The following is a 57,463-nucleotide window of genomic DNA, read 5'->3' as shown; positions in this document are numbered from 1 at the left end:
AGCGTGGAATCCTGTCATCGACGCCCGCCCCGACCGAGGCCGACCTCGCCGACGACGCGATCGAGCCCGTCCGGTGGTCGCTGGCGACGGTGTCCGAAGACCACACGAGCAGTTCGCCTTCCGCAATTCACTACACAGAGGAGAATCCCCAATGAGCGCCGTGCTCACCGAGTTCGCCGACGGCGTCGCCGTCATCACGATCAACCGTCCCGAGGCGAAGAACGCCGTCAACCTCGAGGTGTCCGAGGGCATCGCCGCGGCCATCGACGAACTCGAGTCGCGCGACGACCTCACCATCGGCATCCTCACCGGCGCCGGCGGTACGTTCTGCGCGGGCATGGACCTCAAGGCGTTCACGCGCGGCGAGCAGGTCTCGCTGAAGGGCCGCGGATTCGGTGGCCTCACCGAGGCCCCGCCGAGCAAGCCGCTGATCGCCGCGGTCGAGGGCTGGGCCCTCGCCGGTGGTTGCGAGCTCGCGCTGTCCGCCGACCTCGTCGTCGCCGCCGAGAACTCCAAGTTCGGCATCCCGGAGGTCAAGCGCGGTCTCGCCGCAGCCGCCGGCGGCCTCCTGCGCCTGCCCAAGATCCTCCCGTACCAGGTCGCGATGGAGCTCGCCCTGACCGGTGACCCGCTCACCGCCGAGCGCGCCCACCATTTCGGACTGGTCAACAAGGTCACCAAGCCCGGCGAGGCCCTCGACGGTGCGCGCGAACTCGCCGCGAAGATCGCCGCCAACGGACCGCTTGCGGTGCGTGCAACCAAGCAGGTCACCTCGATGGCCATCAAGTACACCGACACCGACCTGATCAAGAAGCAGTGGGAGTACCTCACCCCGGTCTTCACGTCCGAGGACGCACAGGAGGGTGCCAAGGCGTTCGCCGAGAAGCGCGCACCCCAGTGGCGGGGCCGCTGATCATCACAGTGGAAGGGCCGCTGATCGCGGGAAAGGCCGATCACTAGAGTGACTGAGGTGGACCTGCACCTCGTGACCTACTTCGTCGCAGTCGTCGACCACGGTGGGATCACGAAGGCCGCCCAGTCGCTCTACATCTCGCAGCCCTCGTTGTCGCAGGCCATCCGGACGCTCGAGAAGCGTCTGGGTGTGACCCTTTTCGACCGGACCGGACGGCGCCTCGAACTCACCGAGGCCGGACGCAAGCTCGACGACGCGGCGAGGCGCATCCTCGCCGACGTCGAGCGTGCGAAGCAGAAGGTCGACGCGGTGCGCGAACTGCAGGCCGGGCGTGTCGACGTGGTGACGTATGCGGCATTCAGCATCGATCCCCTCGTCGACGTCGTCCGCCTGTTCCGGGAGCGCTTCCCGAGTCTCGCGGTGCGAGTCCTCGCCGCCGACGGTCCGGCGGGTGTGCTCTCCGCATTGCGATCCGGCGCTGCCGAGATCGGCGTCATCGACTCATCCGCCGAACACGCGACGTTCTCCGCCATCCCGATGACGGAGCAGGAACTGGTGGTGGCCGCACCCGACGCGCTGGCCGCAGGACTCCCGGACACCGTGTCGCGCAGTGCCATCCGCTCGGTGCCGCTGGTCATCGACCACAGCGACCAGCACACCGCGACCCTGTTCGCCGACCTCATCGACGACGCCGCGCGCAACGTCGTCGTCGACTGTCCGCTGCCGGCGGCGATCTGGAATCTCGTCGAACGCGGCACGGCCGCAACGGTTGTGCCGCGCATCGTCGCCGACAAACAGCTCGCCGGTGTCCGGCAGCTCGCGCTCGATCCGCCGCTGACACGGCCGTGGGGACTCGTCCTGCGCTCGGGACTCCTCTCGCCGGCGGCCCTCGCCTTCATCTCCGCGGCCCGGGCCCACTCCGGCCTGAGCCCGGAGCCGACCGAGACCCGGGACTGGTAGGCCACCATGGAATTACGCCAGGTCGAATACTTCCTCGCCGTGGTCGAGAACCAGGGCATCGGCGGTGCCGCCACCGCGCTGGGCGTCGCGCAGCCGACGGTCTCGCAGGCATTGCGCGCCCTCGAACGCGAACTCGGCGTGCAGCTGTTCCACCGCATCGGTCGTGGCATGGTCCCGTCGGCGGCCGGCCGCACGATGGTCGGTCCGGCGCGCCAGATCATCCGCGACGTCGACGCCGTGGGCGATCTCCTCGCGGCCGAGGAGGATGAACTCACCGGTCATCTCGACCTGCTCGCCTCACCGGCGACGGCGGTCGGTCCGGTCGTCGACCTCATCGCCCGCTTCCGCGCCGCCTATCCGCGAGTGTCGGTGCGGCTCGGCGAATTACGCGATGAGACGCGGGCGGCGTCGTCCATCGAGGACGGTCACTGCGAATTCGCCGTCGCCCACCTGCCCATCGCCGGCGACGCGCTCGAGGTCATCGTTCTCGGTGAGCAGGAGTACGTCCTCGTCTATCCCGAGGACGCCGTGGTTCCCGACGGACCGATCCCACTGGGAAATCTCCCCGCGGTGCCGATGGTGTTCGTCCCGCGCGGGCACTCGGTGGCCGACGAACTCGAGGAGGCCATCCGCGTCGGCGGGGTCCGGCCACCACTCGCCGTGCTCTCCGAGCATCGGGAGGAACGACTACCGATGGTGCTGGCCGGTATCGGCGGCACCCTGCTGGAACGTTCGATGGCCGAGACGGCCGCGGACCGCGTCGTCATCCGGGAGACCGAACCGCGTTTCGTCCGGCCGTTCGCGATCGCCTTCGACCCCGCGTCCCTGTCGCCCGTGGGTCAGGCCTTCGTCGAACTCGTTCGCGCGCAGGTCGATCCGCCGGCCGAGTAGCGCCGAGACCAACTCACCAGGCCCTTCGAGGCTCGTCGCTATCGCTCCTCACACCTCAGGGAGCAGTGGCGTGCCGTGCCCGTTCCTTCGGATCAGGGAGCGCGGCGCCCCACCCGCCGGCCGAGTAGCCTCAACCGCAACGCAGCGCGGCGCCCCCACCCGCCGGCCGAGTAGCGTCGACCGAGCGGAGCGAGGACGCCGCGTATCGAGGTCGCTCAGGAGACGCGCTCGAAGATCGCGGCCAGTCCCTGACCGCCGCCGATACACATCGTCTCGAGACCGTAGCGGGCCTCCCGGCGCTGCAGTTCACGGGCCAGCGAGGCCAGCATGCGGCCACCGGTCGCGCCGACCGGGTGGCCCAGCGAGATGCCCGAACCGTGCACGTTGGTGCGGTCGAAGTCGCCTCCGGAACCGAAACGGCCGAAACCCCATTCACGGGTCACGGCGAGCGCCTGGGCGGCGAAGGCCTCGTTGAGTTCGATGAGGTCGATGTCGGCCAGGGTCAGACCGGTCTTGGCCAGTGCCTTCTCGGTGGCCGCCACCGGTCCGATGCCCATGGTGCGCGGCGGCACACCCGCGAGACCCCATGAGACGAGCTTGACGAGCGGACGCAGGCCGAGCTTCTCGGCGACCTCGCTGGTCGTCACGATCGCCATCGACGCCGCGTCGTTCTGGCCGCTGGCGTTGCCCGCGGTCACGGTGGCCTCGGGGTCGGACTTGCCCATGATCGGCTTCAGCTTGGCCAGGGACTCGACGGAGACGTCGGGGCGCGGATGCTCGTCGGTGTCGATGATCTGATCGCCGGCACGGCCCGGGACGGTGACCGGGATGATCTCCTCGGCCAGCACACCGTCCTTCTGTGCACGCACTGCGCGCGTGTGGGATTCGACCGCGAGCTCGTCTTGCTCGGCGCGCGAGATCTCGTACTCCTTGCGGAGATTCTCGGCGGTCTCGATCATCCCGCCGGGCACCGGGTAGTGCTTACCACCCGCGGTCGAGCGAGCGCGGACGAGGCTGTCGTGCATGGCGATTCCGGTACGCGCGCCGCCCCAGCGCATGTCGACGGAGTAGAACGAGGCGTTGCTCATCGACTCGGTGCCACCGGCGACGACGAGGTCGTTGTCGCCCGAGGACACCTGGTAGGCGGCCTGGATGACGGCCTGCAGGCCCGAGCCACATCGGCGATCGATGTGCATGCCGCCCACCGTGATCGGGAGCCCGGCGTCGAGGGCGACGACGCGGCCGATGGCCGGGGCCTCGCTGTTGCCGTTGCAGTGCCCGAGGATCACGTCCTCGACCTTCTCCGCGTCCAGGCCGGTGCGCTCGAGCAGACCCTTGAGCGCGGTCACGCCCAGGTCGACCGCCGTGAGGCTCTTGAACATCCCGCCGTACCGGCCGATCGGGGTACGTACCGGCTCACAGATGACGACGTCTCGCATGGTTGACCTTTCGCAGAATCTCGGGTGGAAGAGTGTGGGTGAGAACAGCTCTCACATGAAGCGGCCGCCGGTCACCTCGAGCACGGTGCCGGTCATGTACGACGACATGTCCGAGGCGAGGAACAGGGCGACGCTCGCGACCTCGCCGACCTCACCGGCACGGTGCATGGGGATCTCCGACATCTTCTGATCCCAGGCCTTCTGCGGCATCGCCTCGGTCATCGCCGAGCGGATCAGGCCGGGCTGGATCGCGTTGACCCGCACGCCGTGGTGCGCCATCTCCTTGGCGGCGGCCTTCGTCATGCCGACGATGCCGGCCTTCGCGGCGGAGTAGTTGGTCTGGCCGACCATGCCGACCTTGCCCGACAGCGAGGAGATGTTCACGATCGCACCGCGCTTGGCCTCGCGCATGATCGCGGCTGCCTTGCGGGTGCCGTTCCAGGTGCCCTTGAGGTGCACCGAGATCACCAGGTCGAAGTCCTCTTCGGTCATGGTGCGCATCGTGGCGTCGCGGGTGATTCCGGCGTTGTTGACCAGGACGTCGAGCGAACCGAAGCCGTCGACCGCCTCGGCGAGCAGAGCGTCGACCTCGTCGCCGTTCACCACGTTGCACTTCACCGCACGGGCGACGTCGCGACCACCGAGCTTCTCGGCGGCCGCCTGGGCGGCGTCGAGGTTGAGGTCACCCAGGACCACCTTGGCGCCCGCGTCCACGAAGGACCGGGCGATCTCGAAGCCGATGCCCTGGGCACCGCCGGTCACGACGGCGGTGCGCCCCTCGAGCAGCGGCTGGGCGGTGGTGGATGACATCTTCGGTCCTTCCCATGGGGTTCTGGTGCAAACGCCGACGGCGTGAGGCGCCGGGTTATGGCAGTAATCTAACCCGCATTTCCGGCGCCGAACGCCTCCGTTTCATACGCAACGGCTATCGGAGCGATCCCGCTTTCGTATTGGACCCCTCACCGTGGACGCGCAAGAGTGGCAGCATGACCGGAGTGATGCAACCAGCAACCGCGACCTCCCAGGTGAGCGCGGAAGACTTCGCCGACATCCTGGCGGCGACCCGAGAGTTCGTTCGGGAGGTCGTCGTACCGCGCGAGCAGGAGATCCTGGACACCGACGCGATTCCCGAGGACATCCGCCAAACCGCCAAGGACATGGGTCTTTTCGGATACGCGATCCCCCAGGAGTGGGGCGGACTCGGACTCGACCTGACCCAGGACGTCGAACTGGCGATGGAACTCGGTTACACCTCCCTCGCGCTGCGGTCGATGTTCGGCACCAACAACGGCATCGCCGGTCAGGTGCTGGTGAACTTCGGCACCGACGAGCAGAAGGCTGCCTGGCTGGAGAAGATCGCCTCCGGTGAGGTCGTCGCGTCGTTCGCGCTGACCGAACCGGGCGCCGGGTCGGATCCCGCCGGCCTGCGCACCAAGGCCGTCCGCGACGGCGACGACTGGGTCATCAGCGGCGAGAAGCGCTTCATCACCAATGCTCCGCTGGCCGACCTGTTCGTGGTGTTCGCGCGCACCCGCCCGGCCGACGAGAACGGCACCGGCATCGCGGTGTTCCTCGTCCCGGCCGACTCCGCCGGTCTGACCGTCGGTGCGAAGGACCGCAAGATGGGTCAGGAGGGCGCCTGGACCGCCGATGTGCACTTCGACGGCGTTCGCGTCCCGAACTCGGCCCTCGTCGGCGGTAGCGAAGACGTCGGTTACAAGGCCGCGATGATGTCCCTCGCCCGCGGTCGCGTGCACATCGCCGCACTGTCGGTCGGTACCGCTCAGCGCGCACTCGACGAGTCGATCGCCTGGGCGGCCACCTCCACGCAGGGTGGTGAACCGATCGGTGAGTTCCAATTGGTGCAGGCCATGCTCGCCGATCAGCAGACGGGCGTGATGGCCGGACGCGCCCTGGTCCGCGACGCCGCCCGTGCCTGGGTCGACAACACCGACCGTCGTCTCGCGCCCTCGGCTGCGAAGCTCTACTGCACCGAGATGGTGGGCAAGGTCGCCGACCTCGCCGTCCAGATCCACGGCGGCAGCGGCTACATGCGCGACGTCCCGGTGGAACGCATCTACCGCGAGGTCCGTCTGCTCCGACTGTACGAGGGCACCAGCGAGATCCAGCGCCTCATCATCGGCCGCAACCTCTACAAGCAGGGCGCCAAGAACGCCCAGCGCTGAGCTCACGACGACAAGGGCCCGTCCTCACCTCGGTGGGGACGGGCCCTTCTTCGGAGCAGGTCAGGAGTGTGTCAGACGCTCCCGCAGGGCGACCTTCTGGATCTTCCCGGCCGCCGAGGTCGGCAACTCGTCGACGACGAAGACGTCGCGGATCTTCTTGTAGGGCAACACCTGTTCGGCGACGAACGCGGCGACCGCGTCCTCGTCGATGTCGTGACCGGCCTTGGCGACGAGGAACGCCACCGGCTCCTGGCCGACGGGCCCGGCCTCACGACCGACCACCGCGGCGGCCGCGACATCGGTGTGGGTCACCAGGATCTCCTCGAGCTCCCGCGGATACACGTTGTAGCCCTTGTAGATCAGCATGTCCTTGGCGCGGTCGCAGATGTAGATGTAGCCGTCGGCGTCGCGGTAGGCGATGTCGCCGGTGTCGAGCCACCCGTCGACGAACTGTTCCGCGGTCTGGTCGGGATGACCGAGGTAACCGTCGGTGACCTGCGGCCCGCGAACCCAGAGCTGTCCCCTCTCCCCCGCCGGCAGGACGACGGCCGGGTCACCGGCGGCGCGGATCTCGACCTCGGTGTCGAAGGCCGGCAGTCCGACGCTGCCGAGCCGGTACTGGCCCTCGGCCGTGAGCGGTGCCGAGGACACCAGGCAAGTCGCCTCGGTGAGTCCGTAGCCTTCGACGATCGCCGCTGCGGGGAAAGCCTTCTCGAGTTCTCCGAGCGTCACGAGATCGATCGGAGCGGCGCCCGACGAGACCACCCGCACCGACGTCAGGTCACGCGACTCGACGTCGGGGTGGACTGCCAGCGCATGCCACATCGCCGGGCTGCCGGTCACATACGACGCCCGGTACCGCTCGATCAGGGCGAGCATCCGTCCGGGTTCGAACCGTCCGGCGAACACATGGGTTGCGCCGCAGAGCAACAGGAACGACATGTTGATCAGCGCGTGCGCGTGGAACAGCGGCGACACGACGACGGTCGCGGCATCGCCCGGAACCACTCCACGGTCGGAACCCTCGCGCGGTGTCAACCGCAGCAGACCGTCGTCGCCGACCTCGACCGCGTGCCCCGCACGCCAACCGATCATCTGCGTGACGTTGCCCAGGACGTTGCGGTGCAGCACCCGAACGCCCTTCGAAACGCCCGTCGTCCCACCGGTGAACGCCACATGTGCGACGTCGTCGGAGGACACGGAGACGGCGGGGGCTTCCGAGTGCCCGGCGGTGAACTCCTCGAACGAGATCGCCCGCACGCCAACCGCATCCTCGACGGACCCGTCCACGACCACCACGGTGGTCAACGATGAATCGACGGCCGCCGACAGCAGTCGACCGGACTGCTCGACCTGCGTGAAGGCCGCCACCGCGCCGGTCTCGACGATCTGCCGGTGCAGGCCGGGCACCGGCTGCAACGGATTGACGAGCGTGACGGTGGCACCGGCTCGCAGCGAACCGTAGTAGGCGACAACGAATTCGATGCTGTTGGTGAGATAGATCAGCACCACGTCGCGTTCGGCGACGCCCGCCGACCGAAGGGCCGACGCCACCGCCGCCGAGCGCGCGTCGAGTTCGGCGTAGGTCAGCGTCGTGTCTCCGTCGACGACCGCCGCGCGGTCGCCGTACAGCGCTGCCATACTTGCCGGCAGCACCGCCATGCTCGTGTCCGGATAGGTGAGCGTCGTCGGCGACACGCCGCTCATCGCGGTGCCATGCGGATCGCACCGTCGAGGCGGATGGTCTCGCCGTTGAGGTAGGCGTTCTCCAGGATGTTCGCCGCGAGCTGTCCGAACTCGTCGGGACGACCGAGGCGCGACGGGTTGGGGATGCTGGCCGCGAGCGAGGCCCGCACGTCATCGCGCAGGCGAGCGAGCAGCGGGGTGTCCATGGTGCCGGGCGCGATGGTGTTGACGCGGATCAGCTTGCTGGCCAGGTCGCGTGCGGCCACGAGGGTCATGCCGACGATGCCCGCCTTGGAGGCCGAGTAGTTGATCTGGCCGATCTGCCCCTCGAAGGCCGCGACGGAGGCCGTCATGATGATGGCGCCACGCTCGCCGTCGATGGGTTCGAGGCGCGCGATGCGCTCGGCACCCAGCGACAATGCGTGGAACGACCCGACGAGGTTCAGCTTGATGACGAACTCGAAGTCCTCCGCCGACCCGGCCTTGCCGTCCTTGTCGAGGATCCGCATGCGCCGGCCCGCGCCGGCGCAGTGCACGAGTCCGCGCAGGCCGCCGCGCTCGTCGGCGACATCGAGAGCGGCCGCGAACTGTTCGGCATCGGTGATGTCGGCGGCGGCGAAGTTCGCCGCCGAACCCAGGCCGTCGGCGACGGCCTGTCCGTCGGAGGTGGGCAGATCGATCAGGGTGACCAGGCCGCCGGCGTCGATGACGCGCTTGGCGGTGGCGAGCCCCAGGCCGGAGGCGCCACCGGTGATCGCGACGGAGAGTCCCTTGAGTTCCATTGTGCTGATGTGCCTTTCAATGCTGTCTGGCGTCGGGTGAGGTCGGGATCAGAGGAGTTCCAGGATGGTGGTGTTGGCCATGCCGCCGGCCTCACACATCGACTGCAGGCCGTAGCGGATCCCGTTGTCGCGCATGTGGTGCACGAGGCGGGTCATCAGGATCGCGCCCGAACCGCCGAGCGGGTGGCCGACGGCGATCGCGCCGCCGAGCGGGTTGAGCCGTTCGATGTCCGCGCCGGTCTCGGCCTGCCAGGCCAGCGGCACGGGCGCGAAGGCCTCGTTGATCTCGAAGGCGCCGATGTCGTCGATCGACAGACCGGAACGCTTGAGCGCCTTGGCGGTCGACGGGATCGGGCCGGTCAGCATGACGACCGGGTCGTCGGCCGCGACCACCGCGGTGTGGATGCGCGCGATCGGGTTCAGGCCATGCGATTTCGCCGTTTCCGACGACATGATCAGGAGTGCACCCGAGCCGTCGGAGATCTGCGAGGAGTTGCCGGCGTGGATGACGCCGTCCTCGGCGAACGCGGGCTTGAGCTTGCCGAGCGACTCCAGGGTGCCCCCGCGGCGGATGCCCTCGTCACCTTCGAGCACACCGGAGATGGGAGCCACTGACCGTCGAACGCACCGCGGTCGACGGCGGCGGCCGCGAGTTCGTGTGAGCGCAGAGAATATTCGTCGACGCGCGTGCGGTCGAATCCCCACTTCGCGGCGATCGTCTCCGCGCCGAGACCCTGGCTGAACTTGTCGATGCCGTAGCGGTCGAGGACGGTGGCGGGCTGGTGTTCGCCGTTGGGGGCCGAGCTGCCCATCGCGACCCGGCTCATCGACTCCACACCACCGGCGATGACGACATCCTGCTGGCCCGAGATGACCGCGGCGGCAGCCATGCTGACGGCCTGCTGGCTCGACCCGCAGGCGCGGGTGACGGTGGTGCCGGGTACGGACTCCGGCCACCCGGCCGCGAGGATCGCGGTGCGGGCGATGTTGCCGGCCTGCTCCGACGACTGGCTGACACAACCCCACACGACGTCGTCGACGATCGCGGGATCGACGCCGGTCCGCTCGACGAGAGCCTCGAGGACGTGGGCGGACAGGTCGGCCGGATGTATTCCGGACAGGGCTCCGCGGCGGCGTCCGATCGGGGCGCGAACGGCGTCGACGATCACTGCATCGCGCATGAGGTCTCCTAAAGATGTCGGGCAGTGGATGAGGGAGTTTCAGTTGTGGAACCGAGGACGTCCGTGAGCGGAAATCACCCGTCCTGTCGAGCCGACCACGAAGGGGTCTGGCGGACAAGTCGATTCCCGCTCACGGACGATGAGGTGCTGCCTATGAAAGAAGCGTCGCCTCAGGCGGTGAGCACAGCATGCGGACGCAGGCGTGTGCGGTCGCGCGCCGGGTTGGCGAAGATCAGCGCCAGCACGGCGCAGACCGATGCGACCAGTCCGAGGACCTGGAACGCAAGCGGGAACACCGTGGCGGCGAAGCCATAGCCGACCGACAGGATCAGGACACACACCATCGGGGTGCTGACCGACGGCAGCAGGAACAGCAGGACACCGGAGATCAGGACGCCCACCGACGGGACGACGATGCGGAGCATCCGCGGCGACCCACCCTTGGTGATCATCCGGTCACTGGTGATCGAGATGAGCAGCATCAATACGAGACCGACGATCGACGGGAAGGCGAACATCGAACCGGACTGCAGCTGGCTGTAGCCCAGGCCGTCCTCGAAGTACGACGGCAGCCAGGTGAGCACCACCGAGACCAGGGCGTAGACGCTCATGACCAGCAATGCACCGGTGATGAAGGTCGGTGCGAGGAAGATCTTCACCCACGGGGTGGCCGGCTCGGCGTCGGCCGGCGAGGTCTCGCCCGTCGCCGTCTCGTCGACCTTCTTGGTCTTGCCGCCGGCGATGTAGGGGCCCGGGCGCCAGGTCGACAGCCACACGACGGCCCAGACCGCACCGGCGGCGGCGAGCACGAACAGCGCCCAGCGCCAGCCGAAGCTGACGGTGATGACCGTCAGGAGCGGGGCGATCGCGATCTTGGCGATCGATGCGGCACCGGCCAGCAGAGCGCCGGGCAGCGCCCGACGCGCCGGCGGATGCCATGCGTACGCGGCGGTGTGCAACAGCGCCGACGTGGGTCCTTCGGACAGGCCCAGCAGGAGCCGGCTGATGAGCAGGACCGCGAAACCGGCCACCGCGATCAGCGGCAGCATCGCCGCCGCCCAGCACAGGCCGAGGAGGACCAGCGACCAGCGCAACGTCATCCAGCGGTTGAGCAGGCCGGCGAAGAAGCCGCCGATGGTGAAGGTGAGGAAGAACAGGCTTCCGACGAGTCCGATCTGGGACGCGCTGAGACCCAGTTCTTCACGCAGCGGCTTGGCGATGATGCCCAGTACGGCCTTGTCGGCGTAGTTGATCACATACAGGCTGACCAGCAGGGATGTGAGTCCCCATGCGGTGAGCCGGGATTCGCCGAGCGGGCCGACGCCGCCGAATCGTCCTGGCGTCACCTCGAAATCGGTGGTGTCGGGCGCAGTGGGGGCTGCCGCGGGATCTTTGCCGGAGCCTGATCCGGAGGCGGTCGTGACCGTCATGGGGGAAACCTCTTTCAGGCGAATGGTCTGAGAGTAGATGGACCGGGAATTCAGTGGGGCGGATCACATCTGCGTTCGATTGAAACTGTCGTCAATGTGAGGCACAACGTTCGCTCGGCGAACGGTCCGACTACAGCTGCCTATGTGTCGAGGGCCACAGCGCTGCGAACAGGCACCATTGGCTGGCCCTATCCGAGAGTTAGGCACGGAACAATCTGCCGCGGCCGTTCCATGACGACCATTGGCTCGCGCTATCGCACCCTTAGCTTAGCGCATCGCGTCTACTTCCAGCGGTCACGGGACGGCATGCTTGGGTACGTTGCGTCTCACATCCGCCAGCCGGTGCGACCTGCACCGCTTACTCATGGGAGAGAACCCACCACCATGGCCCGCCTCGCGCAGACCCTGGGCCTCACCGAGATCCAGACGGAGATCGTCGCCAACGTGCGCTCCTTCGTCGACAAACAGATCATCCCCAATGCGCAGGAACTCGAGCATGCGGACGAATACCCGCAGGCCATCGTCGACGGCATGGGCGAGATGGGGCTGTTCGGCCTGATGATCCCCGAGGAGTACGGCGGCCTCGGTGAATCGCTGCTGACGTACGCCCTCTGCGTCGAGGAACTGGCACGTGGCTGGATGAGCGTCTCGGGCGTCATCAACACCCACTTCATCGTCGCCTACATGCTGCGTCAGCACGGCACCGACGAGCAGAAGCAGCGGTTCCTCCCGCGAATGGCCACCGGCGAGGTCCGGGGTGCGTTCTCCATGTCCGAACCCGAACTCGGCTCCGACGTCGCGGCGATCAAGACGACCGCCAAGCGCGACGGTGACGACAGCTACGTCATCAACGGACAGAAGATGTGGCTGACCAACGGCGGATCGTCGACTCTGGTTGCGGCACTTGTCCGTACCGAGGAGGGCGAGGAGCGCCCGCACAAGAACCTGACCACCTTCCTGGTCGAGAAGCCGGCCGGCTTCGGTGAGGTGGTCCCGGGCGTGACCATCCCCCGCAAGCTGGACAAGATGGGCTACAAGGGAATCGACACCACCGAGCTCGTCTTCGACGGCTACCGCGCACCGGCCACCGACATCCTGGGCGGGGTGCCGGGCAAGGGTTTCGCGCACATGATGGACGGCGTCGAGGTCGGTCGCGTCAACGTGTCCGCGCGTGCGTGCGGAATCGCCCAGCGCGCCTTCGAACTCGGCGTCAAGTACGCCCAGCAGCGCTCCACGTTCGGCAAGCCGATCGCCGAACATCAGGCGATCGCCTTCTCGCTGGCCGAGATGGCGACCAAGGTCGAGGCCGCGCACCTGATGATGGTCAACGCCGCCCGGCTGAAGGACTCCGGGGAACGCAACGACGTCGCCGCGGGTATGGCCAAATACCTGTGCAGCGAGTACTGCGCCGAGGTCACCCAGGCGTCCTTCCGCATCCACGGTGGCGACGGCTACTCCAAGGAGTTCGAGATCGAACGCCTGATGCGTGATGCGCCCTTCCTGCTCATCGGCGAGGGCACCAGCGAGATCCAGAAGCAGATCATCTCCAGGGGACTCCTGCGCGAGTACCGCGAGCAGTAACCAATCCTCCACTTCCCCAACACTTTAGGAATCACCATGCAGCGTCGCATCTTCACCGAGGACCACGAGGCCTTCCGCAAGACGATCCGGGACTTCATCACCAAGGAAGTCGTACCCGTCTACCACGACTGGGAGAAGCAGGGCCATCCGCCGCGCGAGTTCTACAATCGGCTCGGCGATCTCGGCGTCCTGGGCATCGAGGCCCCCGAGGAGTTCGGCGGCGGTGGCGTCACCGACTTCACCTACTCCCTGGTGATCGCGGAGGAGACCTCCGCGGCGGGCGTCACCTTCGGCAGCTACTCGGTGCACTCGAACCTGATCCTCCCCTACCTGATGGAGTACGGGACGCAGGAGCAGAAGGAGCGTTGGATCCCCGGATTCTGTTCCGGCGAGATCATGTTCGCGATCGCGATGACCGAACCCGGCACCGGCTCGGACCTCGCGAACATCGCGACCACCGCGAAGCTGTCCGAGGACGGCTCGCATTACGTGCTCGACGGCGCCAAGACCTTCATCACCGGTGGCGCGCTCGCCGACCGCATCCTCGTCGTCGCCCGTACCACCCCCTTCGATCCCGAGAACCGTCGTGCGGGACTGTCGATCCTGGTGGTCGACACCAAGTCCGAGGGATTCTCGGTCGGCCGCAAGATCGAGAAGATCGGACTGAAGGCCTCCGACACCGCCGAACTGTCCTTCGACTCGGTGAAGGTGCCGGTCGAGGACCTCCTCGGCGAAGAGGGCGCGGGCTTCAAGTACCTGAGCCACAACCTCGCCCAGGAACGCCTCACCATCGCGATCGGGGCGTCGGCCACCGCCGCCGCGGCCGTGCAGCACGCGATCGCCTACACGAAGGAACGCGACGTCTTCGGCAAACCGGTCGCGGCCTTCCAGAACACCAAGTTCGTGCTCGCCGAGTGCTCGGCCGAGGTCGAGGCGATCCGCGCGATCGTCGACCGCGCTCTCGAGCTGCACAACGCGGGCGAGCTGACCGTCCCCGACGCCGCCCGCGCCAAGCTGTTCGCCACCGAGACCGCCGGCCGGGTCATCGACAACTGCCTTCAGCTGCACGGCGGTTACGGCTACGTCCTCGAGTACCCGATCGCCCGCCTGTACGCCGACACCCGCGTCTCGCGCATCTACGGCGGCACCAGCGAGGTCATGAAGACGATCATCGCCAAGGATCTGGGGCTCTAGCAGGTCCGGCTTCCAGATCACGTTGCGTTTTGTCCCGCCAAACGGGACAGGACGCAACGTGATCCGGCGGGTGCCGTAACGCCGGACCCGCCGAGTGCGAAATCAGTGCCGAGAAGCAGCACCGAGAACGCACTCCGTGCACACGCGTGATCTGCTTGCCTTAATATTCGCTGAGCAAAGCAGCGGGGTCGGGACGTGGGAAAGTGCGGGATCAGTTGGTGCGGGAGTATCGGCGCGGGGTGCGCGCCCTGGCAGCGGTCTTGATCACCGCTTTTGTGACAGCACTGGTGGCCGCGACGGCATCCCCCGCGCAGGCTGCGCCCGTGCGCTACACCGGCGGCCCATACATCGCGATGGGCGATTCGCGGGCCTCGGGCGGATTCTTCACGCCGACACCCGAGTACTTCGACGGTTGTAAGCGGTCGGCGCTCAACTATCCGAAATACGTGGCGGCGATGACGCTGCCACGGCGTTTCGTCGACACCTCGTGCGCCGGGGCGCAGTCGGCGCACCTCTATCGCGCCGCACAGCACACCTCGCGCGGGGCGAAGGCGGTCCAGCTGAACCTGGTCCCCCGCGACGCCCAGCTCATCACCGTCAGCATCGGTGGCAACGACATGCAGTGGGCCGCGATCCTCGCGCAGTGCGCGATCCGCCAGCCCCTCACGGATCGACGCTGCCGGCACAACCCGCGGCACGAGAACGAGGTGCGGTGGCGCGTCCAGCTCATGGAGAACCGTGTCACCCCGGCGCTGCGGGCGATCCGCCAGAAGGCTCCCCGCGCGCAGATCATCGTCGTCGGACTCGGCGGATTCATCGGAAACAGCGGATGCTGGCCGCTGATCCCCCTCAGCGACCCCGACGCCCGGTGGATGCGTCAGGTGTTCCACCGCGCCAACGATGCGCTCCTGCGCGCGACGACCAAGGTCGGCGGCGCTTTCGTCGACGCCAACCGCGGGTCGCTCGGTCACGACCCGTGCAATCTGATCAATCCCTGGTACGAGAGCGCACTGTCGAATCGGATCGCGCTCCCCTACCACGTCAACCAGGCGGGAGCGCTCGCGATCGCCATGATGATCAACGGCGCGATCCGCCGGTAACCCTCCCGGACCCGGTCACTAACCTGGTCGGCGTGGCTCATCTTCTCGGCGCGGAAACCCTGGCTCTGGAATACCCGACGACCAAGGTCTTCGACTCGGTGTCCCTCGGCGTCAACGAGGGCGACCGTATCGGCATCGTCGGCCGCAACGGCGACGGCAAGTCGAGCCTGCTCGCCATGCTCGCCGGCCGCAAACAGCCCGATTCCGGTCGCGTCACGGTGCGTGGCGGAGTGCGTGTCGGTGTGCTCGACCAGGCCGACCGCTTCGACGACGACGAGACCGTCGGGCACGCCGTCGTCGGCGACCGGCCCGAACACGAATGGGCCGGGGACCCGCGCGTCCGGGATGTGATCGGCGGACTGCTCGGCGACGTGGAATGGACGGCCCCCACGGCTTCGCTGTCCGGTGGTCAGCGCCGCCGGGTGTCGCTGGCCCGGCTCCTCGCCGGCGAATACGACGTCCTCGCGCTCGACGAGCCGACCAACCACCTCGACGTCGAGGCCATCACCTGGCTCGCCGATCACCTCAAGCGCCGCTGGCCCGCCAACGCCGGCGGGCTGCTGGTCGTCACCCACGACCGGTGGTTCCTCGACGAGGTCTGCACCGTGACCTGGGAGGTCCACGATCGGATCGTGGAACCGTTCGAGGGCGGTTACGCCGCCTACATCCTGCAGCGCGTCGAGCGTGACCGGCAGGCCGCAACCATCGAGGCGCGCCGTCAGAACCTGGCCCGCAAGGAGCTCGCCTGGCTGCGCCGCGGTGCGCCCGCCCGCACCTCCAAACCCAAGTTCCGCATCGACGCGGCCAACGCCCTCATCGCCGACGTCCCGCCGGTCCGCGACACCGTCGCCCTGAAGTCGCTGGCCACCGCCCGCCTCGGCAAGGACGTCGTCGACCTGATCGACGTGTCGGTCTCCTACGGCGACCGCGACGTCCTCGACGGGGTCGAATGGCGCCTGGCCCCCGGCGAACGCACCGGCATCCTCGGTGTCAACGGCGCGGGCAAGTCGACCCTGCTCGGGCTCATCGCCGGCACCGTCGAGGCGACCGGCGGAAAGGTCAAGCGCGGCAAGACCGTCAAGGTCGCCACCCTCACCCAGCGGCTCGACGACCTCGACCGCTACCTCGACGACCCGGTGCGCGTGGTCATCTCACAACTGCAGACCACGTACACGTTCGGTGCGGGATCGAAGGCCCAGGAGCTCTCCCCGTCGCAGCTGCTCGAACGCCTCGGTTTCGACAGCGCCCAGCTCTCGACCCCGGTGCGCGACCTGTCCGGTGGTCAGAAGCGGCGTCTGCAACTACTGCTCATCCTGCTCGACGCCCCGAACGTGCTGATCCTCGACGAGCCGACCAACGACCTCGACACCGACATGCTCGCCGCCCTCGAGGATCTCCTGGACTCCTGGCCCGGCACCCTCATCGTCGTCTCACACGACCGGTACTTCCTCGAGCGCGTCACCGACCAGCAGTTCGCCGTGATGAACGGCAACCTCCGTCACCTGCCCGGCGGCGTGGACGAGTTCCTGAAACTTCGTGCGGCACAACAGAAGGCGACGGCTTCGGCGACCTCGTCGGGTTCCGGGGGGTCGTCGACCGCGACCACCGCCACGATCAGCGGCGCCGAACTGCGGGCGGCGAACAAGGAGCTGGCATCGCTGGAACGCCGGATCGACAAGCTGCACAGCAAGATCGACGATGCACGCACTTCTCTCGCCGACCACGACCAGGCCGACTACCAGGGCCTGACCGCCGAGACCGAACGGATCCGCGAGATGGAGTCCGAGCTCGCCGAACTCGAGGAACGCTGGATGGAGCTCGGCGAAACCATCGAGTGACTACCGCCCGAACGCCTCTCGGACGGCGGTCATGACGTCGGGCAGTGAGCCGTCGACGACGCTGCTGTGGTCGGCGCGCACGTAGGTCTTCAGGTCGACGTCAGTGCCGTCGCGGCTCATCGCCGACCGCAGTGAACGGCTCAGTGGATACGGCAGCACCGGGTCGAGGAGTCCGTGCGCGATGGTCACCTTCGCCGGGTAGCCGGAGGCCGGAACCTCGGCGTAGGCCCGCAGGGCGTCGCGGAACTTCTGGTCCTTCGTGAACGACGATGCGACAAGCGATCCCGGCGACACCGACCGCAGCGCGTCGACGACATCACCGTTGCAGCGGGCGCGCGACCGGTCCAGGAACCGCTTGCCGCTGTCGGTGAGGAAGTCCCCGACCCCGAGTTCGGGCTGCGAATGGTCCAGGCCTGCCAGGGTGTAGAGGAACGGGGCGCTCAGAACGTTGAGGGTGCCGAGTCCGGGTACGCGCGGTCCGAAGAGACCGAACAGGTTCTCCAGCGACGACACCGGAGCGATCGCGACCGCCCCCTTGACCGGCAATTCCGGAGCGTACGACGGTGCGCGGTGCGCCGCGTGCAGTGCCGCGTGTCCGCCCTGGGAGTGCCCGACCGACACCCAGGAGCCACCGAGGGCCGCGTCGACCGACCTGGCCGCGCGGATCATGTCGACGACCGAGTACGCCGCGGCCGCGCCGCCGAGATAGTCGGTCTCCCCAGCGGATCCGAGTCCGGCGTAGTCGGTGGCCGTCACCGCGTAGCCGGCTTCCAGCGCGGCCCGCACGGGTGCTTCGACCCCGTCACCCAACCGATGCTTCGTGGGTGCGCACTCGTCGGCGATGCCGACGGTCCCATGCGCCCAGGACACCACCGGCCATCCGCCGGGCGGCGGTGTGCCGCGCGGGACCCAGTAGACGCCGCTCGCCATCGCCGGGCGTCCACGCTGGTCCCGCGTGGCGTAGGTCAGCCGGGTACCGGCGGCCGCGGCCGACGGTAGCTGGTCGTCGGGAACGTCGCGGGTGGTGAACACGAATCCGTTGTCGGGGGCCGCGGCTGTCGACGGCGGCGTCGACGTGAGCGACCCGATGCCGACGAGCACGGCGACGGCGGATGTCAGCACGGCGGTCAGTGGTCTGCGGAGCACCCGCACAACTGTAGTGACCTCCGAGAAATGCGAGGTCAGCGCAACGCGATGGCCTCAGTCGGTGCCCAGGATGCGGGTTCCCGGTGCAGGACCGCTCGCGGTGCGGACCACGCGGGCGACACCGGCTCCCGACAGTTCGGCGGCCACGTTCACCGCGGACTGCTCGTCCGCGCACAGGAACGCACACGTCGGACCCGACCCCGACACGATCCCCTTGAGGGCTCCCGCATCCACCCCGGCCCGGAGGGTGCGGCGCAGCGTCGGCTGCAGGCTGAGGGCGGCGGGCTGGAGATCGTTGTGCAGCAACGGCGCCACCGCGCGGGGGCTACCCGACGCGAGCGCCTGCATGAGATCGTCGGGGCGACGCAGGAAGTCGCTGTCGTCATCGGTCTCGTCGGAACGACTCTCCCGCAGTCGGTCCAGTTCCCGGTACACCGCCGGCGTCGACAGGCCTTCTCGCGCAAGGGCGAGCACCCAGTGGAACTCGCCTCGGGAGAGCACCTGCATCAGCTGCTCACCGCGTCCGGTGCCCAGCGCGGTGTTGCCGTGGAGCGCGAACGGGACGTCGCTCCCGAGGTCGGCGGCGATCTCGGCGAGGTCGTCACGCGAGATGTCGAGCTTCCACAGATGCGCGAGCGCCACGAGCGCTCCGGCGGCGTCGGCGCTGCCGCCGGCCATGCCGCCGGCGACCGGGATCGTCTTCTCGATCTCGATGGCGACGTGTGCCGAACGGTCCGCCCACTCGGCCAGCGCTTGCGCCGCGCGGGCCGCGAGATTGGAGGCATCGGCGGGTACCGAACCGGCGCCCTCACCGCGCACGGCGACGGTCAGCTCGTGGGCGCGCGCGACCCGGACGTCGTCGTGCAGCGAGAGCGCCTGGAAGACGGTGACCAGATCGTGGTACCCGTCAGCCCGGCGCGGGCCCACACCCAGGTGGAGGTTCACCTTCGACGGGGCACGCGCGGTGACGGAATCGGTTACCACCGACAGCGACGTTCGCGACACAGTGATTCAGACTAGTCGGCCGCTTCGCAGATGCGCTCAGGGCCGCCACCCGCGGCGCGACAGTTCGCCCACGTGGTCGACGACGAGTACCGCCCCCGCGTCGCGTAACTCGGCTTCGGCGAAACCACCGGACCGGACCGCGACGCACTCGGCGGGGAGCCGATGCGCGGACGCGACGTCCCACACCGTGTCTCCGACGACGACCGCCCGGCCACCCCCCGCCTGCGTCAGGGCGACCTCCAGGATGTCGGGTGCCGGCTTCGAATCGTCCGCGTCGTCCGACGAGGTGACCGCGGCCAGATCGTCGTGACCGAACCCCAGCACTTTCAGTGCGGCGTCGGTGAATTCGGCCTTGCCCGACGATGCGAGCGCCACCCGGTATCCCGCGTCGAGCAGACCTCGGACGAAGTCGACGGCCCCGGGCAACGGCCGCAGGTCGGGCACCAGTTCGCGGTAGTGACCCTCCCAGTCGTCGCGGAGGGTGTCGCCCAGCGACTCCTCGACCTCGTCGCCGCAGATCTCGCCGACGAGCCGGTCGCCGCCCATTCCGATGGCACGGTGGACCTTCCACCACTGCGGGGTGAGGTCGTGCGCGGTGAAGGCCCGCATCCAGGCGAGTGCGTGGAGATAGGTCGAGTCGATCAGGGTCCCGTCGACGTCGAGCAAAACGGTGTCGACTGGAGCTCCGGCGTCTGCGTCGGGCATCTGCACCTTCTTTCCTGGTCGGTTGACGCGTGGTGAGGCGGTCCGTTTACCCGCACGGCTCGCGGGCTACACCGAAGCGACCGATCCCGGCCCACGAAAGACGTGCAGAGGAGTTCTGATGACACCCCGATTCGGGTACACCTTGATGACCGAGCAGGCCGGCCCCAAGGATCTGGTCCGCTACGCCATCGGCGCCGAGGGCGCCGGCTTCGACTTCGAGGTGTGCAGCGACCATTACTTCCCGTGGCTGTCCGCCCAGGGCCACGCCCCCTACGCGTGGTCGGTCCTGGGTGCGGTGGCACACGCGACCGAGCGCGTCGAGCTGATGACCTATGTGACCTGCCCGACGATCCGCTATCACCCGGCCGTCATTGCGCAGAAGGCCGCGACCCTGCAGATCCTCGCCGACGGTCGCTTCACCCTCGGACTGGGTTCGGGGGAGAACCTCAACGAGCACGTCGTCGGCATGGGCTGGCCTGCGGTCGCCGATCGCCAGGACATGCTCGCCGAGGCCATCGAGATCATCCGCACATTGCACACCGGCGAACTCGTCGACTTCCGCGGCGAGTTCTTCCAGGTCGACGCCGCGCGCGTCTGGGACCTCCCCGACCAGCCGGTGCCGATCGGCGTCGCCGTGGCCGGCGAGTCCGGTATCGACACGTTCGGCCCGCTGGCCGATCATCTGATCGCCGTGGAACCCGACCCGGACCTGATCTCGGCGTGGAACGCCCAGGCCGCCACCTCGACGATCGACGGCAAGGGCACCCGCGCCATCGGTCAGATCCCGATCAGCTGGGGCCCCGACCGCGATGCCGCCGTCGAACGTGCCCACGACCAGTTCCGCTGGTTCGCAGGCGGCTGGGATGTCAACGCCGATCTCCGGACCACCGCGGGCTTCGCCGCCGCGACCCAGTACGTCACCCCGGACGATGTCGCGGGCAACATCCCGTGCGGCCCCGACCTCGACCAGATCGTCGAGGCCGTGAAACCGTTCTGGAAGGCCGGATTCACCGACATCGCGCTCGTGCAGATCGGCGGCGAGACGCAGGACGAATTCCTGCGCGACGCCGCACCGGAGCTCCTGGAGAGACTACGGGCGGCGTCGAGCTGAGAATGTCGCACTGAAATCCCGGGCGGCCCAGCGGTTCCGATCAGACGGTGCGGGCCAGCCGCACGAAGTCGTCGACGTCGAGTTTCTCGCCACGGATACCCGGGTCGATGCCGGCGGCGCGCAACCGTCGTTCGGCCTCCGCCGGGGAACCCGCCCAGCCGGCCAGTGCCGACCGCATCGTCTTGCGGCGCTGGGCGAATGCTGCGTCGATCACCGCGAACACCGCCTGCCGGAACTCCGGGTCGGTGGGGTGGTCGTCGGTGCGCTCGATGCGCACGAGACCGGACTCGACCTTGGGTTCGGGCCAGAACACGTTGCGCCCCACCGCACCTGCGCGACTCACCCGGCCGTGATACCGGGCCTTCACACTCGGCACACCGTAGGTGCGGCTACCGGGCGGGGCGGCGAGCCGGTCGGCCACCTCTGCCTGGACCATCACCAGGGCGGTCGTGATCTCGGGGAACAGCCCGAGCAGATGCAGCAGTACCGGAACCGACACGTTGTACGGGAGATTGGCGACGAGCGCGGTCGGCACGACGGGCAGGTCGTCACGGGTGACCTGCAGTGCGTCGGCGAGCACGACGTCGAAGTTACTGCTCCGCGCCGGTGCGTACTCGGCGACCGTCTGCGGAATCCGTTGTGCAAGAACCGGATCGATCTCGATGGCAACGACCCGGCCGGCGGTCCCGAGCAGCGCGAGGGTCAGCGACCCCAGGCCGGGCCCGACCTCCAGGACCACGTCGTCGGCGCCGATCCCGGAAGCCGCGACGATGCGTCGGACGGTGTTGGCGTCGTGGACGAAGTTCTGTCCGAGCGTTTTGGTCGGCCGGACACCGACTTCGGCGGCGAGTTCGCGGATCTGCGCGGGTCCGAGGAGCCGCGGTGCGTCGCCTGGCGGGTCGTCGATCAGCGCAGGCCCAACTTGGACGTGCACGAGGGCCATGCGCCCCAGCCCTGGACGGCCTGGGTCTTCTTGGCGATCGCGATCTGCTCTTCGCGGGTGGCGAGGTCTGCGCGCGGCGCGTACTCGAGTCCGCCCCATCGTTCCCACGTGTTCTGGTCGAACTGCACGCCGCCGTAGAAACCGTTGCCGGTGTTGATGGCCCAGTTGCCGGTGGCCTCGCACTGGGCGAGGGCGTCCCACACCGAGCCCGGCGGCACGAACGGCGCGCCCGGCTTGGTGCCGATGCGGACGGTGGCGGCGACCGGCTCGGTGAGCACGTCACTCGTCAGCTTGTCGCGCTTGACCACCTTGCCGTTCACGGTGGTGACCTTATACGTCACGCGCGCCTCACCGGGAGTGCCCTTCTTCTCGACGACCTTGCGGTCACGGACGAGTGTCGGGTCTTCCTTCTTGATCTCCGGCGGGGCGACCGGCTCGTTGATGGTGACGTCCTCGGTCTTGATGCGCGTGACGATGACCTTCAGGTCGGGGGTCACCTCGGTGTCGGCAGCGGGGACGACCTTGTCCTCGGGCCCGAGGGGCGTTCCGAGGGCCTCGAGCAGTTCGCCGACGGTGTGGGCCGCGACCGTCGGCCGCTTCTTGGCCGGACCGTCGACGAGGTTCACCGGCTTGGGGAGCGCGACATCGATCTCGCCGCCGTCGACCGGCAGCTTGTCGGTGCCGAAGTCCGCCTGCTCGGCGGCATGGGTCAGTCCGCGTTCGGAGAGGAGCTGGTCCACGGTCGAGGCGTTGGTGATGACCGTCTCGCGCTTGCCCTCGACGTCGAGGGTCAGCTTCTTCAGACGGTTCACCGTGATGGTCTGTCCCTCGCCGAAACCGGAGTCGAGCGACGGGCTCACCTTGTCACCCCCGGCCGGTGCGAGGCCCTCGGATTCGAGCAGGCTCTCCACGGACATCGCCATCGTGGACACCTGACGGGTCTTGCCGTCGACATCGATGGTCACGGTCTTGTGCATCGCGACACCCATGACACCGCCGGCGGCGACGGTCGCGCAGACGGCTCCGACGGCCAGGCGGGCACGCAGGGAATCGGACCCGTTGATCTTCGAGAAGACCGACTTGGGTGACACTGAAGGAGGCAGAGAAGGCAAGGCACAACAATCTGGTCGGCAACAGGGCGCCGCCGCGACCAGAAGACCCATCCGCACTCCGGGATGCGTACGCACCTCGTCGTGAACCGCTGGTAGCCGGATGTAATCGCTCTGGCCGAGCGGGATCACAGTACGATAACGAACCGGCCAGATTATGGCAAAGGGATGTTGTAGGCGCGCCGCGCATTGGCGCCTAACAATCGCGCCATCTGCTCCTCGGACACCCCCCTGACCTCGGCGATCGCCCGTGCGGTGTACGGCAGGCAGTACGACTGATTCGGCTGGCCACGGTACGGATGCGGGGTCAGGAAAGGGGCGTCGGTCTCCACCAGGATCTGTTCGTCGGGCACCAGCTCCGCCGCGACCCGCAACTCCTCGGCATTGGCGAAGCTCACAGTTCCGGCAAAACTGAGGAAGTACCCACGGTCGACACACTCGCGGGCAACATTCCGGTCACCGGAGAAGCAATGCATGATCACGGTCTCCGGGGCGTCCTCGGCGGCCAGGATGTCGAGCAGATCCCGGTCGGCCTCGCGGTTGTGGATCATCAGCGGCTTGCCGACCCGCCTGGCGAGATCGATGTGCCAGCGGAACGTCTCGTGCTGCACCGCCGGCGACGCGCAGTCGTCGGACTTGCCGGGCCAGTAGTAGTCGAGGCCCGTCTCACCCACTGCGACGACCCGCGGATGACGGATCATCCGCTCGAGTTCGGCGGCCGTGTCGTCGTCGAGATCGCCCGCGTGCATCGGATGCAGCGCGACGGCCGCGTAGACCCGGTCGTCCCATTCAGCTGCCGCGACCGCCCAGCGGGCATCGACCATGTCGTCGGCGACGGTCACCACCTGATCGACCCCGACCGCCTGCGCACGGTCGAGGATGGCGTGTACCGACTCGGCGTCCCGTCCACCGCAGGCCGCCAGGTGGGTGTGGGCGTCCACGAGACCCGGCAGCGGAGCCGGATCGGGCGGCGGCTCGCGCCGACGACGCTTCTTGGCCGCCTTGTTGCTCAGGGTCTCCGACCCGGCGTTCCCGAGGGTCTCCGACCCGGCAGCGTCGCTCATGGCAAACACCCTGACACAGACCGGCGACACCACGCGCCCGGCTACAGCGCTACTGTGCCCTCGATCACGGTCGCGGTGTCGCCACCCACCCAGATGTCGTCACCGTCGTCGTGGATGTGGACGCGGCCGGCCCGTCCGATGGCCGCACCCTGCGCGGCGACATAACTCTCCGGCGCCTGTCCGGTCGCCCGGAGCCAGCTCGCGATCCCCGCGTTGAGGCTGCCGGTCACCGGATCCTCGGGTACACCGATACCCGGGACGAACGCCCGGACCTCGGCGAAGACATCTCCCGATCCGTAGAGCCCGAGCAGGCCGACCTTGTGGTCGCCGAGCGCGGGGATATCGGGACGGACCTCGAGCACCCGCTCCCCCGATCCCACCTGGATCACCATCCACTCCGGGCCGTTGTCGACCCACTCCGCGGCGCGAACCTCATCCCGGTCGACGCCGAGAGCAGCGATGACCTCTTCGACGACGCCGGGATCCACCGGACCCGACCGGCGCAACGGCGGTGCCGCGAAGGAGAGTCGCGGACCCGACCGCCGGATCCGGACCAGCCCGACGCCGCATTCCTGCACGACGTCCTCCCCCTTCGGTCGCCCGCCCGAGGTCAGCCACGCGTGCGCCGATCCCAGGGTCGGGTGGCCGGCGAACGGCAACTCCCCGTCGGGGGTGAAGATCCGCAGCTTGTAGTCGGCCGCCGGATCGGTGGGCGGCAGCACGAACGTGGTCTCCGACAGGTTGGTCCAGCGGGCGAAGGCGGCCATCCGATCCTCTGCGATGGGAGCGCCGGGACCACCCCCGTCGACGACGACCGCCACGGGGTTGCCCTCGGTACCGGTGGACGAGAACACATCGACCTGAGCGAAACGACGAGTCATCGCGCCATCTTCTCATCGCCGACCAGGAGAGACTGCCCGCCTCCCGGGGGCCGCTGCGCGACCTGGCCAACGAGGCCGGTCATACACTCGGGTTCGCGCTGCAGGCCATCGGAGCACTGGTGGTTGCGACGTTCCGCCGACGCCTGTCCATCGCCGAGACCCTGAACCAGACCGTCTTCATCGGCCGCGTCAGCACCGGACCGTCACTCCTGCTGATGATCCCGGTGGGCGTGTTCATCGCCGTCCCGGTCGGCGAACTCGCCGGACGCATCGGCGCCGGCGGTTACTCGGGCGCGGTCGTCGCGTTCATCATCGTCGGCCAGGCCTCCGCGCTCGTGTCGGCACTGATGATGGCCGGTGTCGCCGGCTCGGCCATCTGCACCGATCTCGGATCGCGCAAGATCCGTGAAGAGGTCGACGCCATGGAGGTCATGGGGCTCAACGTGATCGAGCGCCTCGTCGCACCCCGGCTCCTCGCCGCGATCATCGTCTCGCTGGTGCTGTGCTCGCTCATCACGGTCACCGGCGTCGGAGCCTGCTACCTGTACCACATCTACGTCCAGCACCTGCCCGCCGGCGCGTTCATGGCGACCTTCAGCCAGTACGGCCGGTTCTCGGACTTCGTGATGGCACTCGTGAAGGCGGCCACGTTCGCGCTGCTGTCCACGATCGTGGCCTGCTTCAAGGGATTACACGCACGCGGCGGCCCACGAGGAGTGGCCGACGCGGTGAACGAGGCGGTGACCTTCGGGTCGAAATCCCTTCTCTCCGGCGGAGGAACGCTCGGCATCGTGCTGGCCATGTCACTGGCGGCGGCGATGATGCTCGGCGTCGAGACCTACCGCGGACTGCAGCTGGTCGGCATGACCTCGCTGTCGGGCATGCTCTCGGCGATCGCCAACACCCGCGAACTCGCGCCCGTCGTCGTCGGAATCGCGTTGGCCGCCAAGGTCGGAACCGGATTCACCGCCCAGGTCGGCGCGATGCGCATCTCCGACGAGATCGCCGCGCTCGACTCGATGGCGATCCGGTCGATCCCCTTCCTCGCCACGACCCGCATGATCGCGGCGATGGTGTGCATCCTGCCGATCTACATGATCGGCCTGCTCGCGAGCTACATCGCCACGCGTCTCGTCGTGGTCTGGTTCAACGGCGAATCCTCGGGCGCCTTCGACTACTTCTTCCATCTCGCACTCACGCCGACCGACCTGCTCTACTCCGCGATCAAGGCGATCGTCTTCGCCGGTATCGTCGCGCTGGTCCACTGCTCCTACGGGTACTTCGCCTCCGGCGGACCCGAAGGCGTCGGCCAGGCGGCCGGACGCGCACTCCGCACGTCGATCCTGGCCATCGGGATCTTCGACGTGATCTTCACTTTCGGGTTGTGGGGCCTGGTCCCCGAGATCCCGGGAATGGGGATCTGACGTGTCGACCATGTTGCCGGGCAACCCCGTCTCCCGATTCGGTTACATCCTCCGCGCCCTGATCGCGGGCGCCCTCATCACCGCCTTCGCGGTGTGGATGGTGGCCCGCAGCGCCGGCACCCTCACCAGCGATCCCGAGGTGTTCGCCGAGGTGCCGGTCGAAGCCGGCCTCATCACCACCGGCGCGCCGGTCCGCTATCACGGCGTCACGGTCGGCGAGATCAGCGGCATCGACCCGGGCACCGTCTCGTCACAGGTGAACATCTCCATCGACGGCGGCGCCATCGACGCGATCCCGTCCACCGTCACCATGCGTGTCCTGCCGCGAACCTTCTTCGGCGACATCTACGTTCAGCTGACCGAACCGGAATCCGCGGCGGGCGCCGCACCGCTCTCCGACGGTGACGAGATCCAGATCGACACGTCGGCCGAGGCCACCAACCTCTACAGCATCTACACCAAACTCGCCGACGTCCTCGCCGAGGTCCAGCCCGAGAAGATGAACATCGCGCTCTCCGCGGTGGCCACCGCGATCGGCGACCGTGGCGGCGACCTCGGCGTGATGATCGACGACTGGTGGCAGGCGTCGCGCACACTCGAGACGACCGTCAACCAGTTCATCGACGCCACACCGAAATTCCGTGCCGTGATGGAGAGTCTCAAACGCTCCACCCCGGCGATCACCGAGACGCTCGCCAACACGACCAGCATCTCCCGCGGCATCCTCGAGAACCAGGACGACCTCGCGTCGTTCTTCACCGCCGCCTCCGGTTTCGCCGGCGCGGTCGACCCGTTCCTCGCCGCCCAGCGCAACAACATCATCACCGTGCTCGACTCCACCGGCACCATCCTCTCGACCGTCGCGGAGAACCCGTCGGGTGTCAGCAAGACGCTCGCCGAGGCCAAGAAGTTCGGTGCCGCCGGCGCGATGCTGTTCTCGAGCGGCCGTTTCGACATCACCGCGGTTCCCCACGTTCTCGCAGCCGATGCCGTACACGGCCGCCGACTGCCCGACCTACGGTTCGCTGCGCGGCTCGCAGTGCTTCGGCAAGGGAACCGGCATGGGCACCGGACCGGTCCGACCACCGGGCGCGCCCAACCCGAAGGTGCTCTCCCCTCGTGAACCCACCTACACCCCTTCCGGTTTCGTCGGTCCCCCGGTCATCGACGGGACGCGTGAGGCCCCGACGCTGAGCCGCCTGGAGTCCGAACTCGGCGCGACCCCGGCGAAGAGCACGGGACCCAACCCCGCCACCACGCTGATGCTCGGCCCGATGGTTCGCGGCCACGAGGTGAAGATGTCATGACCACTCTCTCGCTGAAGACGATCCTGAAAGCCGGATCGTTCGTCCTCATCGGCATCATCGCCGCGGTGCTCGTGAGCAACACGCTGCGTGTCCCGGTGCACGGTTCCACGACGACCTACCACATCCAGTTCACCGACGCCGAGGGTCTGGTCGAGGGCAACCCGGTGACCATGTCCGGCGTGCGGGTGGGCCGCGTCGAGTCGGTGGCCTTCCAGCCGCAGGACGACGGTTCGGCCCTGGCCGACGTCGCCGTCTCGATCTCCGACGACCATCAGCTGCCGCTGCAGGTTCACGCGGCGATCCGTTACGGGGACATGCTCGGTGCCCGCTACATCGCGCTGACCGACAGCGGTGCGGACGGCACCGCGCGCGACGGCACGAGGATCCCCGTCGAGGGGACGTCACCGCCGGTGAACCTCACCGCCCTGATGAACGGTTTCGAGCCGCTGTTCTCCGCGCTCGACGCCAACCAGGTCAACGATCTCGCACGTGGCTTCGTCGACACCTTCGAGGGGCGTTCGGGTTCGGTGCAGACGCTGCTCGGCCAGATCGCGTCGATGGGCAACAACCTCTCGGCGAACAGTGCGGTCTTCGCCCGGCTGGTGAGCAACCTCAACGTGCTGATGGGCACCGTCGACCGGCACAACCCGCAGCTGAACGAACTCTTCCGCGGATTGTCCGTCCTCACCTCGGCGGTGGTCGGCGACAACGGCCAGCTCGCCACACTCCTCGACAGCGGGGACCGCGCCGTGTCGGCGCTCGCCGACATGATGACCGTCGCGGGCGACGACTTCCGGAAGTCGATGGTCGGACTCAACAGGTCACGGCCAGTTGGGTTCCGAACACACCGGCCTTCACCGGGTTCCTGGACCGGCTTCCGGTGATGGCCGAGGAGATCAACAAGAGCGGACGATACGGGGGATTCATGATGCTCTACCTCTGCAACTTCACCTTGGGTGCCTTCGGCCTCGACGCCAACATCTTCGGCCCGCTTCATTCCCCGGTCTGCATGTGAGACAAGCCATGTCATCTCCCAGCTAGGTAGGAACCTAAGTCCGTGTTTCTGGTCAGGCTCATCGACGTCTTCGTCGGCATCTTGGAGTTCGTCTTCAAGTCCGACAAGCGCGCACAGGGTGCGTCACCCGCGGTCCTCGGCACGGCGGGCATCATCACCCTGGTCGCGCTGATGCTGATCGCGATCGGCATCCCCCAGCTGAGTTACTTCACCCGCACCAGCCCCTACACCGCAGAACTCGCCAACGCGTCGGGGCTGACGACGGCCGATCCGGTGCTGGTGGCGGGTGTCCCGGCCGGCCGGATCGAGTCGGTCGATCTCGCCGGAGACCGCGTACGCGTGGGTTTCCGGCTCGACAACGGTCAGCCGCTGGGCAACCAGACGCGCGCATCGGTCCGGCTCCGGACCGTGCTGGGCAAGCGTTACCTCGAGATCGTCCCGGCCGGATCGGGAAAGGTCGGTCCCGACAACACGATCCCGCTCGACCGCACCACGGTGCCCTACAGCCTCGACGACATCTCCGGCGCCGCGGTCACCGCCTCGCGTGACATCGACGAAGAGGCCGTGCGCGCGATGTTCGTGACCATGAAGGAGATCATGCCCCGCACCTCGACCCTGGACGCCTCGATGAAGGGCGCGACGGGCGCGATGGCCGCCATCACGGGAACGGGCACGCAGCTCGACCAGCTGCTCGCCATCTCCAAGCGGGTCGCCGAAGTGACCGTGCAGCAGAGTGATTCGATCTCGAGCGCGATGTCCAGCACGCAGGCGATCGTGCAGACCCTCGTCGTCCGGCGCGTCCTGCTGACCCGTCTGACCGACAACCTCCGCGCCGTGCTCGACCAGATGGCCACGACCTTCCCGAAGGTCCCGATGGGTCAGCTGGTCACCAACATCGAGTCGGTGACCAAGACACTGCGGGACAACGTGTCGTCGATCGACCGGATCCTGACGCAGCTGCCGCCGGCCATGCGCACGATCACCGATGCGACCGGCAACGGCAACTGGACCGACGTGGTGTCGCCGAGCGCGGTCATCCCCGACGGGATGCTCTGTGTCCTCGGCGTGATGCAGGGGTGCCGCTGATGACTTTCCGCCAGGTACGTGAGGTCCGCCCGCGCAAGCGCTACGGCGGCAAGATCTTCACCGCACTGCTTCTCGTGGTCGCGATCATCGTGGGCACGTGGTATGTGTTCGGCCGCGATCCGCAGATCCGCACCGTCCACGCCGATTTCGCGTTCGTCAACGGGCTGTACGAGGGGTCCAAGGTCACCGTCCTGGGTGTTCCGGTGGGACGTATCGAGAACGTCGAGCCCGCCGGGGACCATGTCAAGGTCACCGTGACCATGCCGGGAGACATCGATCTCCCCGACGACGTCTCGGCCTACGTGCTCAACCCGTCGGTGATCAGCGACCGTCACCTCGAACTCGGACCGGCCTACACCGGTGGGCCGCAGCTGCCCGACGGCGCGACCATCCCGCTCGAGCGCACCCACTCCCCGATCAGCTTCGACCAGCTCCTCGACAGCATCAGCGTGCTGACGAAGATCATGGGTCCCGCCGACGCCGCGCCCGGTGCGCCGGAAGATCCCAACGACATGGGTTCACTGCTCGCCGCCACCGCCAAGTCGTGGGACGGTCGCGGCACCGGTTTCGGGACGACGATGTCCGGGCTCGCCTCGGCGTCGGGGATCTTCGGCGCCCGCACCGAGGACCTGCAGGATCTGATCGACAGCCTCAACACGCTGATGCAGACCTTCCACGCCAAGCAGGTCTCGCTCGACGGCCTCATCGAGTCGATGGGTCTGCTGAGCAGCCAGTGGGCGTCGTCCAACCAGGACATCGCCGGGCCCGTCAACGATCTCAGGGTGGTCTTCGACCAGATCAACGACTTCGTCCTCGCCCACGGCAACGACGTCGGCGTCGTCGCGGAGAACCTGAAGGTCCTCGGCGACACCCTGGTCGACAACAAGGCCGGGCTGGCCGAGTTCATGGACCTCGCGCCGCTGATGATGCAGAACCTGTCGAGCACGATCGGTCCCGACCGCCGTGGCCGCATCCGCCTGAACGTCTCGACCACACTGACCCAGTTCAAGACGCTCAAGCCGCTGTGCGATCAGTTCCCGATGCCGCTGTGCACCGGCGCCGGACTCACCAACCCGATCTCGTTCCCGATCAGCGCGTCCGACCCGCTGGGCATCGTCTCGGCGATCACCGGCGGCAAGCTCCCCCCGAAGGGAGGGAACTGATGACTGTGCGTGCCAAGAAGATCCGGGTCACCACCGCGGCGATCGCGGTGACCGTCGGCCTGTCGAGCTGCTCGGTCGGGCTGCAGGACCTGCCGCTCGGTGCCGGCGGCCGCAACTCCCTTCGACGTGACCGCCGAACTCATCACCGCCGACGGCCTGGTGTCGGGCGCCGACGTCCGGCACGGCCAGCAGATCGTCGGACGGGTCACCGACATGCGCCTGGAGGAACGGCATGCGGAGATCACCATGACGATCGCCGACGGCACCGACCTCCCGGCGAACACGACGCTCAACGTCGAACTGCCGTCGGCGCTCGGAACGCCGTTCGTCCGCCTGTCCGAGCCCGCGGACCCGCAGGGCCGGCTCACCGAGGGGTCGCATCTCAGCCTGTCCGACACCGGTGTCGGACCGCAGATCGAGAGCACACTCGCCGCGCTCGGCAACATCCTCGGCGGCAGTGGCGTCAGCCAGCTCCAGTCGGTGATGTCGAGCCTCAACACCGCCTTCGAGAACCGCTCCGACAAGGTCGGCGACCTGATCGACACGCTGAACCGACTGCTCGCCCGGTCGTCGAGGTACACCGACGACTTCAACGCGGCGATGGCGGCGGCCGCGGATGTCAGCGAGCTCCTCGTCGCGCAGCAGCAGACCGTCGACGACTTCCTCGGTCAGGTCCCGCAGGCGGTGACCGTGCTCGCCGCACAGCGGGATCAGATCGCGAAGCTGATGTCGCAGACCACGCGACTGGCGACCAACGTCGCGGCGATCACGCGCGGCCGTCAGGAGACGCTCGACCACCTCGTCGGCGACGCCGAACAGATGGTGAAGTCCTTGTCCGCGTTCAACACCGAGGTCGGCTCGACCCTGGACAACATGAACGCGTTCATGACGAACTTCGACCGCGCGATCCGGGGCGACTACCTCGTCTTCGACGGTTCGCTCGACATCCCGGGCGGCACGACAAGATCCTCACCGGCGGTGTTCTGCTCGCAGGTCAGCCGCTCCCGACACCGGACGACCTCCGCAACGTGCTGTCCGGCGGTCTCGCGAACAAGAGGCCGGAGAAGAAGGCCGCGAAGAAGGCGGCGCCGGCGACGAAGACCCCACCCAAGACGACCCCTCAGACACCCAGCCCACGCCCAGGAGCCCCGCGATGACCACCAAGGCGAAGACCCGGCGCCTTCGGATGCCCCGCGTTCGGATGCCACAGGCGCGCACTGGGATGCTGCAGTTCCTGATCTTCCTCGCCCTCTCGGCGATCGTGATCCCCTACGGCATCAACTTCATCGCCGGGCCAGAGGGATTCGGCGACAAGATCGTCCTGACGGCCAGGATGGACGACGCGTTCGGGCTCAGCTCGGGCACGGGCGTCACGCTCCGCGGCGTCGACATCGGCACCGTGCGTTCCGTCGAACTCGATCCGGCCGGTGGCGCCGCGGACATCGAACTGGTCGTGCGCGGGGACACCCGCATCCCCGCCGACTCTTTCATGCAGGTCACGATGGCCTCGATGGCCGGCATCCAGAGCGTCGACATCATCCCGCCCGACAACAATCCCCCGTATCTCGAGTCCGGTGACACGATCGCCGCGCCGGCCGACAAACAGCCCAAGCAGATGGACGCCATCATCGGCGACGCCGCGTCGGTGCTCCGCAGCATCGGCAGCGGCAACCTCACCACGCTGGGCAACGAGTTCTACGCGGCCTTCGACCACGACGAGAAGGCCCTGGCCGGGATCGTGTCGAACGGAACCGCGCTCGCCGGGCTGGTCAACCGCAATGCACCGATCCTGCAGGGACTCTTCGACGAATGGCTACAGGTGCTGTCCGCGATGAACGACACCACCACGGCCTTCGAGGCCGGCATGCGCAGCGCCGCGACATTCACCGACCAGCTCGACGCCAACCAGCCGGTGTTCGTCTACCTGCTCGACAAGTCACCCGAATCGCTGACCCGCACACAGGCGCTGTTCGACAAGTACCGCGGCACCTTCGGCGGTGTGATGGCGAATCTCGCGGTGGTGGAACCGATCATCTCCGACCGCGACCAGTCACTCGCCGTCGGCCTGGAGACGATCCCCCAGGGTCTGCTGGACCTGCGTTCGATCGTGAAGAACGGGCGCGCCGACTTCGCGCTCATCGGCACCCAGGGACCCGTCTGTATGTTCTACGACCAGCCCCGCTACCCGGTCGGCGATCTCAACACCCCGGCACCGAATCTCGCGCGCTTCTGCCCGGCGGGCAACGGCTACGGACAACGCGGCGCGGTGAACGCCCCACGGCCGAACGACCTGGGCACGAGCACCTGGACATCCCCCGGCGGTGTCTCCGGACCACCGGCCGTCGCCGATCCACTACTCATCCCGAACGGCGTGGAGCTGCTGCAGTGGTGGCACGAACTTCTGGAAAGGGCACGAAATGGCAACTGACACAACGACTCGAACCGCAGCGGCGGGAACCGCCGCCGCGGATGCCGACGGGACCGCGGACGTCTCCTCGACCGGAACCGCATCCGCTGCGCGCACTGCTCCCCTGACCCGGAAGCCGGCCGGCCGGGGCACGATCGTCACCGGTGTACTCGCGTCGCTGCTGCTGGGTGCGACCGCCCTCGCCGGGTTCTTCGGTTACCAGTACGCGACAACCGATTCCTCGGCCACCTCGCCCGAGGCGAGCGCCGAGGCGATCGACACCGCCAAGGACTACGCGATCAAACTGTCCAGCTTCGACTACCGCGATCTGAACAAGAATCGGGACGCGATCACCGCGATGTCGACCGACGACTTCGCCGCCAAGTACAGCGAGATGGTCACCGCCCTCAGTCAGATCGTCACCGACGGCAAGGGTGAGTCCACCGCCGAGGTGTCGCACGCGGCCGTCGAGAAGATCGACGGCTCCTCCGCGACGGTGATCCTGTTCGCCGACCAGAAGGCACGCAACGTCGTCTCCCCGGACGGCAAGACCCAGCCGTACCGGATGGTGGTGACGCTCGATCGTTCCGGCGATCGCTGGCTGGTCGACAACGTCGAGACGAAGTGAACCCACACCGATCCGAGGAGTGACCACCATGGCCGCGAGCTACCTACCGTCGATCGAGGACACCGAGCCGGAACTGACGACCCGGCGCACCCGCATCCACATCACCACCCGCAAGCGGCGCGCGACCAGCCTGCGCAACCAGCGCGCATCCAGGAGGCCATCGACTTCTGGTCGTTCGCCGGCGGTGCCGCGAACGTCGTCATGCAACTGGGCTGGCCCGAGGTCGCCTACGGCGTCATGGAGAGCAAGGTCGAATCCGGCGCGCTGACCAAGCATCCGTGGAAGCGGGCCCGCACCACCGGCCAGTACCTCGCGGTCGCGATCCTCGGCACCGACGAGGAGAAGGCCGCGTTCCGGGAAACGGTCAACTCGGCTCATCGCCACGTGAAGTCCGACGCGAACAGCCCGGTCAAGTACAACGCGTTCAACCGGGAACTCCAGATGTGGGTGGCCGCATGCCTGTTCGTGGGTATCGAGGACATGCACCTACTGCTCCACGGCCAGATGACCGAAGACGAGGCAGAGGAGTTCTACCAGTCGTCCAAGACCCTCGGCACGACGCTGCAGGTACCCGATGACATGTGGCCGGCGACGCGCAAGGACTTCGACCGGTACTGGAACCTCGCGTGCCAGCGCATCGTCATCGACGACACCACCTGCGACTTCCTCAACGATCTCGTCGACCTCAAGATGATCAACCCGCTGATCCGACTGCCGTTCGTGAGTCTCCTGCGCTTTCTCACCATCGGGTCGCTGCCGCCGATCTACCGCGACCAGCTCGGCCTGGAATGGACCGAGGACGACCGTCGGCGCTTCCAGCACCTGTTCACCTTCGTCTCGGTGGTCAACAAGTTCCTGCCCAAGTCGATCCGGTTCGGTGGCAGTCGCATGCTGATGCGGGACCTGCGACGCCGGATGAAACACGACAAGGCGATCATCTGATCTCGCGACGTTCACGTCCGGACCTCGCGCGGGTCCTCGACGAGCCGGTGATCTATCTGATGTGGCCCCGCGCGGCGCTGATGCAGCTGGCCCACGCGGGGGTGGCCCCGACCGAGGTCGAGAGCGGCGTGTACGGGGTCCGCGGCGCGGGCCGCTGGTCGGGAACCGTGAACTACCTGCGGACCGCGGTCGCCGGCGACGAGGACAGCGTGCGTGATCTCGTCCGCGAGGTGAACAAGGACCTCGACTTCGTCGAAGGGGACTACCCGGCGACCCTGCCGCGGTCGACGTCGGACGATCCGGAACACGTCACCGCAGGCGACGTCGCCGCGCAGGTGTTCGCAACCTATTCGATGCCCTGGCGGTACGTCCGACACCTCCCCCGCATCCGCCTGCTGACGTGGGGAATGGCCGGTGAACGGTTAAGGTCGATCTACGGAGTCGAATGGTCCGCCGGCCACGAGCATCGTTTCCGCCGGACGGTGCCCACGGTCCGCCTGCGGCAGGGTCTCTGCCCCGGACCGATCCGACGCCGACACGGCAGACGACAGCGCATACGCCGCGCCACCCGACTCAGGCGGACCGCGGTGACGGACCCCCACACCAACGGACGGAACGACCGATGACCCCCGGACCTCTCCACAGGACCCAGCTGGCCGTCGAGGTGGCCGACTACCTGCGCACGCGCATCATGACCGGTGTCCTGCGGCCGGGCGAGTTCGTCCGGCTCGACGAGACGGCGTCGGCCCTCGGTTGCAGCGTGACGCCTGTGCGCGAGGCACTCGCGACACTCCGCGGCGAGGGACTCGTGAAACAGGCCCTGCACCGGGGATTCATCGTGGAGACGCTGACCCGCGGTGACATCGTCGACATCTTCTGGATGCAGGCCGAACTCTCCGCACGTCTGGCCAGTCATGCCGCCGAGAACCCCGACCTGGCCGAACAGCTGGATGAGCTGGGCGCGATCGTCGACGATCTCGAGACCGCGGTCGAGTCGGGACGCGCCGACCGCGTGCTCTCCGCGGAGTTCGCCTTCCACCGCAAGGTGCACCTCATGGCCGAGAGCAAGAAGCTGGCCTGGTTCCAGTACTCGGCCAGCAAGTACAACCCGCTGCAGCTGTATTCGAACGACCCCGGGTGGGGCCGGGAGGCCGCGACCAGCCACCGGCGACTCATCGAGCTGTTGCGCAAGGGCGACACCGTGGGCATCAAGTCCGAGATCGTCGCGGCGTTCGACGACGCTCGTGACCGCCTGATCGACCAGCTGGAATCCATCGGTTTCTGGGACGACGAGCAGTCGCCCACCGAGGAAGCCCGCACGGCCAGCTCTGCGTGACGCGCGCTATCGCGCTTCGTCGCGCCTTCCCCGACTCGGACGGGTAGCGTTGCGCATCGTGTTGGGATTGCCAGAAGTGATCTCTGTCGCGCTCTTCGATCTCGACGGGGTCCTCACCGAGACCGCGGTGCTCCACCGCAAGGCATGGAAGAGAACCTTTGACGCCTTCCTCGCCGAACGCGCCGGCGGCGTCGATGCCCCCGGGTTCGTGGAGTTCACCGACCAGGACTACCTCGACTATGTCGACGGGCGTCCCCGTGAGGACGGCGTGCGGGCATTCCTCGCCTCGCGCGGGATCACCGATGTGGACCCGGCGACCGTGACCGCGATCGGCAGCCGCAAGAACGACATGTTCCTGGTCAGCCTCGCCGAGGAGGGTGGGCATGCCTATCCCGGCTCGGTGCGGTACCTCACCGCGGCACGTGAGGCGGGCCTCCGCATCGCAGTCGTCACGTCGTCGAAGAATGGAGGACCGGTGCTCGATGCAGCCGACCTGTCGGGATTCGTCGAGGTTCGCGTCGACGGTCTCGAGATCGCCGCGCGTGGACTCAACGGCAAACCGGCTCCCGACTCCTATCTCCTGGGAGCCGAGCTGATGGGCGTCGAGCCGGCCGCTGCCGCGGTTTTCGAGGACGCCATCTCGGGCGTACAGGCCGCTAGCGCAGGCGAGTTCGGCTACGTCGTCGGCATCGACCGCGTCGGCGGAGTCCAGGCCGAGGCGATGCGTGCCGCCGGCGCCGACATCGTCGTCAACGATCTCGACGAATTGCTGCCCGCATGAACCCGGATCAAGGACACGGGTTCGAGATCCACCCGTGGCAGCTGAAGTGGAGCGGCGGAGTCGATCTCGACATGCTCGGCCGCACCGAGACGTTGTTCGCGTTGTCCAACGGGCACATCGGCTTACGCGGAACCTTCGAGGAAGGTGAGCCGGTCGATCACCCGGGCACCTACCTCAACGGCTTCTACGAGTTGCGCGGCCTGCCCTACGCCGAGAGCGGCTACGGCTACCCGGAGTCCGGCCAGACGGTCGTGAACGTGACCGACGGCAAGATCATCCGTTTGCTCGTCGAGGACGAGCCGATGGATCTTCGGTACGGGCGTACCGAAGAGCACGAGCGGACGCTGGACTTCCGTACCGGCACGCTGCGCCGGCACACCCTGTGGACGTCGCCGACGGGCCGCACCGTGCGGATCAAGTCCGAGCGTTTCGTCTCGTTCACCAAGCGCACCATCGCAGCCATCCGCTATGAGGTGGAGCCCGTTGACGAGGACATGAAACTCGTTCTCCAGTCCGATCTGCTGGCCAACGAGCCGGTCCCGGCCCCGGGCAACGACCCGCGTCTCGCGGCCGCGCTCGACGCCCCGCTGGTGTCGGATCTCGCGACCTGCCGCAACTACTGGGGCATGCTGGTCCACCACACCAGGCAGTCGGGTCTGCACATCGCGGCCGGCATGGATCACGAGATCTACTTCCCGGACAAGGCCGACACCTTCATCCGCGCCGACGGCGACCTCGCCCGCCTGACCATCGCGGCGAATGTGCCGAAGGGCAAGAGCCTGACCCTCACCAAGTACATGGGGTACGGCTGGTCGGCCCGACGCTCGGTCCCGGCGTTGCGTGCGCAGGTCGACGCCGCGCTGGCGATGGCGATGGAGACCGGCTGGGACTCCCTCAAGGCCGACCAGGTCCGATACCTCGAGGACTTCTGGCGCGACGCGGACATCGAGCTCGACGGCGATCCCGAACTCCAGCAGGCGGTCCGGTTCGCGCTGTTCCACGTCCTGCAGGCCGGCGCCCGCGGACAGTCACGCGCGATCCCGGCCAAGGGACTCACCGGTCCCGGATACGACGGCCACACCTTCTGGGACACCGAGAGTTTCATCCTCCCGATGCTCACCTACACGGTGCCCGCGGCGGCCGGGGAGGAACTCCGCTGGCGCCATGCCACCATGGACAAGGCCAAGGCCCGCGCCGCGGAACTCGGGCAGCGCGGCGCCATGTTCCCGTGGCGCTCGATCAACGGCGACGAGTGCTCGGGCTACTGGCCCGCGGGCACGGCGGGCGTGCACGTGTCGGCCGACATCGCCAACGCCACCGCCCGGTACCTGCGCGCGACCGGCGACGAACAGTTCGAGACCGAGTGTGGCGTCGAACTTCTCGTCGAAACCGCCCGGCTGTTCGCCGGCCTCGGCCATCACGATGTCAACGGGAAGTTCCGCATCGACGGCGTGACCGGGCCCGACGAGTACACGGCCGTGGTCAACAACAACGTCTTCACCAACCTCGCGGCACAGCAGAACCTGCGCGACGCGGTGGCGGCGGTGCACCGTCGACCCGATCTCGCCGAGCAGTTCGGGGTGACCACAGCCGAAGCGGCGCACTGGGAGTCGTGCGCGGACGACATGTCGATCCCCTACGACGAGGCGCTGGGGGTGCACCAGCAGTGCGAGTCCTTCACGCTTCTCAGCGCGTGGGATTTCGAGTCCTCGGTCGGCCGCTACCCACTGTTGCTGAACTATCCGTACTACGACCTCTACCGCAAACAGGTCGTGAAGCAGGCCGATCTGGTGTACGCGACCTACCTGTTCGGCGACTCGTTCACCGCCGAACAGAAGCTCCGCAACTTCGACTACTACTACCCCATCACCGTGCGCGACTCGTCGCTGTCGGCATGCTGTGAGGCGGTCACCGCCGCCGAGGTCGGTTACCTCGACCTCGCCTACGACCTGCTCGCCGAGTCGGTGTTCACCGATCTGCACGACCTGCACAACAACGTCAACAGCGGCCTGCACATCGCTGCGCTCGCCGGGGCGTGGACGGACTGCGTGGCCGGTTTCGGCGGCATGCGCGACTTCGGCGGGCAGATCACCTTCGCGCCGCGACTGCCGAGGCGGTTGACCTACCTGTCGTTCCGCATGATCGTGCGGGAGTCGAAGATCGTGGTCGCGGTGGACAAGGAGAGCACCACCTACCGGTTGCTGTCGGGTCCGCCGATCGACCTGGCACACCACGGCGAGAAGTTCACGCTCACCTCGGCGCCGGTGACCATGAAGATCCCCGACTTCCACTACCGCGAGCCACCCAAGGCGCCTCCGGGCTGCGAGCCCTACCGACGCGAGATCTGATCGGGCCCGGCGCGTCCACCGCTTGACCTTCACACTGTGTCAAGGACTGCAATGCGGGGGTAGGAGGTGCCGACGATGACAACCGAGCACGCACTCAGCGACCCCACCCGTAGCGCCCTGTCCACCGCGCTGCACTCCCCCGAGGCCTCGACGCGGCTGCGGGCGGCGATGGCGGCGGGTACCGAACCCGACCCGCGCCTCGTCGACGACCTCGTCGCACGCTGCGGCACCGAACCGGATTTCTTCGTCCGGGACATGCTGACCTGGGCGCTGACCAGACTTCCGGCGGCGCTGACGGTACCGCGCCTGATCGGTGAGCTGGTCTCGGCGTCACCGCAGGCGCGTGCCCAGGCGCTGCACACGCTGTCGAAGATCGGCGATCGGACGGCGTGGCCGGCCATCACCGTCGAACTGCTGCACGACGCCGATCCCGACGTCGCACGGGCCGCGTGGCGCGCCGCGGTGGTCCTCGTCCCGGCGGACGAGGAGGTGGGACTCTCGGTCGAGTTGGCCGGTGAACTCGGTCGCCGCGGAATCGAGGTGCAGCGCAGCCTGAGTCGTGCGCTCGCCGCTCTGGGCGAGATATCGCTCGACGCACTCGCCTCGGCTCGTCGACATCGGGATCCACGGGTCCGCGCGCATGCCGCCGCCACCGCGCGGCTCCTCGACGATCCGGACAGCGACTTCGCGTATGAGCTCGAAATGGCCACACGGTTGGCGAACACCGGTGTACCGGTTCATGATTCGGGTCCGCCGTGCTGATCGGCGAGGTGGCGCGGCGTTCGGGTGTGAGCACCCGGATGCTGCGCCACTACGACACCCTCGGCCTCGTGCGGCCGACGGGCCGGACCACAGGTGGTTACCGCGAGTACTCCGACGCCGACATCGAACGCCTCCTCCATGTGGAGAGTCTCCGGTCGCTGGGATTGTCGTTGCGCGACGTCGGCCGTGCACTCGACGATCCCGGCTTCGCGCCGGATGCGCTCCTGGAGCGGATGATCCAGGACACGGAGGACCGGATGGCCGCCGACGCCCGGCTACTGGATCGGCTGCGGCAGATCGAGGCCGCCGACGCCGACGACTGGTCGGCGGTACTCGATGTGGTCGGTCTGCTGCGCGCGGTGCATTCCGAGTACGCCGCCCACCGCCAGCGGGCGGCGTTGCGGGCGGGCGACGCCGGACTGTCCGCCGAGGCCCTGACGGACGCGCTGCTGGCCGAATCCGATCCCAACACGGCCGGCGCCCTCCGCTGGGCACTCGCGCAGACATCGGGTGCGCTCGACCAGCTCGCCGCGCGGGTGGCCGACCACGATCCGACGATCCGGCGCCGCGCAATCACCGCCCTCGCCTCGATCGAGGACGCCCGGGCGACCGCCGTGCTGGAGGGGGCGCTGACGGACCCCGATCCCGAGGTCCGGCGCACGGTCGCCCGCGCCCTCGGCCGTCGGGGGGTCGACGCCGCGGTGGACGTCCTCATCGAACTCGTCGCCGCCGGGGACCGCGACGTCGAGGCGGCCGAGACCCTTGCGACGTATGCGGACGACGACCGGATCGTCGGCCTGCTCGTCGATCGTCTCGGCGGCGACCCGGACCCGTCGGTCCGGCTGCGGCTGGTCCAGGCGTTGGCCGAGATCGCCGGCGACGCGGCGTCGAAGGCCTTGACCGACCTGGGGGACGACGCCGACGAGACGGTCGCGCGCACCGCGCGGGCCATCGGATCGTTACGATCCCCCTGAACGGCGCCGACCCGCGATTGGCTGTCACCGGCCGCCGGTCGGTACTCTGTGGAGCACTATGGCACCCGATCTGACCAGCCCTGATCTGTCCGGCACGGCCGAGGACGGCACCTCGTACGGTGCGGGGCGCCCGTACTACCTCACCACCGCGATCGCTTATCCCAACGGCGCACCGCACATCGGGCACGCCTACGAGTACATCTCCGCCGATGCCCTCGCACGGTTCAAGCGCCTCGACGGTTTCGACGTCCGGTTCCTCACCGGCACCGACGTCCACGGCCAGAAGATGCAGCAGACCGCGCTGGCCGAGGGCATCCCCACCGCCGAACTCGCCAACCGGAACTCCGACCGGTTCCAGTCGCTGCAGGAACGCCTCGGCTCCAGCTTCGACCGTTTCATCCGCACCTCCGACGCCGATCACAAGCGGGCGTCGGAAGAGCTGTGGAAGCGGATGAGCGACCGCGGCGACATCTATCTCGACAAGTACTCCGGCTGGTACGACGTCCGTGACGAGACGTTCTACGCCGAGGCCGACACCGAGGTCAACGACGCCGGCGAGCGCGTCGCCTCCGACACCGGTCACGTGGTGACCTGGACCGAGGAGGAGACGTACTTCTTCCGGCTGTCGGCCTACCAGGACAAGCTCCTCGAGCTGTACGAGGCACAGCCCGACTTCATCGGTCCCGACGCGCGGCGCAACGAGGTCATCAGCTTCGTCAAGGGCGGGCTCACCGACCTGTCGGTGTCGCGGACGACCTTCGACTGGGGCGTCCGGGTCCCCGGCCACCCCGAACACGTCATGTACGTGTGGGTCGACGCGCTGACCAACTACCTGACCGGAGTCGGGTTTCCCGACGATCCGGCGACCTTCGAGCGGTTCTGGCCCGCCGACCTGCACATCATCGGCAAGGACATCATCCGGTTCCACTGCGTGTACTGGCCCGCCTTCCTGATGAGCGCGGGCGTCGAGCTGCCCAAGCGGGTCTTCGCGCACGGCTTCCTGTTCAACAAGGGCGAGAAGATGTCCAAGTCGGTCGGCAACGTCGTCGACCCGGAGAACCTGATCGACGAGTTCGGTCTCGACCCGGTGCGCTACTTCTTCCTGCGCGAGGTGTCCTACGGCCAGGACGGGTCGTACTCCGCCGAGGCGATCGTGTCGCGCATCAACGCCGACCTCTCCAACGAGTTCGGCAACCTCGCCCAGCGCACCCTGTCGATGATCGGCAAGTACTTCGACGGTGTGGTGCCGGCGACCGGTGAACTCACCGACACCGACCGCGCGCTGCTCGACCGGGCCGACTCGCTGCTCGAGACCGTCCGCGAGCACTTCGACAACCAGGCCATCCACCTCGGACTCGAGGCGCTGTGGTCGACGCTGGCCGAGACCAATCGGTACATCTCGTCGCAGGAACCGTGGAAGCTCGCGAAGACCGACCTCGACCGCACCGGCACCGTGCTCTATGTGTGCGCCGAGGTGGTCCGCATCGTCGCGGTGCTGAGCCAGCCGGTGATGCCGGAGTCGTCGAACAAGATCCTCGATCTGCTCGCCGTCGGCGACGACCGCCAGTTCAGCGCCGTCACCACCCGGCTGGCACCGGGCGTCGCACTGCCCAAACCGTCGCCGGTGTTCCCGCGGTACGAGAACTGACCCGCCCTCGCCGCACATGGCCGCGTCCGCGCTCGATGCGCTCCGGGCTCTCCATGCCGAGACCCGCACCCGGGGACTCCCACCGCCCGCAGCGCTGATCGGCGACTGGCTGGACACCGACGCGGTGATCGCTCCGACAATCGAGGTCGTCCCGGGCTGCACCCCGCCCGACGACCCCGACCGCTTCTGGTTCGGCTACCTCGGATTCCCCGTGCGCGCCGAGGAGGCGTCGCTGCCGTCGACCGCCGGGGGTCTCACCGACGGCGTCCTCGTCCTGCGGAACGGCGTGTGGTCGACCCTCGGCACCGGCCTCCCCGACTGGGCGTACGCCGTACTCGACGCCCCGCATCCCGGTGAGGGGAAGCCGACGACGACCGACTGGACACCGCCGGCGCGCGAACCGCATCTGGCCGCGATCGATCGCTGTCTCGACGCGATCCGCGCCGGCGAGGTGTATCAGGCATGCGTGTGCACGCGGTTCACCGGCACGTTGTCGGGTCGGCCGGTGGACTTCTTCGCCGACCTCGCCGGTGCCACCACCCCCGCGAAAGCGGCTTTCCTCCAGGGTGATTGGGGTACGGTCGCCAGCCTGTCACCGGAGACCTTCCTGCGGCGCACCGGGAACATCATCAGTTCCTCGCCGATCAAGGGGACCCTGCCTGCGCACGCCGACCCCGACGCCCTGTCCGCCTCCGCGAAGGACATCGCGGAGAACATCATGATCGTCGACCTCGTCCGCAACGACCTGGGACGGATCGCCGTCACCGGCAGCGTCCGGGTGCCCGAACTGCTGTCGGTGGTGCCCGCGCCCGGCGTCTGGCACCTGGTCTCGCGTGTCGAGGCGATCGTGCGGCCCGGCACGGGCACCGCCGAGGTGCTCGACGCCACCTTCCCGCCCGCATCGGTCACCGGTACGCCCAAGCTGCGTGCGATGGAGCTGCTCGCCGACTGGGAGAGCAGCGCCCGGGGCGTCTACTGCGGCGCGATCGGCGTCGCCGGACCCGACCGCGCCCTCGATCTCAACGTCGCGATCCGCACGGTCGAGATCGCTCCGGACGGCGGCATCGCACTCGGTGTCGGTGGCGGAATCACCATTGATTCCGTCCCGGACGACGAGTGGCAGGAGTGTCTCGACAAGGCTGCCAGCATCGTTGCCGGCGACCGGACGCAGACGTTGCAGGATCGCAAATACCGGACTTGATTGGCGATTTGGGTAATATTTCTCCCATGACTTTGTCCATCCGGACGACCACCGATCTCACGGAGCTGGCCCGGGAGATCAATCGCGACCGCGAGGCGATCATGTCGGGTGCGACGCCGCCTCCCCGATTCGCGGATGAAGTGGCCGAGTCCTGGACCCGGGTGAAGGCCGCGGACAATCCCTCCACGCTCGACGACCACCACCGCGGACGGATCGACCGCGACGAGCTCGAAGCCCGCCGGTCCGCGCATCCGCTCCGCCACTCGGTGGACTCTCTCAAGCGGGTGTTCGCCCAGTCGGCCGACGACCCGCTGATGGCACTGGGCATCTTCGACACCGACGGGGTGATGCTGTGGCGTGGCGGCTCGCGCGCGGTGCTGCCCGAGGCGAACCGGCTCGGCCTCGTCGAGGGAAGCCGGTGGGATGAGGATTCCGCGGCGACGACGGCGGTGGGCCTGGCGATCCGCCACCGGCGACCCAGCCGCGTCTTCGGCGCGGAGCACTACAGCCGATCCCTGCACGGGCTGTACTGCACCGCGACGCCGGTCCACGATCCGCGCACGGGTGAGATGGTCGCGGTCGCCGGGCTGGCCGGACCGGCGATGCAGATGCAGCCCGCGGCTTCGGCGTTCACGAACGCCCTGGCGGCACTGAGCGAGCACGAGGTGACTCTCGCCCATCAGCGCACCCTCGCCGACCTCCGTTACCACGGCCGTGCCCAGCTCGCCGGCCTGCACGGGCCCGGTCTACTCATCGACGACGACGGCTGGGTGGCCGAGGGCCGCGGGTGCACGCCGCCGGTCCGGGTCGCCGCGCCGACGGTGGACATGCGTCAGTTCGTGCCCGGACTCGGGATGTGCGTCGTCGAACGACTCGGGATGGGCTGGCTCGTGCGTCCGGCAGGCCCCTCGGGTCCGGTCATCGCCGAACTCGACCTCGACGGCGAGCCGACGATCACGGTCACCGGTGACGACGACCCGTGGCGTACGGTGCTCACCCGGCGCCACGCGCAGATCCTGTTGCTGCTGGCCGACGCGGGCGACCATGGACTCACCTCACAGCAGTTGAGCCAGTTGCTGTTCGGCGACCAGAACCACACCGTGAGCGTGCGTGCCGAGTTGTCGCGCCTGCGCCGGGTGGTCGGCGCGCTCGTCTCGAGCCGGCCCTACCGGCTGGCGCCGCGCGTCGAGCTGCGGGTCAGCTCGGATCAGCTCGACGCCTATCGAGAACCGACTGGTAGACGTCGCGTCGCGAGGCACTCGAACCCTGCGTGACCTCCGCGCAGGCATCCTTGAGCCGCATCCCGCCCGCCACCAGTTTCTCGGCGCGGTCGGCCAGTTCGTCGATGTCGGGTTCGGCGGCCACCGCGCCGGCGATGACGACCGTGATCTCGCCCTTGACGCCGCCGGCCGCCCACCCGGCCAGTTCGGCCAGACCACCGCGGCGGACCTCCTCGTAGGTCTTCGTCATCTCCCGGCACACCGCGCCGCGCCGATCGGGTCCGAGGATCTCGGCCGCCGCGGCGAGCGTGTCCGCCAGCCGGTGCGGCGACTCGAAGAAGACGGCGGTGCGCGGCTGGGCGATCAGCTCGCGCAGCCATTCCGCACGGGCACCCGGCTTGCGTGGCGCGAAGCCCTCGAAACAGAACCGCTCCGACGGCAGCGCCGACACCGCGAGTGCCGTCGTCACCGCCGAGGGTCCCGGCAATGCCGTCACGGGCAGACCCGCCTCGGCGCAGGCCACCACGATCCGGTAGCCGGGGTCGCTGACCGAGGGCATCCCGGCATCGGTGACCAGCAGGACCGTCTCACCGCCGGCGATCGCCTCGACGAGGCCCGGTGTCCGGGCGGCCTCCACCTGGTCGTAGTAGCTGACGACGCGTCCGCCGATCTCGACGCCGAGCGCGGCGGCGAGCGACCGGGTGCGGCGGGTGTCCTCGGCGGCGACGATGTCGGCCGTCTGCAGCGCCGCCCTCAGCCGGGGCGACGCATCGTCCACCTGTCCCATCGGGGTGGCGGCCAGCACCAGCCGTCCGCTCGTCCCGGGCACGGCAGACCGGGGGTGGTCGGTGGACTGTGTGTCGGGCTGGGCGGCATTCATCGTCAGCCAGCTTACGAGGGCCCACTAGGATCGAGCGGGTGACCATGACCGCCGCGCGTGACACCGCCGTGCCCGTCGGTGTCCCGGTCCCCGCGGCGGTCCCGCCTCGTCGTCTGGGACCGGAGGTCCCGGCGGCGCTGTTCGGTGCCCCGGACCGTGGTCGCGGCCTGGTGGTGGGTGTCGTCATCGCTCTCATCGCCGCCCTCACCCGCTTCTGGAACCTGAGTCACCCCACCGACAAGGGCACGCCGGTCTTCGACGAGAAGCACTACGTGCCGCAGGGATGGCAGGTCCTCACCGGCGGCAACTCGATCGAGGACAATCCGGCATACGGGCTCGTGGTGCATCCTCCGGTCGGCAAGTGGATGCTCGCCGCCTCCGAGGCCGCCTTCGGGTACGGTCCGCTCGGCTGGCGGGTCGCGCCGGCGATCTCCGGTGTCCTCATCGTCGTCCTCGTCTACTGCGCGGTGCGCCGGCTCACGCGGTCGACTCTGGTCGGTGCCGTCGCCGGCGTGTTCGCGATCTGTGACGGGGTGCTGTTCGTGCAGTCCCGGATGGGGATGCTCGACATCTTCCAGACCCTGTTCATCGTCGCCGCCTTCGCCGCGCTCCTCGCCGACCGCGACCAGGTCCGCGAGCGGATGTACCGCGTCTACCTCGAGGGCCGGATGGACGACAGCCGGTTCGGTCCACGGCTCGGATTCCGCTGGTACCGCTTCACCGCCGGGGTGATGCTCGGACTCAGCTGCGGAACCAAGTGGTCGGGCGTCTACTACGTCATCTTCTTCACCGTCCTCGCGATCGGCTTCGACGTCGCGGCGCGGCGCGCGTACCACGTGCGGCGACCGTGGGTCGGCACGATCGTCCGTGACGTCGTGCCCGCCGGCGCGAGCCTCGCGGTGATGCCGGTCGTCATCTACTTCCTGACCTACATCCCGTGGTTCAACAGCGAGACCGCGGTCTACCGCTATTCCGAGGGCAATGCGATCGGCACCGGCGGCACCTTCGCCTGGGTGCCGGGGGCGTGGCGGTCGCTCTGGTACTACGAGGCCGGGATTCTCCAGTTCCATGCGGGACTGACCAACTCCGCGGGCAATCACCATCCATGGGAATCAAAGCCGTGGACCTGGCCGATGAGCCTGCGCCCCATGCTCTACGCACTCGAGAACGGCCCCGATCAGTGCGGCGGGGGCGAGTGCGTCCGCGCCCAGATGCTGATCGGACCGCCCGCCCTGTGGTGGCTCGCACTGCCCATGTTGCTGTGGGGTCTGTGGTCGTGGGTCGTCCGCCGCGACTGGCGCTACGCGGCGGTGCTCGTCGGCTACGGTGCGGGCATCCTGCCGTGGTTCCTGTCCCTCGACCGCCAGATGTACTTCTTCTACGCGACCGCCCTGGCCCCGTTCCTCGTCATGGGCCTCGCCTTGTGTTGCGGCGATCTGTTGCGCTCGACGGCGACCACGGCCCGCGCCCGACCCGAGCGCCGGGTGCTGTCGATCATCGTGGTCGCCGTCTACGTGGCACTCGTGGTCACCAACTTCGTGTGGCTGTGGCCGATCCTCACCGCCTCCCCGATCTCGCCGGGACTCTGGCGGCAGCAGATCTGGCTGCCGAGCTGGGGCTGAGCGCGACTACTTCTGGGGCTCGACGCCCTGCTCGGTGTCGGCGTGGTGCGCCTCGCCCAGCGGGTGGGCGACACCCGTACCGACCTGCTCGACGTAGCCCGGATCGATCTTCTCCAGGTGCTTGACGGCGTCGGCGTCGATCGACTCGAGTTCACCGGTGGCGATCGCCACGGCCTGTTCGTGGACGTGCTGATCGACCTGAGCCGACAAGACGTGACGAGACACGATCAGCGGGTCGCGCCGGAGGTCGAGGTAGAGCGACAGGCACATGCCGATCATCACCACGACGAACGGCAAGGCGGCGATGATGGCCATCGTCTTGATGCCGTCGAGTGCGTCGTCACCGCTGATCGCGAGGAGCAACGCCGCCACGACACCGGTGAGCACGCCCCAGAACACCGTCAGCGCGCGCGAGGGATGTTCGACGCCACGCTGGGACAGGGTGCCCATCACGAGCGAGGCCGAGTCGGCTCCGGAGACGAAGAAGATCCCGACGAGCACCATCACCAGTGCCGAGGCGACACCGGTCCACGGCAGGTGAGCCAGTACGTCGAAGAGGGTGTCCTCGCTCGCCGCCGTGGCCGGGTCGAAGTCGAGGACACCGTCGGTCTGCTGCCGGATCGCGGTGCCGCCGAACACGCAGAACCAGACCAGCGACACGGTCGTGGGCACCACCGTGACGCCGATCACGAACTCACGGATCGTCCGGCCCCGGCTGATCTTGGCCAGGAACATGCCGACGAACGGCGTCCACGACACCCACCATGCCCAGTAGAAGATGGTCCAGTCGGCCAGCCACTGCCGGCCCGCGTCGGAGGTCACCGTGGCGTCCGAACGGCCCGCGAAGGTGGTGAGGTCGGTGGCGTAGGCGCCCAGGGTCGTCGGCAGCAGATTGAGGATGAAGATCGTGGGTCCGACGACGAACACGAAGGCCGCGAGCACCACGGCGAGCACCATGTTGATGTTCGACAGCCACTGGATGCCGCGCGCGATACCCGACACCGCGGAGGCCACGAACGCTGCGGTGAGGATCGCGATGACCGCGACCAGCAGGAGCTTGGTCGGTTCGTTGACCCAGCCGACCTTGTCCAGACCGGAACCGATCTGCAAGGCGCCCAAGCCCAATGAGGCGACGGTGCCGAACAGGGTCGCGAAGATGGCCAGGATGTCGATGAGCTTGCCCGCGGGACCGTGCGAGACGCGTGGGCCGAGGAGACGCGTGAACACCGCGCTCATCAGCTGCGTCCGGCCGAGCCGGAAGGTGCTGTAGGCGAGGGCGAGTCCGACGACGGCGTACATCGCCCACGGATGGAAGCCCCAGTGGAACATGGTCGTCGCCATTGCCGTCCGGACATCGCCGGCATCGATCTCCGGTGGCGGACTTGCGAAGTGGTACAGCGGTTCGTAGGCACCGAAGAACATCAGGCCGATTCCCATTCCGGCGCTGAACATCATCGCGATCCAGCTGATGGTACGGAACTGAGGTTTCTCCCCGGTGAGCCCCAACGGGATTCGTCCGTACTTGGAAACCGCCAGATACACCGCGAAGATCACGAATCCGGTTGCGGAGAGGATGAACAGCCAGCCGAGGTTGGTGGTGATCCAGCTCAGGATCTCACCGGTGGTCGAGTTCAGACTGTCCTTGTCCCCGATGCCCCACACGACGAACGCGATGACGAGTGCAGCCGTGATCGAGAAGACCACCGGATCGATCCGTGGGCTCCCGGGCCGACTCCCCCGATCACGCCGGCGCTGGCCATCTCGCGCGCGACGAGTCGTCGCTGTCTGTTCACTTGTCATTACCCCACCAAAGCAACGTCGGCGCGTCTGTTCAAGTCGCGCGCAACGCCCGCTGGACCATCGAGACGATCGTGTCGTCGTCGAGTCCCAGCTCACGGGCGGTCCCGACGTACGTCGACGCGGCCGCGAAACCGGCGTCCTGCGCGTCGTGGCGCCCCGCCTTGACGAAGGAACCCGAGCGTCCGCGCGTCTCGATCACGCCGGCCGCCTCGAGTTCGCGATATGTCTTGGCCACGGTGTTGGGGGCGAGGTCCAGGTGCGCGGCGAGGGCCCGGACGGTCGGCAGGCGCTCACCGGTGAGCAGCGTGCCGTCGGCGATCAGCTCGACGATACGCAGCCGCACCTGCTCGAACGGTGGCCGGTCCGATGCCGGGTCGACGGTCAGATGGGCCAGCAGCGATGTGGTCATTGTCGTCCCCTCACAACAGATCACGCGCCAACGGGCACGACATGCACCGGGGCCCACCGCGACCCGAGCCGAGTTCGCGGCCTTCGATCTCGATCACCTCGATCCCCGAATCACGCAGGCGGCGATTGGTTTCCACGTTCCGGTTGTAGGACACGACGACTCCCGGGGACAACGCGAGCGTGTTGTTGCCGTCATCCCACTGCTCGCGCTCGGCGGTCACCGGGTCGAGACCGGTGTCGATGACGCGGAGTTTGCCGATCCCCATGGCCTCGGCCGCCGCCTCGACGAAAGGCCGTTCCCCCGTCACGTGAACGGCGTCGGTGGCCGCGTCGTGGGACAGGGTGAACGCCGACATGTGGTCGCGGATGTTGGGGTACATCACCACCGCATCGGTGTCGACCATGGTGCAGACGGTGTCGAGATGCATGAACGCCCGCGCCTGCTGGATGGGCACGGCGAGCACGGTGTGGGCGAGATGGTCGTCGAAGAGGCTGCGCGCCAGCGCTTCCGCCCCGGCCGGCGTGGTGCGCTCGCCGACCCCGACGGCGACGACACCCGGCGCGAGGAGCAACACGTCGCCGCCCTCGACCGGCGCGACCTGCGACTCGTAGGCGCGTCGGGCACCGGTGAAACGGGGGTGATGGGCGTAGATCAGATCGGTCAGAGACGTCTCTCGCGCTCGCGCGGGCAGCGCGAGGGAGGTGATCGCGAAGCGCGACCCGATCCAGAACGAACTGTCGCGGGTGAACAGCAGGTTCGGCAGCGGCTCGATGGCGAACTCGGGGCCGTGATGCATCCGGCGGACCAGCGACGACCGTTCCGCCGACGGCGTGATCGGCAGTTCGTCGAACGTCATTCCGGCCATCAGCACGTCGGCCAGTTCCGCGGGCGCGAGTCCCCGCAGGTGCCTCGCGAGATCCTCGGCGAGATGAGATCCCAGACGTCGCGCACTGACCGCGGCCGCGATTCCCTGGATGCGGGCGGCCCCGCTGTGTGCGATCGTCTCGGTCAGCAGGTCGCCGAGCAGGTAGACGTCGACACCGCGATCGCGCAGCACCTCGGCGAAGGCGTCGTGTTCCTCCTGCGCACGGTCGACCCAGGGCAGGCCGTCGAACAAGAGTTGATCGCTGTTGCGCGGGGTGAGGCGCCGCAGTTCGTCACCGGGGCGGTGCAGCATCACCGCGCGCAGGGTGCCGACCTCCGAGTTCGCCCCCAGAGCGTAATCCCACTCGCCCGCGGTGTCCTGCTGCCCCTCACGCGTCATCGCTCAACCGTAACGCCGGACCCTGACCGACGACCGCAGGCGCGGTCTCCCGGGCGAACAGCCACGCGACCAGGGCGATCGCCGCGACCACACCGGTCAGCACGAACGCGGGGCCGAAGCCGACCCGATCCGCCACGAATCCGACGATGACCGGCCCGGTCACCGCACCGAGGTCCGAGGACATGCCGTACGCCGCGAGCGCCGATCCGCCCTGCTGACGATTGCCGAGGACGTCGGCGAGGGCCGCCTGATGAGTCGGCGCGAACAGACCGGAACCGACACCGGCGAGCACCGACAGTGCGAGCGCGATGGGGACGTTGGGCGAGAATCCCAGTGCGATGGTGGCGACGACGGTGATCGTCAGACCCGGCAGCATGATCGGCCGACGGCCGAACCGATCGGACAGGCGACCGGCGATGAGGATCGCGAGGACGTTGCCCGCGGCATAGATCGCCAGCACGATCCCGGCCATACCGGCGCCTGCACCGAGCCCCTCGGTGATGAACAACGGAACCACCGCGACCCGCACACCCATCGACGCCCAGCCCTGCGTGAAGTTCGACGCGAGGATGGCCCGGTAGGCACTGTCGCGCAAGGCCGTCCGGAAGCCGATGAGTCCGGCCGTCGGGCCCTCGGCCTGGTCGGGGGCGATCACCTCGCGCAGCTGGGTGGCCACGACCGCGGACGCGACCAGAAGCGCGACCGCGTACACGACGAACGGCACGCGCAGGCCGAAACCCACCAGGGCCGCGCCGATCAGCGGTCCGGTGATGCTGCCGATCAGGAAACCCGCGGAGAAGAAGCCCGACACCCGCCCGCGAATGTCGCTGGGCGCCATCCGGATCAGCAGGGCCATCGCGGAGATGCTGAACATCGTCGATCCGATGCCGCCCAGGCCGCGGAACACCAGCAACTGCCAATATGTCTGCGCGAAGGCACAAGCCAGTGTGCTCGCGGCGACGATGAGGAGTCCGGTCAGATAGATGCGCCGTTCGCCGAACACCGACACGAGTCGTCCGCCCGTCGGCGCGAACAGCAGCCGCATGACGGCGAAGGCCGACACCACCGCGGTGGCCGCGGTGAACGAGACGTTGAAGGCGCGAGCGAAACTCGGGAGGGCGGGCGCGATGAACCCGTAGCCGAGTGCGATGACGACGTTGGCCGACAGCAGCACCCAGATGCCGCGAGGGATCTGCCTCATGGCATCTCGGGCAGGTCGTCGAGGGCCTTGGCGGTGAGTTCACGGCCGATGTCGATCATCTCGGCGGCCTTGTGGAAGTCCAGGGTCCGCACCGCACGACGGGGCACCCGGATCAGGACGTCGGGCGGATAACCGGCCACCTGATAGCGGGTCAACGCCTCCTGCATGATGTCGAGCGACCGGCTGAGCACCTCGACGCGACCCATCCGGCCGGGCTCGCCGGCGGCGTCCGGTGACAGTGCGCCGGTGTCGACCACGACAGCTCCCTCCTCGTCGGAGGTGGCAGCGGGGGCGATCTCGTCGGCCCCCTCGGTCCCCGCCACGTCACCGGCCTCCGAACCGAAGCGGTCACGGACCGAGCGCACGAACTCGTTGTCGAGGATCGGCGCGACGTTGCGTCGGAGCAGGCCTTTCGTTTTGGACTGCCGGCTGGCACCCGTCTCGGGCCCGCCGTCGGAGCCGATGATCACGCCGATCGTCACATCGCTGGGGACGCCCGAGGTCGGTGCGACGGGCACCGGGTCGAGGATGCCGCCGTCGGCGAGGAGCCGTCCCTTGTGCTCATGCGGGCTGATCACGCCGGGGATCGCGATCGATGCACGCAGGGCGTCGGCGAGATTGCCGCGCTGGAACCACACGGCGCGACCCGCGAACAGGTCGGTCGCGATGGCGGTGAACGGGATCGGCAGATCCTCGATCACGGTGTCGCCGAGGATCTCCCGCACACGGGTGAGAATGCGTTCGGCTCCGATGACGCCGGGTTTGGTGAGTGAGACGTCGAGCAGCCGTACCACGTCGAGCTGCGACAGTCCCGAGATCCAGTCGACGTAGTCGTCGAGTTTGCCCGCACAGTACAGGCCCCCGACCAGCGCGCCCATGGACGATCCGGCGACCGTGACGATCTCGAAGCCACGTGCCTCGAGTTCGGCGATCACCCCGATGTGCGCGTATCCGCGAGCGCCGCCACTTCCCAGAGCAAGCGCCACGCGCGACGGTCGAGCCATGCCGCAACCCTACCGCCGACGGTTTCTCGACTCCCGTTCACTCGGTCATGAGACGACGCGGTCCCGGACCGAGTTTGTTCAGTTCGTCTCCCGGGTTGAGCAGGTGACATTCCCCGAGTGACAAGCATCCGCACCCGACGCAGGAGCCGATCATGTCGCGCATGTTCTCCAGCAGGGAGATGCGATGGTTGATGTCGTCCATCCAGCGTTTCGACGCCGCCTCCCACATCGACTTCGACGGGGACTCGTGGTCACCGAGTTCGGCGAGCACCTCCCCGATCACCGACAACGGGATGCCGGCGACCTGTGAGGCACGGATGAACGCCACCCGCCGCAGCATCGCCCGGTGGTAGCGCCGCTGATTGCCGGCCGTCCGCCGGCTGAAGATCAGTCCCTGTTCCTCATAGAACCGGACCGCCGACGGCGCGATACCCGCGCGCTGCGCGAGCTCCCCGACCGAGAGCTCGAGTCTCTTCAGCGTCATGGGTCGATAGTAGGCAGCTCACCTGGTCAGCCGCGCACCACCAGCACGGGGCACTCGGCCTGGTGCATCACCTTCTGGCTGGTCGAGCCGAGCATCAGTCCGCGGAATCCGCCGCGTCCCCGGCTGCCGACGACGATGAGCTGGGCGTCGGTACCGGCCGCGTCCAGCAGCGCCTTCGCCGGCTCCTCCGGCAGCACGTGCCGCTCCACGCGGACGTCCGGGTAGTCCTGGGCGTATCCGGCCAGTCGCTCCGCGAGCACCTCGACCGCGTCCTGGGTCATCCGCTGGACCTCCTCGGGCCCGATCCCGTAGCCGTGCAGGGCGTCGGCGTCCAGCGGCGTCCAGGTGTGGACGGCCACCAGCGGCGCGTTGCGCAGCGACGCCTGCCGGAACGCCTCGGCGACCGCGACATCGCTGATCGGCGATCCGTCCACACCGACCACGACCGGCCCGGTGTCCGATCCCCCGGCGGCGACGATGGCCACCCGGCCGTGGGCGTGGGCCGCGACGCTGATGCTCACCGAACCGAGGAACAGTCCCTTCACGCTGCCGAGCCGGCGCGTGCCGACCACGATCATCGCAGCGTCCTTGCCCAACTCGAGCAGCACGCGGGCAGCGTCACCGTCGACGATCGAGGTCGCGACGCTGACGTTCGGCGCAACCTCTTTGGCGACGGCGGCGGCGGCATGCACTGCGTCCGACGCGTCTTGACGGATGGCGTCGATGACGTCCTGCGGAATGATCAGTCCGGGAGCGTAGTCGCTGGTGCTCGCGTCATAGGCACCGACGATCTTGAGATCGAGCCGCTCCGCCGCCGCGGCCTTCGCCGCCCACCGCACCGCGCCTTCGGCCGCCTCGGAACCGTCCACACCGACGAGTATCGCGTTCATGTCCCTCGCTCATCTCCTCTGGTCACGACCCCGGCCGGGGCCGGTCGTCAAACTCCGGCCGGGGGCCGGTCCTCACTTCATCCTGCTCCCGCGGACCGCGGGCAGCAATGAGCACTAAGTCCTTCTCACCGGGTATCGAGCGGCGTGTAGCGTGGGAGTCATCATGACCTCCCCGACGCCGAACTCCCCGACACCGAAGAACGGCAACAACGACTTTCGCGCGATCGTGATCCACATCGCCATCACCGTCGCGTTCGGTCTCGGTCTCCTCATCGTCGCACACGCCTCGTCGCAGTCTCTCCAGAACGCACTCTTCGTCGTCGCGCCGGTCGTGGTCCTGATCGGTGCGATCGCCATGCTGGTGCGGACGTACCGGGTCTGGAAAGCCGGTGGCCGATGGCAACTGTGGCAGGGCGGGTCCTGGTTCCTGCTGGTGTTCTTCATCGTGATGCTGTTCAATTCGGCACCCGTGCTGTTCGAGTCGAACACCGAATAGCGCCGGCCCCGGCCGGTACAATTCGAGCTCTCAGACCACCGGGAGCCAAGCGTGTCCTTCGATGCCAGTCACGGCGATTCGCCCGCGCGAGGCTCGGTTGTTCCCGGCTCGGTGGTCGCCGGTCACCGCATCGAACGGGTGCTCCACGAATCCGCGGTGAGCACGACCTGTCGCGCGGTCCCGGTGCAGTCGGGTCCCCCTTCCTCCGGCCCACCCGGACCCGAACCCGTAGTCCTCACCGTGGTCGACCCGGCGCGTTCGGCAGATCCACATTTTCGTGACTGGTTCGCACGTTCCAATGAATTGGCTTCCGGCGCCAGACATCCCGCGATCGCCCGAATCGCCGGCCACGGACTGACCGACGGCCGGCTGTGGGTCGCCACGGCGCCGATACCCGCCACCGACGCCGCCGAACTGATCCGACGCCATCCCGACGGCATCGACATCGACCTGGCGGTGCGCATCATCGGTGCCGTCGGAGACGCCCTCGACGCCGCACATCGCCGCGGGCTGGTCCACGGCGGCCTCACGACCGCCGACATCCTGATCTCGGCCCGCCCGGATTCGGCTTCGTCGGAGATCACCGCCTCCGACATCGCCGGCCCCGGTGCCGTCACCCTGCGCGGTTTCGGCCTGACGCCACCCGCCCACGATGAGGACACCCCGCACCCGGAAACCGATGTCGCCGCAGTCGGCCGAATTCTCGTCGAGCTGCTCACCGGCACCACTTCGGTTGCCAGACACCGTATTACGGGAGCGGTATCCCCCGCTTTCCACTCGGCGCTCGCCCGCGCTCTCGATCCGCAGCCCGATCACCGCTATCGGACCTGCGCGGAGTTCGTCCGGGCCGCCGACCTCGCCCTCCACCTGACTCACACGGACGGGGAGCCACCGACCGAGGTGATCAGCTCACCGCCGCGGGCCTTCCAGCCGGCGTGGAATCCCGATCGGCCGACCGAACTCGTCGCCGGCCACCATCCGACACGTCAGAACAGACCCGACACGCCACCGCGACGCCCGACACTCACGCCACTGGTGGTGGCGCTCGTGGTGGTCGCGATCTGCGTGGGCACGGTGATCGTCCTCGGCGCCCGCAACGCGCCACCACCGTGGCCGCCGGCGGTCGCGCCGATCGCCGACGCCTTTCCGCGACTGCTGCCCGATTCTCCCGACCAGCAGGGCTGGCGGGATGCGGCCTGCGAGGCCGTGTTCCGCGACGGCCTCGACGCCATCACGTGCTCCGACGCCGAGCAGGTGACCTACGTCGTCTGGCACACGGCCACACCCATCGCACGGGACACCGTCACCGCACCGCTCGAGGGGTTTCCGGGTGACGAGATCCAGTGGCGGGACGGTCCCGCGTCGTCGAGCCGGGACAGTCTCGCCGACGGCTGGGTCGTCACCAATTTCGTCGCGCCGGCGCGTGAGCCGTACACGGTGATCACCACATGGCCCGGTCATTCGGGACGTCAGATCCTCGACGCCTGGTGGCGCACCGCACCACTCGGCTGAGCGACAGTCCGCCTCACCGACCCCGGAGCGCGTCGACCCGCTCGGCGACCTGCAGCGCGGTCGACGGCCGGCTTCCGGCCAGGGCAAGACAATTGGCGATCAGCGTGCGCTCGTCCCGATTCAGGTTCTCCGACAGTGCGGGTGGCGTCGACAGTGCAGCTCGGATCGCCAGCAACGGCTGGGTGTCGGGCACCTGGCCGTACACCCCCTCGTCGGTGAGCGCTCGATGCAGACAGGCGCCGAGTGACCAGATGTCCGTCGCGCGGGACGGCACATCGCCCGCCAGGAGCGCCGGGTCCATGTACTGCACCGCACCCGGCTGAGCGAAGCTGGTGATCGGTTCGTCCGCCGCGAGAACCCGGGCGAGCCCGAGATCGGATATCTTCCCGCCGGTCTCGGTCACCATGATGCTCGACGGCGTGATGTTCGCGTGGGCGATGCCGGCTTCGTGCAGGGCGTCGACGCCTCGCGCCGCGTCGGCGACCGCGGCGAGCCGCTCGTCCCGGCTCAGGGG

52 protein-coding genes and 3 pseudogenes (2 of these 55 running past the window's edge) are annotated in these 57,463 nt (G+C 68.3%); 33 read left to right on the top strand and 22 right to left on the bottom strand.

Going from position 1 to position 57,463, the window contains the following annotated elements; translation table 11 throughout:
• The 4 genes in view from IHQ52_RS10350 to IHQ52_RS10335 are tightly spaced (at most 57 nt apart) and all read left to right on the top strand, a layout consistent with a single transcriptional unit that may run on beyond the window.
• Positions 1–155, top strand: the 3' portion of a protein-coding gene (locus IHQ52_RS10350) for an MBL fold metallo-hydrolase (protein ID WP_006437050.1). 988 nt of this gene lie to the left of the window's left edge; the window shows 155 of its 1,143 coding nt (coding positions 989–1,143); the start codon falls outside the window, past its left edge; it ends in the stop codon at positions 153–155.
• Positions 152–913, top strand: coding sequence for a crotonase/enoyl-CoA hydratase family protein (locus tag IHQ52_RS10345; protein ID WP_006437051.1), 762 nt, complete (start codon positions 152–154; stop codon positions 911–913). Before IHQ52_RS10350 ends, IHQ52_RS10345 begins: the two co-directional genes overlap by 4 nt.
• A gap of 57 nt (positions 914–970) precedes the next feature.
• A complete protein-coding gene (locus IHQ52_RS10340) occupies positions 971–1,873 on the top strand; it encodes a LysR family transcriptional regulator (protein ID WP_040004820.1) in 903 nt (300 codons plus the stop codon).
• 6 nt (positions 1,874–1,879) lie between these two features.
• Positions 1,880–2,764 carry a LysR family transcriptional regulator gene (locus tag IHQ52_RS10335; protein ID WP_006437053.1) on the top strand — a complete coding sequence of 295 codons (885 nt, stop codon included), beginning with the start codon at positions 1,880–1,882 and terminating at the stop codon, positions 2,762–2,764.
• A 215-nt stretch (positions 2,765–2,979) separates the two neighbouring features.
• Here IHQ52_RS10335 and IHQ52_RS10330 read toward each other — a convergent pair whose 3' ends face one another.
• Both IHQ52_RS10330 and fabG read right to left on the bottom strand, forming a co-directional pair.
• The gene (locus tag IHQ52_RS10330) at positions 2,980–4,203 is read right to left on the bottom strand and encodes an acetyl-CoA C-acetyltransferase (RefSeq protein WP_096273569.1); all 1,224 of its coding nucleotides are present in this window, start codon (positions 4,201–4,203) and stop codon (positions 2,980–2,982) included.
• A gap of 51 nt (positions 4,204–4,254) precedes the next feature.
• On the bottom strand, positions 4,255–5,013 hold the full coding sequence (gene fabG, locus IHQ52_RS10325; protein ID WP_006437055.1) for a 3-oxoacyl-ACP reductase FabG: 759 nt from the start codon (positions 5,011–5,013) through the stop codon (positions 4,255–4,257).
• A gap of 176 nt (positions 5,014–5,189) precedes the next feature.
• On the opposite strand from fabG, the gene IHQ52_RS10320 reads away from it, so the two are divergent.
• A complete protein-coding gene (locus tag IHQ52_RS10320) occupies positions 5,190–6,389 on the top strand; it encodes an acyl-CoA dehydrogenase family protein (protein ID WP_182156333.1) in 1,200 nt (399 codons plus the stop codon).
• A gap of 60 nt (positions 6,390–6,449) precedes the next feature.
• Here IHQ52_RS10320 and IHQ52_RS10315 read toward each other — a convergent pair whose 3' ends face one another.
• The 4 genes and pseudogenes from IHQ52_RS10315 to IHQ52_RS10300 all read right to left on the bottom strand — a co-directional run bounded on the left by IHQ52_RS10315 (position 6,450) and on the right by IHQ52_RS10300 (position 11,468).
• Positions 6,450–8,096, bottom strand: a complete 1,647-nt coding sequence (locus IHQ52_RS10315; RefSeq protein ID WP_006437057.1) for a class I adenylate-forming enzyme family protein — start codon at positions 8,094–8,096, stop codon at positions 6,450–6,452.
• The gene (locus IHQ52_RS10310; RefSeq protein ID WP_006437058.1) at positions 8,093–8,857 is read right to left on the bottom strand and encodes an SDR family NAD(P)-dependent oxidoreductase; all 765 of its coding nucleotides are present in this window, start codon (positions 8,855–8,857) and stop codon (positions 8,093–8,095) included. The genes IHQ52_RS10315 and IHQ52_RS10310 overlap by 4 nt, the downstream gene beginning before the upstream one ends.
• A 48-nt stretch (positions 8,858–8,905) precedes the next feature.
• Positions 8,906–10,038: pseudogene (locus tag IHQ52_RS10305) on the bottom strand (thiolase family protein).
• Positions 10,039–10,208: 170 nt separating this feature from the next.
• A complete protein-coding gene (locus IHQ52_RS10300) occupies positions 10,209–11,468 on the bottom strand; it encodes an MFS transporter (RefSeq protein ID WP_006437060.1) in 1,260 nt (419 codons plus the stop codon).
• Positions 11,469–11,852: 384 nt separating this feature from the next.
• Here IHQ52_RS10300 and IHQ52_RS10295 point away from each other — a divergent pair, with 384 nt between their 5' ends.
• From IHQ52_RS10295 to IHQ52_RS10280, 4 genes are all read left to right on the top strand, one after another.
• Positions 11,853–13,049, top strand: a complete 1,197-nt coding sequence (locus tag IHQ52_RS10295) for an acyl-CoA dehydrogenase family protein (RefSeq protein ID WP_238064238.1) — start codon at positions 11,853–11,855, stop codon at positions 13,047–13,049.
• Positions 13,050–13,085: 36 nt separating this feature from the next.
• Positions 13,086–14,243, top strand: coding sequence for an acyl-CoA dehydrogenase family protein (locus IHQ52_RS10290; RefSeq protein WP_006437062.1), 1,158 nt, complete (start codon positions 13,086–13,088; stop codon positions 14,241–14,243).
• A gap of 203 nt (positions 14,244–14,446) precedes the next feature.
• Positions 14,447–15,343 carry an SGNH/GDSL hydrolase family protein gene (locus IHQ52_RS10285; RefSeq protein WP_006437063.1) on the top strand — a complete coding sequence of 299 codons (897 nt, stop codon included), beginning with the start codon at positions 14,447–14,449 and terminating at the stop codon, positions 15,341–15,343.
• A gap of 32 nt (positions 15,344–15,375) precedes the next feature.
• Positions 15,376–17,181: an ABC-F family ATP-binding cassette domain-containing protein gene (locus tag IHQ52_RS10280; protein ID WP_238064237.1), complete on the top strand. Its 1,806-nt coding sequence runs from the start codon at positions 15,376–15,378 to the stop codon at positions 17,179–17,181.
• Here the strand turns inward: IHQ52_RS10280 and IHQ52_RS10275 are convergent, their stop codons facing one another.
• From IHQ52_RS10275 to IHQ52_RS10265, 3 genes are read right to left on the bottom strand one after another with little or no spacing between them, the layout of a single operon-like run.
• Entirely contained in the window at positions 17,182–18,327 is a 1,146-nt protein-coding gene (locus tag IHQ52_RS10275; RefSeq protein ID WP_416486767.1) for an alpha/beta fold hydrolase, read from the bottom strand. It abuts the gene before it with no gap.
• A gap of 54 nt (positions 18,328–18,381) precedes the next feature.
• Positions 18,382–19,332, bottom strand: coding sequence for a 4-(cytidine 5'-diphospho)-2-C-methyl-D-erythritol kinase (locus IHQ52_RS10270; RefSeq protein WP_006437066.1), 951 nt, complete (start codon positions 19,330–19,332; stop codon positions 18,382–18,384).
• 36 nt (positions 19,333–19,368) lie between these two features.
• Complete coding sequence (locus IHQ52_RS10265; protein WP_040004828.1) at positions 19,369–20,037, bottom strand: HAD family hydrolase; 669 nt, start codon at positions 20,035–20,037, stop codon at positions 19,369–19,371.
• 118 nt (positions 20,038–20,155) lie between these two features.
• Here IHQ52_RS10265 and IHQ52_RS10260 point away from each other — a divergent pair, with 118 nt between their 5' ends.
• On the top strand, positions 20,156–21,148 hold the full coding sequence (locus IHQ52_RS10260) for an LLM class F420-dependent oxidoreductase (RefSeq protein ID WP_096273544.1): 993 nt from the start codon (positions 20,156–20,158) through the stop codon (positions 21,146–21,148).
• A gap of 40 nt (positions 21,149–21,188) precedes the next feature.
• On the opposite strand, the gene rsmA is transcribed toward IHQ52_RS10260, so the two are convergent.
• From rsmA to IHQ52_RS10240, 4 genes are all read right to left on the bottom strand, one after another.
• A complete protein-coding gene (gene rsmA / locus IHQ52_RS10255; RefSeq protein WP_006437069.1) occupies positions 21,189–22,091 on the bottom strand; it encodes a 16S rRNA (adenine(1518)-N(6)/adenine(1519)-N(6))-dimethyltransferase RsmA in 903 nt (300 codons plus the stop codon).
• The gene (locus IHQ52_RS10250) at positions 22,055–23,182 is read right to left on the bottom strand and encodes a resuscitation-promoting factor (RefSeq protein ID WP_238064236.1); all 1,128 of its coding nucleotides are present in this window, start codon (positions 23,180–23,182) and stop codon (positions 22,055–22,057) included. Before IHQ52_RS10250 ends, rsmA begins: the two co-directional genes overlap by 37 nt.
• Positions 23,183–23,355: 173 nt before the next feature.
• On the bottom strand, positions 23,356–24,264 hold the full coding sequence (locus IHQ52_RS10245) for a TatD family hydrolase (protein WP_006437071.1): 909 nt from the start codon (positions 24,262–24,264) through the stop codon (positions 23,356–23,358).
• Between the two features lie 41 nt (positions 24,265–24,305).
• On the bottom strand, positions 24,306–25,145 hold the full coding sequence (locus IHQ52_RS10240) for a PhzF family phenazine biosynthesis protein (RefSeq protein ID WP_096273539.1): 840 nt from the start codon (positions 25,143–25,145) through the stop codon (positions 24,306–24,308).
• Positions 25,146–25,264: 119 nt separating this feature from the next.
• On the opposite strand from IHQ52_RS10240, the gene IHQ52_RS10235 reads away from it, so the two are divergent.
• From IHQ52_RS10235 to IHQ52_RS10150, 20 genes and pseudogenes are all read left to right on the top strand, one after another.
• Positions 25,265–26,569 carry an ABC transporter permease gene (locus IHQ52_RS10235; protein WP_006437073.1) on the top strand — a complete coding sequence of 435 codons (1,305 nt, stop codon included), beginning with the start codon at positions 25,265–25,267 and terminating at the stop codon, positions 26,567–26,569.
• 10 nt (positions 26,570–26,579) lie between these two features.
• The gene (locus IHQ52_RS10230) at positions 26,580–27,692 is read left to right on the top strand and encodes an MCE family protein (RefSeq protein ID WP_338029776.1); all 1,113 of its coding nucleotides are present in this window, start codon (positions 26,580–26,582) and stop codon (positions 27,690–27,692) included.
• Complete coding sequence (locus IHQ52_RS23695) at positions 27,631–27,876, top strand: hypothetical protein (protein ID WP_338029775.1); 246 nt, start codon at positions 27,631–27,633, stop codon at positions 27,874–27,876. Before IHQ52_RS10230 ends, IHQ52_RS23695 begins: the two co-directional genes overlap by 62 nt.
• Complete coding sequence (locus IHQ52_RS10225) at positions 27,873–28,760, top strand: MlaD family protein (protein WP_338029774.1); 888 nt, start codon at positions 27,873–27,875, stop codon at positions 28,758–28,760. The genes IHQ52_RS23695 and IHQ52_RS10225 overlap by 4 nt, the downstream gene beginning before the upstream one ends.
• Complete coding sequence (locus tag IHQ52_RS23690; RefSeq protein ID WP_338029773.1) at positions 28,760–28,891, top strand: hypothetical protein; 132 nt, start codon at positions 28,760–28,762, stop codon at positions 28,889–28,891. Before IHQ52_RS10225 ends, IHQ52_RS23690 begins: the two co-directional genes overlap by 1 nt.
• 42 nt (positions 28,892–28,933) lie before the next feature.
• Positions 28,934–29,977, top strand: a complete 1,044-nt coding sequence (locus IHQ52_RS10220; protein ID WP_096273535.1) for an MCE family protein — start codon at positions 28,934–28,936, stop codon at positions 29,975–29,977.
• Complete coding sequence (locus tag IHQ52_RS10215) at positions 29,977–31,140, top strand: MCE family protein (protein ID WP_238064235.1); 1,164 nt, start codon at positions 29,977–29,979, stop codon at positions 31,138–31,140. The genes IHQ52_RS10220 and IHQ52_RS10215 overlap by 1 nt, the downstream gene beginning before the upstream one ends.
• Positions 31,141–31,239: 99 nt before the next feature.
• Positions 31,240–31,989, top strand: a pseudogene (locus tag IHQ52_RS10210) (MCE family protein); the annotation flags it as partial.
• 337 nt (positions 31,990–32,326) lie between these two features.
• Positions 32,327–33,568, top strand: a complete 1,242-nt coding sequence (locus IHQ52_RS10205; protein ID WP_157228319.1) for an MlaD family protein — start codon at positions 32,327–32,329, stop codon at positions 33,566–33,568.
• A complete protein-coding gene (locus IHQ52_RS10200) occupies positions 33,558–34,175 on the top strand; it encodes a hypothetical protein (RefSeq protein ID WP_006437081.1) in 618 nt (205 codons plus the stop codon). The genes IHQ52_RS10205 and IHQ52_RS10200 overlap by 11 nt, the downstream gene beginning before the upstream one ends.
• 28 nt (positions 34,176–34,203) lie before the next feature.
• Positions 34,204–35,117 (top strand): annotated as a pseudogene (locus IHQ52_RS10195) (oxygenase MpaB family protein).
• On the top strand, positions 35,114–35,743 hold the full coding sequence (locus IHQ52_RS10190) for an oxygenase MpaB family protein (RefSeq protein ID WP_332108820.1): 630 nt from the start codon (positions 35,114–35,116) through the stop codon (positions 35,741–35,743). The pseudogene IHQ52_RS10195 and the gene IHQ52_RS10190 overlap by 4 nt, the downstream one beginning before the upstream one ends.
• Complete coding sequence (locus IHQ52_RS10185; RefSeq protein ID WP_006437084.1) at positions 35,740–36,453, top strand: GntR family transcriptional regulator; 714 nt, start codon at positions 35,740–35,742, stop codon at positions 36,451–36,453. Before IHQ52_RS10190 ends, IHQ52_RS10185 begins: the two co-directional genes overlap by 4 nt.
• Positions 36,454–36,511: 58 nt before the next feature.
• Complete coding sequence (locus IHQ52_RS10180; protein ID WP_040004831.1) at positions 36,512–37,234, top strand: HAD family hydrolase; 723 nt, start codon at positions 36,512–36,514, stop codon at positions 37,232–37,234.
• Positions 37,231–39,582 carry a glycoside hydrolase family 65 protein gene (locus IHQ52_RS10175; protein ID WP_006437086.1) on the top strand — a complete coding sequence of 784 codons (2,352 nt, stop codon included), beginning with the start codon at positions 37,231–37,233 and terminating at the stop codon, positions 39,580–39,582. Before IHQ52_RS10180 ends, IHQ52_RS10175 begins: the two co-directional genes overlap by 4 nt.
• A 75-nt stretch (positions 39,583–39,657) precedes the next feature.
• Positions 39,658–40,344: a HEAT repeat domain-containing protein gene (locus tag IHQ52_RS10170; RefSeq protein ID WP_096273531.1), complete on the top strand. Its 687-nt coding sequence runs from the start codon at positions 39,658–39,660 to the stop codon at positions 40,342–40,344.
• Positions 40,338–41,318, top strand: coding sequence for a HEAT repeat domain-containing protein (locus IHQ52_RS10165; RefSeq protein ID WP_006437088.1), 981 nt, complete (start codon positions 40,338–40,340; stop codon positions 41,316–41,318). Before IHQ52_RS10170 ends, IHQ52_RS10165 begins: the two co-directional genes overlap by 7 nt.
• Positions 41,319–41,376: 58 nt before the next feature.
• Positions 41,377–42,966, top strand: a complete 1,590-nt coding sequence (gene metG / locus IHQ52_RS10160) for a methionine--tRNA ligase (protein WP_006437089.1) — start codon at positions 41,377–41,379, stop codon at positions 42,964–42,966.
• Between the two features lie 16 nt (positions 42,967–42,982).
• A complete protein-coding gene (locus tag IHQ52_RS10155; protein ID WP_006437090.1) occupies positions 42,983–44,167 on the top strand; it encodes an aminodeoxychorismate synthase component I in 1,185 nt (394 codons plus the stop codon).
• 26 nt (positions 44,168–44,193) lie between these two features.
• Entirely contained in the window at positions 44,194–45,441 is a 1,248-nt protein-coding gene (locus IHQ52_RS10150) for a helix-turn-helix domain-containing protein (protein WP_006437091.1), read from the top strand.
• Here IHQ52_RS10150 and rsmI read toward each other — a convergent pair.
• Positions 45,365–46,267, bottom strand: a complete 903-nt coding sequence (rsmI, locus tag IHQ52_RS10145) for a 16S rRNA (cytidine(1402)-2'-O)-methyltransferase (protein ID WP_006437092.1) — start codon at positions 46,265–46,267, stop codon at positions 45,365–45,367. The genes IHQ52_RS10150 and rsmI overlap by 77 nt on opposite strands.
• Before the next feature lie 38 nt (positions 46,268–46,305).
• Here rsmI and IHQ52_RS10140 point away from each other — a divergent pair, with 38 nt between their 5' ends.
• Positions 46,306–47,889 carry a dolichyl-phosphate-mannose--protein mannosyltransferase gene (locus IHQ52_RS10140; protein WP_006437093.1) on the top strand — a complete coding sequence of 528 codons (1,584 nt, stop codon included), beginning with the start codon at positions 46,306–46,308 and terminating at the stop codon, positions 47,887–47,889.
• A gap of 6 nt (positions 47,890–47,895) precedes the next feature.
• Here IHQ52_RS10140 and IHQ52_RS10135 read toward each other — a convergent pair whose 3' ends face one another.
• Genes IHQ52_RS10135 through IHQ52_RS10105 form a run of 7 tightly spaced genes read right to left on the bottom strand, consistent with a single transcriptional unit; the run spans position 47,896 to position 54,941 of the window.
• Entirely contained in the window at positions 47,896–49,689 is a 1,794-nt protein-coding gene (locus IHQ52_RS10135) for a BCCT family transporter (RefSeq protein WP_006437094.1), read from the bottom strand.
• Between the two features lie 31 nt (positions 49,690–49,720).
• Positions 49,721–50,098: a GntR family transcriptional regulator gene (locus IHQ52_RS10130; RefSeq protein ID WP_006437095.1), complete on the bottom strand. Its 378-nt coding sequence runs from the start codon at positions 50,096–50,098 to the stop codon at positions 49,721–49,723.
• Positions 50,099–50,108: 10 nt separating this feature from the next.
• The gene (arcA, locus tag IHQ52_RS10125; protein WP_006437096.1) at positions 50,109–51,362 is read right to left on the bottom strand and encodes an arginine deiminase; all 1,254 of its coding nucleotides are present in this window, start codon (positions 51,360–51,362) and stop codon (positions 50,109–50,111) included.
• Positions 51,352–52,563: an MFS transporter gene (locus IHQ52_RS10120; protein ID WP_006437097.1), complete on the bottom strand. Its 1,212-nt coding sequence runs from the start codon at positions 52,561–52,563 to the stop codon at positions 51,352–51,354. The genes arcA and IHQ52_RS10120 overlap by 11 nt, the downstream gene beginning before the upstream one ends.
• Complete coding sequence (locus IHQ52_RS10115) at positions 52,560–53,567, bottom strand: patatin-like phospholipase family protein (protein WP_006437098.1); 1,008 nt, start codon at positions 53,565–53,567, stop codon at positions 52,560–52,562. Before IHQ52_RS10115 ends, IHQ52_RS10120 begins: the two co-directional genes overlap by 4 nt.
• Before the next feature lie 37 nt (positions 53,568–53,604).
• Positions 53,605–54,051, bottom strand: a complete 447-nt coding sequence (gene soxR / locus IHQ52_RS10110) for a redox-sensitive transcriptional activator SoxR (RefSeq protein ID WP_006437099.1) — start codon at positions 54,049–54,051, stop codon at positions 53,605–53,607.
• Between the two features lie 26 nt (positions 54,052–54,077).
• Positions 54,078–54,941 (bottom strand): universal stress protein, encoded by an 864-nt coding sequence (locus IHQ52_RS10105; RefSeq protein ID WP_006437100.1) that lies wholly within the window; start codon positions 54,939–54,941, stop codon positions 54,078–54,080.
• A 163-nt stretch (positions 54,942–55,104) separates the two neighbouring features.
• On the opposite strand from IHQ52_RS10105, the gene IHQ52_RS10100 reads away from it, so the two are divergent.
• Together IHQ52_RS10100 and IHQ52_RS10095 are read left to right on the top strand one after the other, a co-directional pair.
• Positions 55,105–55,437 carry a hypothetical protein gene (locus tag IHQ52_RS10100; RefSeq protein WP_006437101.1) on the top strand — a complete coding sequence of 111 codons (333 nt, stop codon included), beginning with the start codon at positions 55,105–55,107 and terminating at the stop codon, positions 55,435–55,437.
• Positions 55,438–55,488: 51 nt separating this feature from the next.
• Positions 55,489–56,949: a serine/threonine-protein kinase gene (locus IHQ52_RS10095; protein ID WP_006437102.1), complete on the top strand. Its 1,461-nt coding sequence runs from the start codon at positions 55,489–55,491 to the stop codon at positions 56,947–56,949.
• 13 nt (positions 56,950–56,962) lie between these two features.
• On the opposite strand, the gene IHQ52_RS10090 is transcribed toward IHQ52_RS10095, so the two are convergent.
• Positions 56,963–57,463: the 3' portion of a protein kinase domain-containing protein gene (locus IHQ52_RS10090; protein ID WP_006437103.1), read on the bottom strand. It continues 312 nt past the right edge of the window; 501 of the gene's 813 nt are visible here — the last part of the coding sequence; its start codon lies beyond the right edge, outside the window; the stop codon is at positions 56,963–56,965.

This window comes from Gordonia amicalis, assembly GCF_022059885.1.
GTDB lineage: Bacteria > Actinomycetota > Actinomycetes > Mycobacteriales > Mycobacteriaceae > Gordonia > Gordonia amicalis.
The sequence above is the reverse complement of the archived record's forward strand: the minus strand, read 5'-3'. Positions and strand labels throughout refer to the sequence as shown.

What these genes read in the sequence shown, in the direction of transcription:
- IHQ52_RS10345 (WP_006437051.1), top strand. Translation starts at nt 152, where the DNA reads ATGAGCGCCGTGCTCACCGAGTTCGCCGACGGCGTCGCCGTCATCACG.
- IHQ52_RS10335 (WP_006437053.1), top strand. Translation starts at nt 1,880, where the DNA reads ATGGAATTACGCCAGGTCGAATACTTCCTCGCCGTGGTCGAGAACCAG.
- IHQ52_RS10330 (WP_096273569.1), bottom strand. Translation starts at nt 4,203, where the DNA reads ATGCGAGACGTCGTCATCTGTGAGCCGGTACGTACCCCGATCGGCCGG.
- fabG (WP_006437055.1), bottom strand. Translation starts at nt 5,013, where the DNA reads ATGTCATCCACCACCGCCCAGCCGCTGCTCGAGGGGCGCACCGCCGTC.
- IHQ52_RS10320 (WP_182156333.1), top strand. Translation starts at nt 5,190, where the DNA reads ATGACCGGAGTGATGCAACCAGCAACCGCGACCTCCCAGGTGAGCGCG.
- IHQ52_RS10315 (WP_006437057.1), bottom strand. Translation starts at nt 8,096, where the DNA reads ATGAGCGGCGTGTCGCCGACGACGCTCACCTATCCGGACACGAGCATG.
- IHQ52_RS10310 (WP_006437058.1), bottom strand. Translation starts at nt 8,857, where the DNA reads ATGGAACTCAAGGGACTCTCCGTCGCGATCACCGGTGGCGCCTCCGGC.
- IHQ52_RS10300 (WP_006437060.1), bottom strand. Translation starts at nt 11,468, where the DNA reads ATGACGGTCACGACCGCCTCCGGATCAGGCTCCGGCAAAGATCCCGCG.
- IHQ52_RS10295 (WP_238064238.1), top strand. Translation starts at nt 11,853, where the DNA reads ATGGCCCGCCTCGCGCAGACCCTGGGCCTCACCGAGATCCAGACGGAG.
- IHQ52_RS10290 (WP_006437062.1), top strand. Translation starts at nt 13,086, where the DNA reads ATGCAGCGTCGCATCTTCACCGAGGACCACGAGGCCTTCCGCAAGACG.
- IHQ52_RS10265 (WP_040004828.1), bottom strand. Translation starts at nt 20,037, where the DNA reads ATGCCCGACGCAGACGCCGGAGCTCCAGTCGACACCGTTTTGCTCGAC.
- IHQ52_RS10260 (WP_096273544.1), top strand. Translation starts at nt 20,156, where the DNA reads ATGACACCCCGATTCGGGTACACCTTGATGACCGAGCAGGCCGGCCCC.
- rsmA (WP_006437069.1), bottom strand. Translation starts at nt 22,091, where the DNA reads ATGGCCCTCGTGCACGTCCAAGTTGGGCCTGCGCTGATCGACGACCCG.
- IHQ52_RS10245 (WP_006437071.1), bottom strand. Translation starts at nt 24,264, where the DNA reads ATGAGCGACGCTGCCGGGTCGGAGACCCTCGGGAACGCCGGGTCGGAG.
- IHQ52_RS10240 (WP_096273539.1), bottom strand. Translation starts at nt 25,145, where the DNA reads ATGACTCGTCGTTTCGCTCAGGTCGATGTGTTCTCGTCCACCGGTACC.
- IHQ52_RS10230 (WP_338029776.1), top strand. Translation starts at nt 26,580, where the DNA reads ATGTTGCCGGGCAACCCCGTCTCCCGATTCGGTTACATCCTCCGCGCC.
- IHQ52_RS23695 (WP_338029775.1), top strand. Translation starts at nt 27,631, where the DNA reads ATGGGCACCGGACCGGTCCGACCACCGGGCGCGCCCAACCCGAAGGTG.
- IHQ52_RS10225 (WP_338029774.1), top strand. Translation starts at nt 27,873, where the DNA reads ATGACCACTCTCTCGCTGAAGACGATCCTGAAAGCCGGATCGTTCGTC.
- IHQ52_RS23690 (WP_338029773.1), top strand. Translation starts at nt 28,760, where the DNA reads ATGGCCGAGGAGATCAACAAGAGCGGACGATACGGGGGATTCATGATG.
- IHQ52_RS10215 (WP_238064235.1), top strand. Translation starts at nt 29,977, where the DNA reads ATGACTTTCCGCCAGGTACGTGAGGTCCGCCCGCGCAAGCGCTACGGC.
- IHQ52_RS10205 (WP_157228319.1), top strand. Translation starts at nt 32,327, where the DNA reads ATGCCCCGCGTTCGGATGCCACAGGCGCGCACTGGGATGCTGCAGTTC.
- IHQ52_RS10200 (WP_006437081.1), top strand. Translation starts at nt 33,558, where the DNA reads ATGGCAACTGACACAACGACTCGAACCGCAGCGGCGGGAACCGCCGCC.
- IHQ52_RS10185 (WP_006437084.1), top strand. Translation starts at nt 35,740, where the DNA reads ATGACCCCCGGACCTCTCCACAGGACCCAGCTGGCCGTCGAGGTGGCC.
- IHQ52_RS10175 (WP_006437086.1), top strand. Translation starts at nt 37,231, where the DNA reads ATGAACCCGGATCAAGGACACGGGTTCGAGATCCACCCGTGGCAGCTG.
- IHQ52_RS10170 (WP_096273531.1), top strand. Translation starts at nt 39,658, where the DNA reads ATGACAACCGAGCACGCACTCAGCGACCCCACCCGTAGCGCCCTGTCC.
- metG (WP_006437089.1), top strand. Translation starts at nt 41,377, where the DNA reads ATGGCACCCGATCTGACCAGCCCTGATCTGTCCGGCACGGCCGAGGAC.
- IHQ52_RS10155 (WP_006437090.1), top strand. Translation starts at nt 42,983, where the DNA reads ATGGCCGCGTCCGCGCTCGATGCGCTCCGGGCTCTCCATGCCGAGACC.
- IHQ52_RS10150 (WP_006437091.1), top strand. Translation starts at nt 44,194, where the DNA reads ATGACTTTGTCCATCCGGACGACCACCGATCTCACGGAGCTGGCCCGG.
- rsmI (WP_006437092.1), bottom strand. Translation starts at nt 46,267, where the DNA reads ATGAATGCCGCCCAGCCCGACACACAGTCCACCGACCACCCCCGGTCT.
- IHQ52_RS10135 (WP_006437094.1), bottom strand. Translation starts at nt 49,689, where the DNA reads ATGACAAGTGAACAGACAGCGACGACTCGTCGCGCGCGAGATGGCCAG.
- IHQ52_RS10130 (WP_006437095.1), bottom strand. Translation starts at nt 50,098, where the DNA reads ATGACCACATCGCTGCTGGCCCATCTGACCGTCGACCCGGCATCGGAC.
- arcA (WP_006437096.1), bottom strand. Translation starts at nt 51,362, where the DNA reads ATGACGCGTGAGGGGCAGCAGGACACCGCGGGCGAGTGGGATTACGCT.
- IHQ52_RS10120 (WP_006437097.1), bottom strand. Translation starts at nt 52,563, where the DNA reads ATGAGGCAGATCCCTCGCGGCATCTGGGTGCTGCTGTCGGCCAACGTC.
- IHQ52_RS10115 (WP_006437098.1), bottom strand. Translation starts at nt 53,567, where the DNA reads ATGGCTCGACCGTCGCGCGTGGCGCTTGCTCTGGGAAGTGGCGGCGCT.
- soxR (WP_006437099.1), bottom strand. Translation starts at nt 54,051, where the DNA reads ATGACGCTGAAGAGACTCGAGCTCTCGGTCGGGGAGCTCGCGCAGCGC.
- IHQ52_RS10105 (WP_006437100.1), bottom strand. Translation starts at nt 54,941, where the DNA reads ATGAACGCGATACTCGTCGGTGTGGACGGTTCCGAGGCGGCCGAAGGC.
- IHQ52_RS10100 (WP_006437101.1), top strand. Translation starts at nt 55,105, where the DNA reads ATGACCTCCCCGACGCCGAACTCCCCGACACCGAAGAACGGCAACAAC.